The sequence below is a fragment of the Burkholderia sp. 4M9327F10 genome, assembly GCF_005503145.1.
GTDB lineage: Bacteria > Pseudomonadota > Gammaproteobacteria > Burkholderiales > Burkholderiaceae > Paraburkholderia.
This window is the reverse complement of the sequence record NZ_SCNV01000013.1, coordinates 56040-113162: the sequence shown is the minus strand read 5'-3', so window position 1 is coordinate 113162 and position 57123 is coordinate 56040. Positions and strand designations below refer to the sequence as shown.

Below are 57123 nucleotides of genomic sequence, written 5' to 3'. Positions count from 1 at the left end.
GCACAGTCTGTATGCGTGGAAAGAGAAGACACTCTGGCCGGTCCGGTTTGGGCGTTGCAACACTCCCCTCGCAAAAAAGAGCTTGATTTGGGAGAGAATACTTCCTAATATTCGCACATGAACAAATCAGTTTCTCACGAAGCCGAAAGCCGCGGCCCTGGACGGCCTCGGGAGTTTGTACTCGAGGATGTGCTGGACAAGGCGATTGCCGTCTTCAGCGAATACGGCTTTCATGCCACCTCGCTGGGCAAGCTCACCGCGGCGATTGGAATTACCGAAGGCAGCCTCTACAAGGCGTTCCGCGATAAACGCGCCGTCTTTCTCGCAGCATTTGAACGCTATGTCGAATTGCGCAGCGCACGCCTGCGTAAGGAGTTGGCGGGTGCGCAGACGGGGCGGGAGCGCGTGCGAGCCATTCTCGCCCTCTACGTGGAATATAGTCACGGCAGCCTGGGCAAGCGCGGGTGCCTGGTGGTCGGGAGTGCGGTGGATCTGGCCAGTTCCGACAAGGAGATAGCGAAGCGCGTGGCGGACGTTCTCAAGCTACATGAGAAGCGCCTGGTTGATTGCATCCTGCAGGGGCAGCAGGACGGCTCCATCACGAGTGACGTGGATGCGGAGTCCACGGGGCGTCTGCTGCTGTGCATACTCCAGGGCATGCGCGTGCTGGGTAAGACGAGCCGCTCGCGCGGCGAACTGATCGACATTACGGAGCGTGCCCTGGAGCTGCTCGATTGATTTTTTTTTGGATAATTTGGAAGTGAATACTTCCCAATAGAAGGCTAACTCTTGAAGCAAGGAGCTTCCCATGAAACACGATGCAATACAGGTGCAGGCAGACGCGACGGTGGCGCCTTTTGAGCCGCAGGAATTCTGGAAGACATTCCACCACGGTACGGCTTCAGTGAAGGGCGTTCGTCTGCATTACGTCGAAGGCGGTCAGGGCGCCCCTGTTGTGCTGATACCCGGCTGGCCGCAAAGCTGGTACGCATGGCGATATGTAATGCCATTGCTCGTTGAGGCCGGGCGGCGTGTGATTGCGCTTGATCCAAGGGGCATGGGCGACTCAGACCACCCCACCTCGGGATATGACATGCGAACGGCGGCAGCGGACGTGCATGGAGTCGTCGAGGCGCTGAGTCTGACGGCCGACGGTCCCATCGACGTCGTGGGTCACGACGTCGGCACGTGGATCGGTTACACCTATGCCGCCGAGTGGCGGGAAGACGTGAAGCGACTCGCGGTATTCGATTCCGCGCTGCCCGGGATTTCGCCGCTGCCCGCAGGCCTTCCTTCGGAAGAGCTGAACCTGAAAACCTGGCAATTCGCGTTCAATCGTCTGCCCGATTTGCCGGAGATACTGTTCCAGGGCCGGGAGCGGGAATTCCTGAGCTGGCTGTTCCGGGTCAAGGCCGTTCATCCCTGGGCCATTGGTGCGGCGGATCTCGACGAGTATGTGCGCGTCAATGCCGCTCCGGGGGCGATACGGACAGCGATGGCGTACTACCGCCACCAGCTCAGCCAGCAGGGCCTGGAGGAAAGCCGGCAGCGCGGCGAGCGCAAGCTCGACATCCCGGTGCTGGCGTTCGGAGCGGAGTCGGGCGTCGGGTCGATGCTGTTCGACACAATGCGTCTCGTGGCCGAGGATGTTCGGGGCGGAGTCATCACCGATTGCGGGCACTACATACCGGAAGAAGCGCCGCGCGCAGTCGCCCGGCAACTGCTGGAATTTATCGGCGCGTAGTGGCGCGGCCGGTCCGCCAGGCGGCTACCGGGATTCCGTATACAAGGGACGGTGTGTGCCAGGGGTGACGGTTATGCGGTGTGCTTTACACACGCGGCCTTTCCCGGCACACCGCCAGCGTGAGTTGCCGGAGCCAGCGATGAACCGGATCGGCCTCTAAACGGGGATGCCACATCTGCGACACCGTAATCTCCCCGGTCGCCACGGGAAGCTCGAAGGCGTGAGCGGGGGCGGGGGCAGCTGATGCGTCCTGCTGTCCGGGGAGATCGATCAGAAGAGACGCAGGCACGAGCGCTATCAGGTCGGAGGCCCGCGCCACAGCGAGTGCGGCGGGGAAGCTCGGAACAACGGCGACAATCGTTCGTTGCAGCCCTAATCCGGCCAGTGCTTCATCAACCGGTCCGTTTGCGCGACCGTGCCGTGACGCGACCACATGACCGAAGGCGGTGTACCGTTCGGCGCTCACCTCGCGCTCCATCGCGAGCGGATGGCCGTGTCTGACAGCCCCAAGAAAGCGATCCCGGAATAGTGCCTGCACGCGCACTTCCGGTCCCATTTCGCTTAAAACACCGATCTCAAGATCGGCGGAGCCGTCCCGCAGATACGTCGCTGTTTTCTCGAGCTTGGGTGCAAAACGCAGACACACGAGCGGCGCGACTGCGGTTGCCGCGGCGATCAATGAGGCGCCGAAGGCCTCCACAAAACCGTCGTTGGCGCGAATGGTAAAGGTGCGCTGCAACGTTGAGAAATCAGGCTCCGCTGTCGAGGGACGAAGTACCGCACGTGCCTCATGAACCGCGTTCTGGGTCCGTTGACGCAGTGCCTCCGCATGAGGCGTCAGTACCATACCGCGCCCCGCGCGAACCAGTAACGGGTCGCCGGTCGCCTCGCGCAGCCGGGTCAAGGTCCGGCTCATTGCCGAGGCGCTCAATCCCAGTCGACGCGCAGCACCGGCCACGCTGCCATCGGCAAGCAGGACGTCAAGCGCAATGAGCAGATTCAGGTCGGCTTCGGGCATGCCCGATTGTAGCGTGATGCGTCGGGGCATGGCGTCTGGTGCAGGTTATAAGTGCAACTGCTGCGTCTTCCGCCATGTCCCGCTGATCGATATATTCCATGTATCGACCCGTGACCGAATGCGCAGCAGCTCAGCGCCACCTTCTATCGGCGCACATCCGGGTCTCACCGATTTCACTACAGGGAGCTATCCATGCAAGACATCTCCACGCAGAAAACCATCCTCCTTATCGGCGCATCGCGGGGCCTCGGATTCGCGATGGTCGAGGAATACCTCAAGCGCGGCTGGCGAGTGATTGCCACGGGGAGGCAGGGCTCTACAGAAAAGCTGTGCCAACTCTCGGAAGGCGCGCGGGGCGCGCTGGAAGTGGAAGCGGTTGACATTACGATTGCCAGCCAGGTCTCGGCATTACACGGCCGTCTAAAAGATCGGCGACTGGATATCCTCTTCGTGAATGCCGGCGTCAAGAACGACGATGGCGAAACGATCGCCGATGTCTCGACCGAAGAATTCGTGCGCGTCATGGTCACGAACTCGCTGAGTCCGATGAGAGTGATAGAGACGTTTCAGGACCTCGTCCAGCCGGGCGGAACAATTGGCGTCATGTCGTCGGGGCAGGGTAGCATCACGAACAACACCAACGGCAATTACGAGGTTTACCGGGGCAGCAAAGCCGCGCTCAACATGTTCATGCGCAGCTTTGCCGCGCGCCACCACGACGACCCGAGAACCCTGCTATTGATGGCGCCTGGGTGGGTAAAGACGGACATGGGCGGTCCTGATGCGCGTCTGACTATCGGGGAAAGCATCCCGAACCTGGTGAGCACGATAGAGGCTTACGAAGGGCGCTCCGGATTGCATTACCTGGACTACCTGGGAAGGGTCGTTCCCTGGTGAGCGGCGACGAGCACTCCAGCATCCTCCCACCGGCGCTCGCGGATTACGCTCACCTGTCCGCTCCACGACTCTTCATTGCGGCTATGGCGGCAGACGGGTGTCTATAAGTTCAGCCTTTGTTTTGGGCCGGTACCTATTCCCAGTCCGATTAGCCATTCACTGACGGCGGCGCCAATGGTATCGGGATGATCCTCCTGCAAGTAGTGAATTCCGGCGCCAAGCTCTACAGCTTTGCAGTCCTTAAGTTTGTTCGAAAAATTATCGGCAACGGCCGGCGTGACCAGAGCGCCCGGGGTTGCAGTGAAAAGCAGCTTTGGATAAGAGGACTGCGCCAGAGCACGATGCGCTTCTTCCAGCGTCGAGTACACGTCAGCGGGTTCTCCCGCGATAGGCAGTTCATTCGGGAAACGCCACGTGGGCCGGCGCGACTCGGGCGTGGGAAATGGCGCCCGGTAGACAGACATTTCCTCGTCCGTGAGTCTTCGCACCATTCCCCCGGGAAGAACCTGCTCCACGAAGACATTGCCTTCCAGGATCATCTCTTCACCCACCCCGGGTGTTCTGAACTTCGCGAAGATTTCGCGTGCCTCTGCGTGAAAATCGTCCCACGTCGGCATCGGCCGGATGAACTCCATGAAAGCAAGCCCACGGATAAACTCCGGTCTGCGAGCCGCGAGGTGAAACGCGAGAGCGGTTCCCCAGTCCTGCGCGATGACGAACGCCGACGAGATTCCAGCATGGGCGAGAAACGCGTCCAGGTACCGGACGTGATCGGCAAACCGATACTCGATGTCCGGCTTTCCCGATTGACCGAATCCAATCAGATCCGGTGCGATGCAATGCGCCAACGGTGCGACGCGCGGGATGATATTCCGCCATATGTACGATGAGGTCGGGTTCCCGTGCAGAAAGAGTGCGACCGGTGCTTCGGCATCTCCTGCTTCCCGGTAGGCCATGGTGGAACCCAGAACTTGCACCTTCGGCAATTCAACGTCAAAAAGCGTGCTCATTTCTGCTCCTTGAAGATGGTTTGGAAAGCGATTTTCTTGAAGCGCTCGAGCGCGGCAGGCCCGCGTTCGACCTTCATGCGCAGAATTGCGCCTTCCCATGAGGCGAGGAGGAATTCGGCCAGATCCAGCGGATCGAAAGCCGAATCGATCTCACCGGCGGCTTGGGCCTCCCCGATACACAACGCAAACGGACTGCGCCATTCCTGGAATATGGCGTCCAGCCGCTCGCGCAGAAGTTCGCTTTGAGAAGCGGTCTCGAGACTGAAATCGCCGATCAGGCACCCGCGATTCCATTTGTCGTCTGCCAGCACGCCACTGATGATGTCCAGATACCGCTTGAGGCGGGCCCGTGGGGTAAGAGACTGGTCGCCCAAAGCCTGTTTGACCAGCTCCTTCGTGTGAGCGAAATAGCGGTCGAGTACTTCCTGCGCAAACGCCTCCTTGGAACGGAAGTGATTGGTGAAGGAACCATGCGGAGCGCCTGCGGCTGCGCAGATGTCGCGCACACTGGCGCCCTCGTATCCCGCCCGGAGCATCACCTCGAGGCCGGCATTGAGAATGTCTTCGCGAAACGATGGTTTGCTCATGGCTTAATACACTCGTGCGTATTTAGTGAAAATACAGTCGTGCGTATTCTGATGTCAAGTGCTATTTCCGGGCAGCAGGCAGGTCAATCACGAAAGGACTTCTGCAAACAAAATTTGGACTGTTGATGGTAGAAAGTCCGGCCGAGCCGGCCTATCGTCTTACCACTCGACACAGGAAGGAGATTGCCATGCTGGACAAACCCATCGCTCTCGTCACCGGTGCGAATCAGGGAATCGGTCTTCAGATCGCGAAGGATCTCGTGACACACGGCTTCACTGTGCTGGTCGGATCGCGCAATTTCGAGCGCGGCGAGGCGGCGGCCAGGGAGGTGGGGGCGGACGCACACGCCCTCCAGCTTGACGTGACGGATCAGGCTTCGATCGCTGCCGCAGCGCAGCGTATCCGCAAGGAGTTTGGCCGCCTGGACGTGCTTATCAACAACGCGGCGATCTCCAATACGAACAGGCAGCCCGGCCAGAGCGTCGAAGAGTACGCAAAGACAACTCGCCCGAGCAACGTGTCCCTCGATGAAATGCGCGCGGTGTGGGATACCAACGTGTTCGGCGTCCTCGCCGTTTATCAGGCCATGCTGCCGCTCCTGCGCAAGGCAACGGCAGCGCGCATCGTCAACGTTTCAAGTGGCGTTGGGTCGCTGACGACGAACTTGGACCCGGCGTTCGCCTACCGTGCGATTTTCGGCCCGGTCTACCCGGCGTCCAAGACGGCGCTCAACGCTTTGACGGTTGCCATGGCGATCGAACTGGAGTCCGAGGGGATCAAGGTTCACGCCGTGTCTCCGGGCTTCACCAGGACGAACCTCAACGGATTTGCCGGCACGCAGACTGTCGAGGAGGGCGCTCGCGAGGTGGTGCGCGTTGCGCTGCTTGGACCGGATAGCCCGACAGGGACGTTCACGCGCTGGGAAAACGAGACTATCCCGTGGTGATGCAGTGCTGGGCGCATGACCGAAGGGGCGAAAGACACGGTATAGCCGATCTGTCAGCGGCGTTGCTCAGGACAACCTATTACATGCCGTGTAGAGCGTGTCGCTGACGGTTCGTCTTTTCAACCGCTCGCGACACCGGCCGCTGTCATTCACGAACGGTGCTGGTGAGTGTCGGCATGATGAGCCATTGGACTGGGCGCGGAGGGACGTGGCCTGGGTTCCGGTGGACGTGGCTGCATGCGTTGCGGTTGCGCCTGTGCCTGTGAACGCGGTTGTGCCTGTGACTGTGAGCGCAGTTGTGGCTGTGGCTGAGTGAAGTGCTGCACATCCTGTCGCGGTGCGGCCGGATGTGCCTGGGCAAAGTCCTCGTGAGGTGCCTGTGGATGGGCCTCGGTGTTTTGACGATGCTGCATGGCCTGCGCTTGCGCCTCCGGTTGCGGCGTGCGGACAGGTCCTTCGGCCGGGCGTTCGCGTCCGGGCTGCGTGGCGTATTGCGACGGCGGATGTGGCACCTGCTGATGTTCGAGCTGCGGTGAGCCTTCGAAGTGTCCTTCCGGCCGCGTATGCGTCTCCATGGGGTTGCCGTGCAAGGCCGATGTCTGTGCGTGATTCGTGGCCATCACATTCGCGTGGTTTGCGCCGTACCGTGGGGATGGATGCGCATAGGAACCTGCGCCAGCACCCGCGCCAGGCCGTGCGCCAGGTAGTGCACCAGGCCGTGCGTCGTTCGCGCTGAAGCGCGGCATCGTCATGGGCGCCGCCGCACGCATGCCGGGGCGGGGCATCTGCGCATGCATCTGCGCCATCGCAGCCGGCGGTGCGCCGTTGTGCGCGAAAGCATTGCTCACTGTGCCGCTGTAGTTGTTGGTGATGCGCGTGTTGTTGATCTGGTTGATCACCGTGGTCGAGCGGGAGACATAAGTCGTGTGGTTAAAGACCACCGCCGGGCGCTGCCATCCACCCCAGCGCGGACCGCCGGGGCCGCCTGGGGGCGGCCCGCCCCAGTGCATGCCCCACGCGTGCCAGCCCCATCCTACGTGGCTGAGCATGGCCCCGACCGTGATGCCGATGCCAAACGAGATCACGCCCGCTGCCACCACGGCGCCCGGCGCGTAGACCGGCGGGTGGTAGAGGTAGCCTGGATAGGCCGCGACCGGCGCGCCATAGACCAGCGCGGGATTGTAGGAGGGCACATAGACGACATCCGGCTGCGCGGGCTCGATCACGATCGCCTGGGCCGGCGCCGGGATGACGGACGGACCTTCATACACGCCGGGCGTAGCCGGTGCGGGTGTGTAGTCTCTGGGCGCAGAGGTTTGCTTCGTCCGGGTAACCCGCATCTGGCTGGTCGTGCACAGGTTGCCGGATGTCTGCGCCCGCTGGCGCATCACCTGGATTGCGTTGAGCACATCGGTGGGATCGTTGTAATAGGCCTGACCGAGCGATGTGGTCCATGCAAGGTTCGTCGCCATCTGCGATAGCACAGCCGGAAACGCCGTCAGCGCTTTGACCGAAGGATCCCATGACTGCTGGTCGGCGGACGCGGCGAGCGCCTGCCCCTTGAGGTTCGGGTTCTGCCCAAGCCACGTGTTCGCCGCGGTGATCTGGTCCGGGTAAGTGGAGCCCGCCAGCACCAGTGCGACGAGCTTGTCCGGAAAAAGGGCGATCGGCGCGACCATCTGGTAGAGCTGATCCGCGCTCGGCGGTGTGTAGGCGACAGGTGCGGCAGAGGCGGGTTCGACGGCGGATGCCGCAGTCGCCGCACTGGTTGCGGAGGCGTCGGCGGCAGCTTGCGCGCCGTCCTCGTTCTTTCTTCCGCACGCACTCAGGCCTAGCAGCGACACCAGTAGTGATGAAGCGATCAGCCTTTGTACGGGGCGGTAATTTCCATTCATGGGTTGTTCCGCGTTGTCGGTGTGAGTTGTTGCGAAGACGGTGGCGCGCGTTGACGTGGGTACGTGCAACGAGAGGTCGCGAAGCAAGGAAAGCTGGAGCCGGAGGGTGAAAGTCCGACGACGATGCGGATTCTACGGACCCAGGATTATGTGAACATTGTCTGGCGCAGCGGCCTTGTAACCGGCATGAGCAGCGGCGCTCGATGCCGTCAAATATTCAGCCTGCCCATATGAATAGCTGCAATTCTTGGTTTGCCGGCGCCGGTGGAGAGGATAAGTTTTCGGATCGGTCCATCAAGACGGGAGGCGCTTCATGAGCGTCGCGAGCCAGCAGGGAAGGAAAGCGGATGACGCGTCGGTGGGCGCGCGCTACGACGTCGATGTGCTGGTGATCGGCGGCGGTCCTGCGGGGACCTGGGGTGCGATAGGCGCTGCCGCGAGGGGAGCAAAGGTGGTGCTCGCGGATAAGGGCTACTGCGGCACCTCGGGTGCGACTGCGCCGGCCGGCACGGCCATCTGGTACGTGGCGCCCGACGCCGACGCACGCAGCCGCGCCAAGGCAAGCCGCTTCTCGTTGGGCGGCGCGTTGGCCGAGCACGCCTGGATGGACCGGGTGCTCGAGCAGACCTGGTTGAACGTGCAGCAACTGGCGCAGTGGGGTTATCCGTTTCCTGTCGACGAAACCGGCGAGCAGCGTCGCACCTCGCTGCAAGGGCCGGAATACATGCGCCTGATGCGCAAGCGCGTCAAGGAAGCCGGCGCGCGAATTCTCGATCACAGCCCGGCGCTCGAACTGCTTGTCGACGACAGCGGCGCAGTGGCGGGCGCTGCCGGCGTGAACCGGCAAACCTCGGAGCGCTGGATCGCGCGAGCGCGTGCCGTGGTGATTGCCACAGGCGGATGCGCTTTTCAGAGCCGCGCGCTCGGTTGCAACGTGCTGACCGGCGACGGTCAACTGATGGCCGCCGAAGTCGGCGCCGAATTGTCCGGCATGGAGTTTTCGAACGCGTATGGTCTCGGGCCCGCGTTCTCGTCAGTCACCAAATCGCTTTTCTACACCTGGGCGACTTTCTATGACGAGGACGGCGTGAAGATCGAGGGCGCGGGGTCGGCGCACGGGCGTGGCGTCATTGCTCGCGAGTTGCAGACGCGCCGTGTCTTCGCCTGCATCGACAAGGCCGACGCGCAGATACGTAGCTGGATGCGCACTGCCCAGCCAAACTTCTTCGTGCCGTTCGACCGGCTCGGCATCGATCCCTTCACCCAGCATTTCCCGGTCACGCTGCGGCTTGAAGGGACCGTGCGCGGCACCGGCGGCCTGCATCTGCTGGACGAGCATTGCGCAACCTCGGTTGAAGGCCTGTATGCGGCCGGGGATGCGGCCACGCGCGAACTGATCTGCGGCGGCTTCACCGGGGGCGGCAGTCATAACGCCGCGTGGGCGATGTCGTCGGGCCTTTGGGCCGGGGCGGGGGCCGCGGATCACGCGCGTCAGGTGGGAGGCGCGGCGCGCGAGCGTTCGCTGCGTCATGCCGGGGGCGTGGGCCTGCGCGACGGCGGCGCTCACGCATACGACAGCCAGAGTGTGGTCCAGGCGGTTCAGGCGGAAGTCTTCCCGTACGAACGCAACTGGACACGCAGCGACGATCTACTCAACGACTCCTTGCAGCGGCTCGACGATTTGTGGCTGAAACTGCGTTCCAGCGCACCGGCACGGGACGTACAGGAGGCCGTGCGCGCAAGAGAGGCCGCCGCGATGGTCGCAACTTCGCGCTGGATGTACCGCAGCGCGCTGCAGCGGACCGAAACGCGCGGCATGCACCGGCGTCAGGAATACAAGGCGCTCGACGAGGGCCAGCGTCATCGCCTGCTCAGCGGCGGACTCGACGAAGTGTGGGTGCGCCGAACGCCGGTTGCCGTGTCTTTGTCCGAAGCGATCGGAGCGGCGGCATGATCGAGATCGTCAGCGAATCGCGCTGCACCGGATGCAACATCTGCGTGCGGGCGTGCCCGACCAATGTATTCGAAGCGGTCCCGGGCGGCATTCCGCGGATCGCCCGGCAAGACGATTGCCAGACCTGCTTCATGTGCGAGCTTTATTGCCCGGAGGATGCACTGTTCGTTGCGCCACAGGCCGAGGCAGCTTGCGCGGTAGACGAAACCCGCATCACGGAAAGCGCGTTGCTAGGCAGCTATCGCAACGCGGTAGGCTGGGGGCGTGGTCGAAGCTCCACGGCTGACGCCGATGCAACCTTTGAGCTTCTGATTCGGGCCCATTGAATCGAATCCCGGCGCTTGCGCTGCGTTCGCACTGCAGATGTTTTGCATATGCGCAAAGATTGGTTGAGTCGGCGTGGCGAGGACTTTACTGTTGACGGATTGCCGCTCAGGCATTTGTCCATCAGGAGTATTCAATGAGTGCTGCCCTCTCCGCCGAAACAGGCTCGCTCCAGGTTGCGCCTCTCTCGGCGCATATCGGGGCGGAAATTCGTGGGGTCGATCTGACGCAGAAGCTGTCGGTCCAGCATGTCGCGGAGATCCGCGCGGCGCTGCTGAAGTGGCGCGTGGTGTTCTTTCGCGAGCAGTTTCTCACCCACGAGCAACACGTCGCGTTCTCTGCGCAGTTTGGCGAACTCACCGTCGGCCATCCGGTGTTCGGACATGTGGATGGTCATCCGCAACTCTATTCCATCTCCAAGTTTCGCAAGGCCACGCGGTTCGAGGGCACGACACTGCTGAGACCGTGGACGGGCTGGCACACCGATGTCACCGCAGCGGTCAATCCGCCGTATGCCTCGATCCTGCGTGGCGTCACGATCCCGCCGTTCGGGGGCGATACGCAGTGGACCAATCTCGTCACCGCTTACGGGAAACTGTCGGAACCCTTGCGCGCGTTTGTGGATGGCTTGCGGGGCGTGCATCGTTTTGCGCCTCCGGCCGGTGCGAGCGGCACCGAGGCATTCGTGCAGGCGGTCGAGCAGCGCACGCTTGTGACGGAGCATCCGCTGGTGCGAGTGCATCCGGAAACGGGTGAACGCGCTCTGTACGTGAGCCCGGGCTTCCTGAAATACATTGTCGGCGTGACGCCGCGCGAGAGTCAGGTGCTGCTCGAACTGCTCTGGGAGCATGTGACACGCCCCGAATTCACGGTGCGTTTCAAATGGGAGCCGGGCAGCCTCGCGTTCTGGGACAACCGCGCTACGGCGCATCTGGCGCCCACCGACATCTTCGATCTCGACTTTGACCGCCAGTTGTATCGGACCACGCTGGTGGGCGACGTTCCGGTCGGACCCGACGGCCGGGCATCGGTCGCGCTGGAAGGGTCGCCCGTCGGCGCTGCGGCGGCCACGGCATTGAATTGAATTCAGCGCTGATGGGCGCGCCGAGCCGCGCCTCACGAATTCTCGTTTTAGCGCCGGAATCGCCCGGCTCATGCGTTTTTACAAGGAATGAAGGCATGCAGGTCTTACACGAAACCGCCGCGCAGTCGCGGCTCCAGGCGGCGCTGTCCGCGTTGCCGGCCTTGGCCGAAGCGATCGGCGAAGACGCCGCGCAGCGCGAGGCCAGGCGCGAATTGCCGTTTGCGGCGTTTGCGCTGTTTCGGGAGTCGGGCCTCGGCGTGTTGCGTCTTCCGGTGGAGTGGGGCGGTCTCGGCGGCACGCTGGAAGATCTGTTCAACGTGATTACCACGCTGGCTGCACAAGAGTCCAACGTCGCGCACGCGCTGCGGATTCATTTCGACCTGACCGAATCGCTGCTGCTGTCGCCGCGCACCACGTTCAACGACATCCAGATCGAACGCCTGCAAAAGGGCGCCATCTTCGGTGGCGCATCCACCGAGCTTGGAACCTCGCGTCCCGGCGAAATCACCACGAAGCTGGTACGCGACGGCAGCAATTATCGGGTGACGGGCCGCAAATTCTATTCGACGGGCACCGCATTTTCGGACTATGCGCGGATCAACGTCCAGGATGAAAACGAACAGAACGTCTCGATCGTGATCCCGGTGGCGCGCGAAGGCCTGGAGGTGCTCGACGATTGGGACGGCATGGGCCAGCGCATGACGGCAAGCGGCAGTCTCGTGCTCGACAATGTGCGCGTCTACGAACATGAAATCGTGGCGCGCGGCAACACGACGCTGGCGGGCCGGCACGGTGGCGCGCTGCGGCAATTGCACCTGGTTGCGGTTGCCGCCGGGATCGTGCGCAACATCGTTGCCGATGCGCGCCGCTATGTCACGGAGTTCGGCCGTCCTGTGCTGCATAGTCCGGCGCCGTCCGCGCGTGAAGATGGCTTCGTGCAGCAGGTGGTGGGCGATCTCGCGGCGCATAGCCTGTCGATCGACGCACTGGTGCAGCAAAACGCGCGGACCCTCGAGCGCTCGGCGAATGCGATCCGCAAGGGCGCAAGCAATGCCGAAGCGCTGGTGCTCGAAGGCGCGCTGGCGACGGCAAAGACGCAACTGGTCGTCAGCAAGCTGGCGCTATATGCGGGCGAACGCCTGTTCGAAGTGGGCGGGGCGTCGGCTACGGCACGCGGACACAACTTCGACCGCCACTGGCGCAATCTGCGCACGATCTTCAGTCACAACCCGCTGCTGCACAAGGCGCGGGTGATCGGTGATTACGAGTTGAATGGCGTGACCACGCATCTGACCGAAGGACGGGTGTTCTGACGTTTTGCCTGCGGCCGGTCTCATGAAGAACCGGCCGTCGACCGGTTTCCACATTCCACATTGGCAGTGCTGGCAAGTTAGTATGTCGCCGTCGCCGCGCGTTTCAGGACACGCTCCCTCGCGGCATCTACAACGGTCTGCCATGGAATCCTTCACACCTTACAGCGCGCTGGCCGGTGGCCTGCTGATCGGGCTGTCGGCCTCACTGCTGCTCTGGTTCAACGGCCGGATCGCCGGCATCAGCGGTATCGCCCGAGGCTTGATCTCGCAGGAGCGCGGCGAATTTCTCTGGCGTGCGCTATTTCTGGCCGGGCTGGTCGCCGGTGCGTGGCTCTATTACTGGCTGGCGGCCCACGCCGGATACGGTGATGCAGCGCCGCATGCGAGGCCCGGTTTTCCGCATGGATTGCTGGTCGCCGCGGGCCTCGCGGTGGGCTTCGGCACGGCGCTCGCGCGTGGCTGTACCAGCGGACACGGCGTGTGTGGCATCGCCCGTATTTCAGTGCGCTCGATGGTCGCGACCTTGACCTTTCTCGTTGCGGGTATCGCGACAACCTATGTGGTGCGTCACCTGTTGGGGGTTCAATGAGACTGCTGCGTTACCTCGTCAGTCTCATCTGCGGACTGCTGTTCGGCGCCGGACTCGCGCTTGCGGGCATGACACGGCCTCAGAAGGTGTTGGGCTTTCTCGATGTGGCCGGGCACTGGGATCCAAGCCTCATATTCGTGCTGGGTGGCGCAGTCGCGTTTGCAACGGTTGCTTTCCATTTCATTATGCGGCGCAGCTCGCCATTGTTGACACAGAACTTCGATTTACCGAAAGCCAAGGCGATCGACAGCAAGCTGATTGCGGGTGCATCGATATTTGGCCTTGGGTGGGGACTGTCTGGCTATTGCCCTGGGCCGGCGATTGCATTGCTCGCAGCGCCTGACGCAGAAGCGCTCTATTTCTTGCCGGCAATGCTCGCTGGATGGTGGCTGTATGCGTTCGTCACGCATAAGAGCAAGCACAGCAATACCCGCTAACGCTGCTTCATCAATTACCGCGATCTAGTCCTTGCGGGATCGGAAAAGGCGACGTATCTTTAGACCGGCTTCCAAAATCACTTTTGCCTATAAGCATTCCCGTTTTTCTCATAGAAAGGGAGTATGAAAATGGCAACACCCGGTCACAGCGCGCTTGGCGACCACGCCGCGCGGCAATTAGCGAACGCCACCAAAACCGTCCCGCAGCTTGCCACTATTACGCCTCGCTGGCTCACGCACCTCCTGCAGTGGGTCCCGGTCGAAGCAGGCATTTACCGTCTCAATCAGGTCAAGAATCCCGAGGAAGTTCGCGTCGCGTGTACGCAGCGCGAGAGCGAGAACCAGCTACCCACTACGTATGTCCCTTACGAAGAGGAGCCGCGTGAGTATTTCCTGAACGCGGTGAGCACGGTACTCGAAGTGCATACCCGCATCTCCGATCTCTATAGCAGTCCGCACGATCAGATCAAGGAGCAGTTGCGTCTGACGATTGAGACGGTCAAGGAGAATCAGGAAAGCGAGCTGATCAACAACCCTGATTACGGGTTGATTGCGAATGTCGCGGACGAGCAGCGCGTGCTGCCGCTCACCGGCGCGCCCACTCCGGACGATCTCGACGAACTGTTGACCAAGGTGTGGAAGGAGCCGGCGTTTTTCCTGACACACCCCACGGCGATTGCCGCCTTTGGCCGCGAGTGCACGCGCCGCGGTGTGCCGCCGCCCACTACCAGTCTGTTCGGCTCCCAGTTCCTGACATGGCGCGGCATTCCGCTGATTCCATCGGACAAGGTGGCGGTGGAAGACGGCAAGACCAAAATCCTGCTGCTGCGGGTCGGCGACAAACGCCAGGGAGTAGTCGGTCTCTATCAGCCCGGTGTGGCGGGCGAGCAGGGGCCGGGGTTATCGGTGCGCTTCATGGGAATCAACAACCAGGCTATCGCTTCGTATCTGGTGTCGCTGTACTGCTCGCTCGCAGTGCACACGCCGGACGCGCTGGCGATCCTCGAGGACGTTGAGGTCGGCAAGTACCATGAATATGACCACACCTACCAGTAGTTCGCCGGCAGCCTATCCCGATCCGACGTCAGCGCTTCCCGCAGGTTTGCCCGATCCGGCGACGCTCACGCGTCTGGCGAACGAGTTTTTCGCCACCCCGCCGGGCAGCACGCCGGCCGGCAATGGCGTACCGGGTAGCGCACCCTCGGAGTTTGCAGCGGCCGCGCCCGCCGTACCGGCTTCGACGAATCCGGTGCCGCCGGGTTCGCCGATGGCCGGACCATCCGGCGCAGGCAGCGGCATCCCGGGTGCGGCGCTGCCGCAAGGCAAGGTGCCGGGCGCCAACCTTGCGCCTTCGGCGCCGACCCACGTGCTTTCGCTCGGCAACCGTGCGCCTGCCTTGTTGCCGCATGCTGCTGCGCAGAACGGCTTGCCCGACAATCTGGTGACCGTGGCGCCTGGACTCGACAGCCGTTACGGCGGCACGGTGCTCGGCGTGCCGGAAGCCGCAGCGGCGAATGCGCCGGTCGATGCCGCGCCGGGGCGCAGTAGCGCGTCGCCCTACTATTTCATGGATCCGGCCAGGTCTCTCACGCACGGCGGCGGGGCCGCGCCGCTACCCACGGTGTCGCTGCTCGATCCACTGAGCGTTCCGTCGCTTCTGCCTGCTGCCGAGCCGGCGCAGGTCGGCTCTTTGCAAGGTTCGCCGTTCGGATTGCCGCGTGGGTTTTCGGATACGGCGCCGGCCCAGCCGGAGAGCGTGGAGCGTTATTTTCTCGCGGATATCCGCGCACCAGGCGCACCCGCAGCGAGCCGCGCATCCGGGCCTGCCGCGCAGGCACAATCCGGCCATCCGCAGTTCGATGTGAACGCGATCCGCCGCGACTTCCCGATCTTGCAGGAGCGGGTGAACGGACGGCAGCTCGTCTGGTTCGATAACGCCGCCACCACGCAAAAGCCGCAGTCGGTCATCGATCGCCTTTCCTATTTCTACCTGCACGAGAACTCCAACATTCACCGTGCGGCGCATGCACTGGCCGGCCGTGCGACCGACGCTTATGAGGCGGCGCGCAGCAAGGTACAGCGCTTTATCAACGCCTCGCAGCCGGAGGAGATCGTATTTGTGCGCGGCACGACCGAGGCGATCAACCTGATTGCGAAATCGTGGGGTGTACAGAACGTCGGGGCGGGCGACGAGATCATCGTGTCGCACCTCGAACACCACGCCAACATCGTGCCGTGGCAGCAACTGGCTTCATTGACTGGCGCCACGCTGCGGGTGATTCCGGTTGACGATTCGGGCCAGGTGCTGCTCGAAGAATACAGCCGGCTGCTGAACGACAAGACGAAGATCGTCTCGGTCACACAGGTGTCGAACGCATTGGGCACCGTCGTGCCGGTCAAGGAAATCGTCGAGATGGCGCATCGCGTCGGCGCGGTGGCGCTGATCGACGGCGCGCAGTCGGTGTCGCATATGCGGGTGGACGTGCAGGCAATGGACGCGGATTTCTTCGTGTTCTCGGGCCACAAGGTGTTTGGCCCGACCGGCATCGGCGCGGTCTACGGCAAGCGCGAGTTGCTCGATGCGATGCCGCCCTGGCAGGGTGGCGGCAACATGATTTCGGATGTCACGTTCGAGCGGACCGTGTTTCAGCCCGCTCCTCATCGCTTCGAGGCGGGTACCGGGAACATCGCGGACGCCGTCGGACTCGGCGCGGCGCTCGACTACGTGACGCGGGTCGGCATCGAAAATATTGCGCGCTACGAGCACGAGTTGCTCGACTACGCCACCGCGCTGATGAAGCCGATTCCGGGCGTGCGTTTGATCGGCACGGCGCAGGACAAGGCGAGTGTGCTGTCGTTCGTTCTGAACGGCTACACGCCCGAAGAGGTGGGACGCGCGCTCAGCGAAGAGGGCATTGCCGTGCGCGCCGGCCACCATTGCGCACAGCCTATCTTGCGGCGTTTTGGCCTCGAGGCGACCGTGCGCCCGTCACTGGCGTTCTACAACACGCCGGAAGAAGTGGACCGCATGATCGCGGTAGTGAAGCAATTGGCCATCCACTGAGCCGCGCCACGCCCGATGGCACCGAAACGGTGCGCGCGCTGCGTCGCATCGGGCGCCGCTGCGCCGCACGCGTTATATCGATAGCAGGATGTGTTGGTTCATTAGCCAATCCGTCGTTGCTACGATCATCCTCTCCGGCTGCTCTCCCGAGCCACGACTGATCCCTCCCGACCTGTCCCTGCTGCGCGCTTGCTGCGCGCGGAGCCGGCTTTGCATTGTCCCGTGGTCCGGCGCCGCCCGGGCCGCGGCAAGCAACTTGCCTGATCACATCTCAACTGCTGGTGAAAGGAAGCGAATTAAATGGCTGGGCTGAATCGACGCGAATTTCTGCTTTCATCGGGCGCTGCATTGGCTGCTGCAAGCCTGCCCACGCTGGCGCTCGCTCAGGGCGAGAGCGCCACGCCGAAGCGCGGCGGTACGCTCAACGTGCTGATCAACCCCGAGCCGCCGGTGCTCGTGTCGATTTTTCAGACCACCGGGCCCGCGCTCGCCGCGAGTTCGAAAGTACTCGAAGGCTTGCTGGCGTATGACTTCGATCTGAACCCGCAGCCTCAACTGGCGACTGCCTGGGTCGTCAGCCCGGACGGCCTGAAATATACTTTCACGCTGCGCCAGGGCGTGAAGTGGCACGACGGCCAGCCGTTTTCGTCGGAGGACGTGGCGTTTTCGATCGATCTGCTCAGGTCGGTCCATCCGCGCGGACGCAGCACGTTTGCGAATGTGACGCGAGTCTCCACACCCGACGCACGCACCGCCGTGATCGAGTTGTCGAAACCCGCGCCTTACCTCCTCAAGGCGCTGTCCGCCGGCGAGTCGCCGATCGTGCCGAAGCATCTGTATGCCTCGGGCGATCCGCTCAGCAATCCTCACAACAATGCGCCCATCGGTACGGGGCCGTATCGCTTCAAGTCGTGGACGCGCGGCGCCAATATCGTTTACGAGCGCAACCCGGACTACTGGGCGCCCGGCAAGCCGTATATCGACACGCTCATCTTCAAGGTCATCCCGGATGCCGCCGCGCGCTCGGCGGCATTCGAAACGGGCGCGCTGGACCTGGGCGGCGAGAACCCGGTGCCGCTGACCGACTTGCCGCGTCTGACGCAACTGCCGCAGCTCACGGTCGAAACACGCGGCTATCGGTTTCTCGAGCCGCTTTCGGAAGTCGACTTCAATCTCGATCATCCGATCCTGAAGGACTTGCGGGTGCGTCAGGCGATTGCCCATGCGATCAACCCGCAGGTCGTACAGCGCACGATCGCTTACGGCTATGCCGACATTTCACCGACGCCCATCACGCCGGCCTCGCCGTATCACGATCCAAAGCTCGCGCCGTATGCGTTCGATATCGAGACCGCGGAAAAGCTGCTCGATGCCGCGGGCTATCCGCGCAAGGACGGCGGCGTGCGCTTTAGCCTGACGCATGACTTCCTGCCTTACGGCGACCTCTACCAGCGCCAGGCCGAGTATGTGAAATCCGCCTTGTCCAGAGTGGGTATTGATGTCACGGTGCGCTCGCAGGATCTGCCCGCGTTTCTCAAGCGCGTCTACGCGGACCGCCAGTTCGATTTCACGAGTATCGGCGTGAACACGCTGTTCGACCCGAGCGTGGGCGTGCAACGCCTCTACTGGTCGAAGAATATCCGCCCAGGTGTGCCGTTTTCGAACGCGCCGCATTACAGCAATCCCGAAGTGGACCGCCTGCTCGAAGCCGCCTCGGTGGAAACCGACGAGAGCAAGCGCGTCGCGCTCTACCAGCAGTTCCAGCAGATCGTCTATCGCGACCTGCCGATTCTCAATCTGGTCGCGCCGCGCATGATCACGCTCGCCAACCGGCGCGTGCACAACCATACGGTGACCGCTCAGGGCCTCGAAGGCAACCTGGCCGACGTGTATCTGAGTGCCTGACGAGGAGCCGCCATGAGCCGACGTTTGCGTTTCAGCACGATTGCGCGGCGCACCGCCTGGCAGGCATTGCCGACGGTGATCGGCATCGTCATCCTGAACTTCTTCCTGCTCAAGCTGATGCCCGGCGACGCCGCCGACGTGATCGCTGGCGAGTCCGGCTCGGCCACAGCGGAAACCATGCAGGTGCTGCGCGCGAGGTTCGGTCTCGACCAGCCGGTCGTGCACCAGTTGTGGTCGTATCTTTCGCACCTTGCGCACTTTAGCCTCGGTTACTCCCCGCGTTACGACATGCCGGTGATGCAGCTGATCCTCTCGCGCCTGCCGAACACGCTGGTGCTGATGGGCGTGGCGCTCTCGCTGGCGATTGTCGCCGGTGTTGTGCTCGGCGCGGTAATGGCGCATTGGGCCGGCAAGTGGCCCGACCGTGTGCTCTCGGTGCTGGCGCTGCTGTTCTATTCGACGCCGGGTTTCTGGATCGGCCTGCTGGCCATCGTGCTGTTTTCGGTGCACCTCGGCTGGCTGCCGAGCGGCGGCAATCTGACGATCGGCGTGCAACTGCATGGCTGGGCGTACTTCGTCGACGCGCTCAAGCATGTGCTGCTGCCGGCCGCCACGCTGGCGACGTTCTTTGTCGCCATCTATGCACGCCTTACGCGCGCCGCGATGCTTGAAGTGCAGCGGCAAGACTTCGTACGCACTGCCCAGGCCAAGGGCCTGCATCCCTGGCGGGTGACGGTGCGCCACGTGCTGCGCAACGCGCTGATGCCGCTGACCACCATCGTCGGCATGCACTTCGGCACGCTGCTTGGCGGCGCGGCGGTCACGGAGACGGTGTTTAGCTGGCCCGGTCTCGGACGCCTCGCGCTGGATGCGGTGATGGCGCGCGATTTCAGCGTGTTGCTCGGGGTGCTGCTGCTCTCCTCGCTGCTGGTGATCGTCGCGAACGTGGTGGTGGATCTGCTGCAGGCCTGGCTCGATCCGCGCGTCGCGTGAGCGCGCTTGCGTGGCGTCCAGGTTCTGTCGAGCTTTTGTTTCGTTAAGAGGCATTGAATGGCTTCCGAGTCTCCAAACGTGATTTCAGCCGCGGGCGATGTGCCCGCGGCAACGTCCCCATGGCGCCGCCAACTGGGCGGGGCGTTGTTTGGCCAGCGCGGCGCATCGTCGGACCCGGCCGGTAGCGACGCGGGGCGTGGGGCGGGGCGCGGCGTCTGGCGCTCGCTGCTGCGCAATCCGTCCGCGCTGGCGGGGCTGGTGCTGCTGACGGCATTCATCCTGCTCGCGCTGCTCGCCGGCCGCTTCTTTCCCGGCGATCCGCTCGACATGGTCGCGGCGCCGTTCGAATGGCCGGGCACCGACCCGCAATACTGGCTCGGCACCGATTCGCTCGGCCGCGACGTGGCTGCGGGCATCGCTCACGGCACGCGCGTGTCGCTGCTGATCGGCGCATCGTCGGCCGCGATCGGACTCGTGATCGGCACGCTGGTCGGCGCAATCGGCGGCTTCTTCGGCGGCATCGTCGACGATCTGCTGGTGCGTGTGACCGAATTGTTCCAGACGGTGCCGTCGTTTCTGCTGGTGATCGTGATCGTCGCAATCGGCCGGCCGAGCGTGACGATGATCGCGCTGGCGATTGGCGTGGCGTCGTGGCCGACCGTCGCGCGGATCGTGCGCGCCGAATTTCGCACGCTGCGTAACGCGGATTTCGTGCTCGCGGCCCGCAGCCAGGGGTTCAGCAATGCGCGGATCATCTTCGGCGAGATTCTGCCCAATGCACTGCCGCCGGTGATCGTGACCGCTTCGGTGATGGTGGCGACTGCGATCCTGATTGAATCGTCATTGTCGTTTCTCGGCATGGGCGACCCCAACGCGGTGAGCTGGGGCAGCATGATCGGCGTGGGGCGCGATTCGCTGCGCACGGCGTGGTATCTGACCGCGATCCCGGGCGTAGCCATCGTGCTCGCCGTGCTGGCGCTGAACCTGCTGGGCGACGGCCTGAACGACGCATTGAACCCGCGACTGCGGCAACGGACCTGAGGGCGCGACGTGGCAAACCTGCTGGAAGTACGCGACCTGCGTGTAAGTTTTGGTGCGCACGAAGCGGTGCGCGGCGTGAGCTTCGATATCGCGGCGGGCGAGACGCTCGCGCTGGTCGGCGAATCGGGCTGCGGCAAATCGGCAACGGCGCTTTCGCTGATGCGGCTCGTACCGCCGCCGGGGCGCGTGTCGGGTAGCCTGCGCTTTGACGGCGCGGAGTTGCTCGACCTGCCGGCGCGCGAAGTGCGGGCCATTCGTGGGCGGCAGATCTCGATGATCTTCCAGGAGCCGATGACGTCGCTCAATCCTGTGCTGTCGGTCGGCGCGCAGATTGTCGAAACGCTGCGTCAGCACGAAAGCCTGTCAAAGCGCGATGCCTGGAAACGTGCGGTTGAACTGCTCGACCTCGTGCAGGTTCCGGAGCCGCAACGGCGGGCCTTCGACTACCCACACGAACTCTCCGGCGGCCAGCGTCAGCGCGTGATGATTGCCATGGCGGTGGCATGCCGGCCGCGTCTTTTGATCGCAGATGAGCCGACCACGGCGCTCGACGTGACAATCCAGGCGCGCATTCTCGAACTGCTCGGCTCGCTGCGGCGTGAGTTGTCGATGGCGTTGCTGCTGATTACGCATGATCTGGGTGTCGTCGCGGAGCATGCGGATCGTGTTGCCGTGATGCTGGCAGGCGAGAAGGTGGAGGAAGCGCCGGTGGCACAGCTCTTCACGCAACCGCAGCATCCGTACACGCGCGGGCTGCTCGGCGCCTCGTTGAATCTCGCCGACGATCTGCATTACCGCGGCTGGACCTTGCCTGAAATCCGCCATGGCGTGGCCGACGACGGCAAGCCGAGCTTCGCCGTCGTGCCGCGAGCGGCGCGTACCGGCCAATACGTGGCCGACCCCGCGCCGGGCTTCTCCGCCCTCAGCGATCCACCGCCGTTGCTTGCGCTGCACGACTTGCGGATCGACTACCCGCAGCGGCACAGCAAAGCCACGCTGCGCGCGGTCGACGGCGTATCGCTGCAGATTGCCCGCGGCGAAACGGTCGGGCTGGTCGGCGAGTCCGGTTGCGGAAAGTCGACGCTCTCGAAAGCGATCCTGCGTCTCGTGCCCGCCGCCGGCGGCGAGATTCGCCTGCGCGGCACGGACCTGGTGCCGTTGCGCGAGCGCGACTTGCGACCGCTGCGGCGTCATGTGCAGATGGTGTTCCAGGACCCGTATGCGTCGCTCAATCCGCGCCGCACCGTGGCGGAGATTCTGGACACTGTGCTGGTGGTGAACGGCGAGCTCGACCGCAACGCGCGCCGTCAGCGCGTGAGCGCCATGCTCGACCGGGTGGGTTTGCCGAGTTCGGCGCTGGGCCGCTTCCCGCACGAGTTTTCCGGCGGACAGCGACAGCGGATCGGCATTGCGCGGGCGCTCGTGCTGGAACCGGACCTGCTGATCTGCGATGAGCCGGTGTCGGCGCTCGACGTGTCGATCCAGGCGCAGATTCTCAACCTGCTGGTCGAGCTGAAGCGCGATCTGGGTCTTGCCTATCTGTTCATCTCGCATGATCTCTCGGTGGTGCGCTACATTGCCGATCGTGTTCATGTGATGCAAAGCGGCCGCATCGTCGAGAGCGGACATCATCGCGAGATCTGGCGTCATCCGCAGCATCCCTATACGCGCACGCTGCTCGACGCCATTCCGGGCCGGGCCTTCGATGCACAGGCGGCCTAGGGGCGATGATGAAACGCCTGCCCCTGCTCAATCTTGCCGCCGTCGCCGGTGTGGTTGCCGCCGTGGCCCTGATCGGTGTCAAGAACGTTCAGGGGGATACGACGCATGAGATTCTCAATGTGTCGTACGACCCAACCCGCGAGCTTTATGGCCAGCTCAATGCGAAGTTCGTGGCGCAGTATCAGCAGGAGACCGGGGTTCGGCTTCAGATCCAGCAGTCGCACGGCGGTTCGTCGCGCCAGGCGCGCGCGGTGCTGAGCGGCGAGAAACAGGCCGACGTGGTCACGCTCGGCCTGTACTCCGATGTCGACGCGCTGCGCAAGCACGGCCTGATTGCCGATGACTGGGCTGAACGCCTGCCGCATCATTCGCAGCCGTACTACTCGACGATTGTCTTCGTGGTGCGCAAGGGCAACCCGAAGCATCTTCATGACTGGCCGGACCTGATCGGGCCCGGCGTCGAAGTGGTCACACCCGACCCGAGAACTTCCGGCAATGGCAAGCTGAGCGCGCTCGCCGCCTGGGGGGCGGTGACCACGCGCGGTGGCAGCACCGCCGCGGCACGCGATTATCTGCGCTCTCTGTATCAGCATACCCAGCGCCTCGATGCCGGCGCACGCGGCGCGGCGACGGCCTTTGCCATCGAGAAGGTCGGCGACGTGCAACTTGCCTGGGAGAACGAAGCCCTGCGTGAAGTGGCCGATGCACGCGACGAACTGGAGATCGTTTATCCGCCCGTCAGCATTCTTGCGGAGCCCTACGTGGCATGGGTGGATGTCAATGTTGAGCGTCATCGCAGCGAGCGCTATGCACGCGCTTACCTCGAGTTTCTGTTCAGCGATACAGCGCAACGGATGATTGCACAGGCCGGCTACCGGCCCTATAAACCGGAGATCGCCGCGCAGTTCTCCGCCACCTTGCCGCCGATCAAGCTTTTCCCGGTCACGGCAATCGCACGCGACTGGGATGACGCGAACCACACCTTCTTCGACGAAAACGGCATTCTCGACACAGTCTACAGGCCGGCCGACGGCGTGGCGGACTCGCCCATCACCAGGACTCGCGACAGAGGATAGCCATGGCGCTGGCCGGCAATTTCAACTATGACTGGAACAAGGGCAAGCGCGATCTGCTCGCAGGCCTGACGGTCGCGGCCATTTCACTGCCCCAGGGCATGGCCTACGCGCTGATCGCCGGTGTCGATCCGCGTTTTGGTCTCTATTCGGCTGTGGTGGTCACGTTAGTGGCGTCGCTGCTCGGCTCGTCTTCGCACCTGATCAACGGTCCCACCAGCGCGATTTCGCTAGTCGTGTTCAGTGCGCTGGCGTTTCTCGATCCGAACGCGACCTCGGATATCTACGAGGCGATGTTTCTGCTCGGCGTGATGGTCGGCATCATCCAGATCGGCATCGCGGTGTTCAAACTCGGCGATCTGACGCGCTATATCTCGGAGTCGGTGATTCTGGGCTTTATGGCGGGCGCGGCTGTCCTGCTCGCGATTGGTCAGATCGGCAATGCGCTCGGCGTGCGCGAGAAGGGCACGGGCCATCAGCATGTGCTCTACCGGCTCTGGCTGACCGTGGTTCACGGCGATCCGCTCAATCTGAAAGCGCTCGCCATCAGCGCGGCGTCGGTGCTGCTGGCCGTGCTGCTGCGCCGCGCGGTGCGACGCTACCGGCTGCCGCAGCTGGATATGTTCGTGACGTTGTTGATCGTCGCCACGGTTGCCTTCGGCCTCGGGTGGTCGCGGCCTGGCGAGGGCGGGCGCACGGCGATTGCCGTGATCGGTTCGCTGAAAGCCGGCCTGCCGTCGCCGCACATTCCCGAGATCCATTGGAACTGGATCGGCCAGCTTTCGTCGAGCGCGGTGGCGATCGCGTTTCTCGGCCTGCTCGAGGCGCTGTCGATCGCGAAGTCGATTGCGCACCATACGCGTCAGCCGCTCGACTACAACCGGCAGTGTCTTGCCGAAGGCGTTGCCAACCTGGTGGGAGGCTTCTTTCGCTGCCTGCCCGGTTCGGGTTCGCTGTCACGCTCGGCCATCAACTACCAGGCGGGCGCGGTGACGCGCTTTTCGGGTGTCGTGACGTCGGTCGCGGTGGCGCTCGCCGTGCTGGCGCTTGCCCCGTTGACACGTTATATCCCGAAGGCGGCGCTCGCCGGCCTGCTGCTCGTCACCGCAGTGCGTCTCGTCGATATCGAGCGTCTGCGCTATACGCTGCGTGCCTCGCGCTATGACGCGGGGCTTGTCGTCGTCACGACGCTGGCTGCGCTGCTGATCGGTGTCGAGTTCTCGATCCTGATCGGTGTGGCGCTGTCGATCCTGTTGTTTGTGCCGCGTGCGGCACGGCTGAAGGTGACAGAACTGGTCGTGAGCCCGGAAGCCGTGGTACGCGAACGGCAATCCAGCGATCCGGATTGCACCGCGGTGGCCGTATGGGACTTCGAGGGCGAGTTTTTCTTCGGCGCAGCGCCCGAGCTGGACCGCTATTTTGACAAGCTGAAGGAGCGGGTGCAGCAGCAAGGCGTTCGCTACCTGGTCTTGCGCTTCAAGCGGGTGAGAAACCCGGACGTCGTTTGCATCGAACGGCTCGAGCATTTTTTGCGCGAGGCGCAAAAGGACGGTCTGGTCGTGCTGCTCGCCGGACTGCGACCCGAATTTCGCACCGTGCTCGGCAATCTGCGCTTTACCGCCTGGTATCCGGCGGAGCGATTCTTCCCGGAAGAGGACGAGACGTGGTCGGCGACCGTTCGCGCCGTCCGATACGCGTATGCATTGCTCGGCGAGGCGAATACCTGTCCTCACTGCGCCGGCCGCACGCAGCCGCCGCAGCGCGTGGCGAATCTTTACTACCTCGTTTAAGGCGCTGCCGCGCGGGGCCGGCTGGTGGCGCGAACCGCTTCGTCGCGGCACCTGCTATGCATATAAGAATTATGTGGTTTCCGCATTTTATCTTTTGATTAATATGTGAAGCGGTATCGGTCGCTGCGCTGCTGCGTGGGCTGCATCGGTAAGACGCGCGGCTCGCGCCACTCGCCTGAAGTGTCTCGGGCGCAGACGATCAAAGGAAATATCGCGATGGCTGAAACTTTGGGGCGCCCGCCTGTGCCGGCTGACTGGCCCGAGGCTGGGGATTCTGCAGCAATCCGGCAGGAGTCCGTGGCGCCGCGGGCAGGGCGCTTGCGGCGCCTGACCAGCGAGCGCGCGCTGCGGATCATCTCGTGGTCGATGCCGCTCGCCGTGTTTGCAATCTGGGAGTTGCTGGCGCGCTGGGGGGCGTTGTCGCCCCAGGTGCTGCCCGCGCCAACCCGGGTTGCGCAAACCGCCTTCGAACTGGTGAAGCACGGCCAGTTATTGCCCGACCTCGGCGTCAGCCTGTTGCGCGCAGCGAGCGGCTTCGTGATCGGAGGAACGCTGGGCTTTGCGCTTGGCACCGCCGTCGGTTTCTCGCGGCTCGCCGAAGCCTTTCTGGATCGCAATATCCAGATGTTGCGCGCCGTGCCGTTTCTCGCGGTGTTGCCGCTTGTGATCGTGTGGTTCGGCGTCGGTGAGGTTGGCAGGATTTTTCTGGTCTCGCTAGGCGTCATGTTTCCGATCTATATCAACACCGTGTCCGGCATCCGCCAGGTCGACCCGAAGCTGATCGAGCTCGGCCGCGTCACCGGACTGAGCACTTCGAAGCTGATTCGCCGGATCGTGCTGCCGGGCGCCTTGCCTTCGGTGCTTGCCGGCGTGCGCTATGCGCTGACGACCGCCTGGCTCGCGCTGGTCGTGGCCGAGACAATTGCAACCACGAGCGGCATCGGTTTTCTGGCGATGGACGCACGCGAGTTCCTGCGTACCGATGTGATCGTCATGACGATCGTGATTTACGCGCTGATCGGGGTGCTCGCCGATACGATCGCCCGTGCGCTGGAGCGGCGGCTGCTCGCGTGGCACAGCAATTACGCACGCGGAGCGAAAGCATGAGCGCCGTTGAACCGGCCGTCGTGGTGCGCAACCTGCGGCGTAACTATGGACAGCGAACCGTCATCGATCGCCTGAATCTGCAGATCGGCCGCGGCGAGTTCGTGGCGCTGCTCGGTGAGAGCGGCTGCGGCAAGACCACGCTGTTGCGCGCTCTGTGCGGGCTCGACGCGATCGACGGCGGCAGCATCGACGGCCCGCGCCTCCCCGCGGTGGTGTTCCAGGAGCCGCGTTTGCTGCCGTGGGAAACCCTCTGGCGCAATGTTTCGCTGGGTCTGCCGGACGCCGGGGCCAAGGCGCGCGCGCAGCTTGCGCTTGGCGAAGTCGGCCTTGCCGATCGTCTCGAAGACTGGCCGCGCAACCTCTCCGGTGGCCAGGCGCAACGTGTCGCGCTGGCTCGTGCGCTGGTGCAGGAGCCGCGCCTTCTGTTGCTCGACGAGCCGTTCGCCGCGCTCGATGCGCTGACCCGCATCAAGATGCACCGCCTCATCAAGCGGCTGGTCGAGCGTCATCAGCCTGGTGTCCTGCTGGTGACGCACGACGTCGACGAGGCCATCGCGCTGGCCGATCGCGCGCTGATCATGCGCAACGGTGCGATTGCCGCCGAGTACCGCGTCTCCCACGAAGCGAATGCGCAGCGTGGTCATCGTGACGCTACGGCTTTGCGCGAGGCGCTGCTGGCGGAACTGGGGGCGGCAGCCGAGTCCGACGCCTAGCGCTACCGGTTTGAGCATGCACAGTCTTTTCGAATCACCACTCTTCACTGCACTCATTCATGTCCACGCTCCTTGAACCGTCGACGTCACGGCTATCCCGGCGTCGCTTCCTGCAAACCACACTCGCGGCGGCGACGCTCGCTACCGGGCTTGGCGCCTGCGCACGCCGCAGTACCGATACCGTGCGCCTCGGCTGGGGTCTCGGAGGCCTGCCGCAACTCGCCAAGGAGCGCGGCGAATTCGTCAAGCTGCTGGCGAAGGACAACATCAAGGTCGAATGGATCGGCCCGTTTCCGAACCATGCGCCGTCGCTGCAGGCTGTGACAGGCAATAGCGCGGACTTCGGCTTCGGCGGCAGCACCACACCGGCGCTGGCCGCGATGATCGCGGGTTCGCCGCTGGTGTTCACGCAGTTTTGCGTGGTCGATCCGCGCACCACCGCGGTGATCGCGAAGGACGGCTCCGGTATCAACCGCGTCGAAGATCTGGTCGGCAAGACGGTTGCGGTGAACCGTTCCGGGCTCGGCGAGTTCCTGCTGCTGGCCGCGCTGGAAAAGCATCGCGTCGACCGTCATTCGGTCAACATCGTCTACCTCAATCCGCCCGATGCGGCGCCGGCATTCGGCCAGGGGAAGATCGACGCATGGTCGATGTGGAGCCCGGGTGTCGACATTGCACGTGACCAGTACAAGGCGCACAACGTGTTTCTCGAAGGACGCGATCTGGACTTCCAGATCGACTTCAATTCGTATGTGACCCGGCGTCAGTTCGCCGAGGACAACGCTGCGCTGGTCAAGGCGGTCAACGCGGCGTATGCAGCCGAAGCGCAATGGGCATCGGAGCATCCGGCCGAGACCGAGGCGATCGCGCAGCAGAAGGGTGGCTACAGCATCGAGGTGCGCGACACGCTGGCTGCGCTCAAGCGCACTTACACGATGCACAGTGTCGAGGACACCGCATTCCTGAAGACGTTCCAGACGGCCGCCGACTGGCTTTCCGCCCGCAACGTGCTGCCGCAGAAAGTCACCGTGACCGACTATCTGGCGAAAGTCTGAAGCGCCTTCTGTTTGCGCAAAAGTTATCCGCTCTCTTTACAGGAATCGCAGTCGATGAATTCACGATTTCCCCCGCTGCTCTCCATGGCTGCCGCAGCCGTGGCACTGCTTTCGGCACTGATGCTGACAGGTTGCCAGAAGAGCGTCGCGAATACGGAACAACAGGCGTCCACACACCCGGTCTCAGGCGGCTCGCTCACCTGGGGTGTGACGACCGAGCCGGTATGCTTCGATCCCCATCAGGCCTCGCAGCAAAACGCCTTCTTCCTGATCCGCAACTTTGTCGATTCGCTGATCGCCAAGAAAGCCGACGGCAGTTATGGCCCCTGGCTGGCGAAGTCATGGCAGGTCTCCGCCGACGGCAAGCGCTACACCTTCACGCTGCGCGACGACGTCACCTTTACTGACGGCAGCCCGTTCAATGCGCAGGCGGTCAAGACGAACTTCGACTACATCATCAAAAATGTGAGCACGACTTCGGCCTCGGCTTCGCTGCTGGTGCAGTACGACCACACCGAGGTCGTCTCGCCGACCGTGGTGACGATCGTACTGAAGCAGCCGGATTCGACGACGCTCGAATCCCTCTCGAGCGTGAAGCTCGGCTTTCTTTCGCCGAAGGCGCTGGCCTCGAATACCGATCTGTGTGCAGGCGGCCCGGGTCTGGTGGGAACCGGACCGTTCGTGTTCCAGCGCTACCAGCGCGGTCAATCGGCCACCTTCGTGCGCAATCCGCATTACAACTGGGCGCCGGCCTATGCGCAGCATCAGGGGCCGGCCTATCTCGACCAGGTGACGTATCGTTTCCTGCCCGAAGCATCGGTGCGCACGGGGGCGCTCAGTTCCGGCCAGGTCGACCTGATCGAAGGGGTTCAGCCGACCGACATCACGGTGTTCGACAAGGTGGAGGGCTTCCAGTATCTGACCGGGCCGTCCTCGGCCACGTCGTTCACGCTGAACATCAACTACACGGCGGCGCCGGCCGACGACGTGCGCGTGCGGCGCGCCATCCGCGACGGCTTCGATCTCGACGCGATCGTCACGAGTGTCTATCTGGGCACCGTGCGGCGCGCCTGGTCGGACATCGGTCCGGACAATGCCGACTACGACCCGAGTCTGAAGGGCACGTGGGGGAACCACGTCGCCGAGGCCAACAAGCTGCTCGACGAAGCGGGCTGGACCCAGCGCGACGCCGACGGCTTTCGCACCCGCAACGGCAAGCGCCTGAGCATCGAGGTCGGCTACCCGCAGCCTTATGTGCGCGACAGCCGCGACGTGCTGATCCGCGCCATGCAGTCCGAGCTGCGCCAGAACGTGGGGCTCGATCTGCGGCTGCATATCAACACGGCGGGCGACTTCGCCAACGAAAAGGCCACCGGCATCTGGAGCATCTACCCGAACACCGACAACCCGTCGGATGTCGCCATGGAGCTGTGGGACATGCTCGGCGACAAAGGCTTCCTGTACAACGCCATCCGCAACCCGGACCGTACCATCGTCACCGAGATCAACCAGGCGCGCCTGTTGCCGGTCGGCCCGGAGCGGCGCGCCCTGCTGGCGAAGATCCAGCAACGCGCGGTCGACCAGGCGTTCATCGTGCCGCTGTTCGCCCCGGCGTATCACCTTGCGGCGAAAAGCACGATCCATGGCATCGCGTTTGAACCGGGCCTTGATTCGCCGACCAGTTCTTACGACCTGTGGGTCTCGAATACGGCCGGCTAGGGCCTCGTTGCCGAAGCGCTGAGCGGAGATACGATGCTGAAGAAAATTCTCGTGCGCGTGCTGACCAGCGTATTGGTGCTGTGGCTGGCCGCCAGCGCCACGTTTGCGGCGATTCACGCGTTGCCCGGCCGTATCGAAGACGTGCTGGCCGGCGATCTGTCCTATCCCGGACTGCGCGAGGCAATCAGCGCGCAATGGGGACTCGACCACAGCCTCGGCTGGCAATACCGCCACTTCCTCGTGCGCTTGCTGCACGGCGACCTGGGGACGTCGTACGTGATGCAGCAGCCGGTCACGGAAGTGCTCGGCAGCCAGGTGTGGCCGACCGTGCAGCTTGCGATAGCGGCCGGTTTGCTGGCTTTTGCCATCGCCGTAACGGTGGCGACGCTGACCGCCGGGCGCGGCGCCTGGAGCATTCGCATTGCTTCCGTGCTGGAACTGGCCTTCACGTCGACGCCGGTGTTCTGGCTAGGCATGCTGTTGCTGATCCTGCTGTCGTTCCAGTGGCGCGTCTTCCCGGTTTCCGGTGCGGCGGGCTGGCGCTCACTCGTGTTGCCGGCCGTGACGCTCGCGTTGCCGACGGCCGGCGTTTTGTCACAGGTGATGCGTGAGGCGCTCGAACAGGCGCTCGACCAGCCGTTCGTCACGACCATTCGTGCGCGCGGGCTGGGTGAGTTCGCCTTGCGGGTGCGGCATGTGTTGCGGCACGCGCTGTTGCCGGTCGTCACGCTCGGCGGCTGGTTGATCGGCAGCCTGCTCGGAGGCGCCGTGATCACCGAGAAAATGTTCGGACGGCCCGGCATCGGCACGGTGACGCTGAACGCGGTGATGTCGCAGGACTTGCCGGTGGTGCTGGCGGTGGTGCTGCTGGCCGCCTTTATCCATGTGGCGATTTCGACGCTGCTCGATGTCGCCTACCTGTTTATCGATCCGAGGCTGAATACCCGATGAGTGCTTCCGATTCCGTCCGGCCCGAACTGATCGCTGGCCGCGATACGCAAGCGGGCGCGGGCGTTCCCGCTGCACGCCGGCGCAGAATCTGGCCGCCCGGCGTGATCGCCGCGGTGGTGTTCCTCGCGTTGCTGGCCTTCGCGCTCGCGCTGCCCCGCTGGGTGACGCACTACGACCCACTGGTGAGTGCCGTCACGCAAAGCCTGCAGCCGCCGGACGCGGCACACTGGTTTGGCACCGACCGCATCGGCCGCGATGTGTTCGCCAGGGTGATCTACGGGGCGCGCTATTCGCTGTTGATCGGGCTTGCGAGCATGATTGTCAGTCTCGCGATCGGCCTCGTCTTCGGGATCGCGGCCGGGCTCGGCAACCGGTGGATCGATGAGCCGGCGTCGCGCGCCTTCGACGTGCTGTCGGCGTTTCCGTCCATCCTGCTGTCGCTGTTCGTGGTGACGTTTCTCGGGCAGGGCATTGTCAACATTGCGATTGCCGTGGGCATTGCCGGCATTCCGAAGTTCGGACGCGTGGTGCGCAGCCGCACCCAACTGGTACGTCGTGCCAACTATGTGACGCATGCCGTGACTTCCGGGCTCAGCCGCCGGCAGGTATTTTTCCGGCATCTGCTGCCGAATGTGTTGAGCGCCGTGCCGGTCATTGCGACCATCGATATCGGTGCGGCGATTATCGCGGTGTCGGGGTTGAGCTTCCTTGGCCTCGGTCCGCAGCCGCCGACACCGGAGTGGGGTGTCATGCTGGCGGAAAGCCGCGATGTACTGCGCGTCGCGTGGTGGCCGAGCGTGTTCCCGGGACTGGCGATCACGTTGACGGTGATCGCGTTCTCGGTGCTCGGCAAGTATCTGCAACGCAACTTCGAGGGGCGCACGCGATGACGGCGGCTACGGAGCGGATAGAGCGCAGGGAGCACGACAGCGTGCTACGCAGGCGAGAATTCAGTGGCTCACGGGATAAGCCGGAAGCGTCGCCCGGGACGGACGGGGTTGCCGGGATCACCTCCGCGCAACAGCCGCTCGTTGAGATTACGGGGCTCAACATCGGCTTTCGCCATGCCAACGGCGGCGCGCCGCTCGTGCGAGGCGTCGACCTGACACTTCATGCCGGCGAATGCGTTGCGCTGGTCGGCGAGTCGGGCTCGGGCAAGAGCTTGACTGCACGTAGCCTGCTCGGCCTGGCGGGCCACGATGCGGTAGTCGAGGCGGCGCGCTTCCTGATCGGCGGGCGCGACGCATTGAAGTTTCGCGAGCGTGACTGGCGAGCCTTGCGCGGCACATTCGCGGGCCTCGTGATGCAGGACGCGCAGGTGTCGCTCGACCCGCTGCGCACGATCGGCGCGGAGGTCGGCGAGGTGATCGCGCATCACCGCTTGCTGCGCAGCCGCAGGGAGATTGCGCAGCGGGTGCAGCAGGTGATGGCCGACGTCGGCATTCCCGATCCGGCTCAGCGGGCGCGGCAGCATGCCCATGAGTTGTCCGGCGGCTTGCGGCAGCGCGCATTGATTGCCTCGGCGGTGGCCGGTCAGCCTGCGCTGATCATTGCCGACGAGCCCACTACCGCGCTCGATGTCACCGTGCAGGTGCAGGTGTTGGCCGTGCTCGAAGAGCGGCTGAAGCAGGGGGTGGGCGTGCTGCTGATCAGTCATGACCTGTCGGTGGTGGCGGGTATCGCCGATCGTGTGCTGGTGATGCATGACGGGATCGTAGTCGATGCCGGGACATACGACGAGGTGCTGACCAGCCCGCGCCATCCGTACACGAAGCAACTGCTGGCCGCGCGGCCCTCGGCCGGCTCGAAAGGATACCGGCTCGGTTCGGCGCGCTTCGTGGCGGGTACGGATGAGGTGCGGACGCCCGGCACGGAGCCGGGCGTCGCGACACCAGGCGGCGCGGTTTCCATCCTGCGCGAACCGTTGCCTGTGCGTCATCGCGATACAAGCCGAACCGTGCTCGATGTAGAGGGGATCGGCAAGCGCTATCGCCGCCCGGGCGCGGATCCGAAACAGCGCTTCACCGCGCTCGAAGACGTATCGTTCACGGTCGGCGCAGGCGAGGTGGTCGGCATTGTCGGCGAGTCCGGTTCGGGCAAGAGCACGTGCGCGAACATCGTGCTGGGCCTGCTCGAACCCGACGCGGGCGAGGTGCGCCTGCTCGGCGCGAAGTGGAACGGCCACGAGGTGCGCGAGCGCGATCGCACGCCGTTGCGGACCCGCTTGCAATACATCCCGCAAGATCCGCTCAGTTCGTTCGATCCGCGCTACACCGTGCGGCGTTTGCTCGAAGAGAGCCTGTTCACCCAGGGCCTGTCGAAGCAGCAGACGACGGAACGCGCGGTTGGTTTGCTCGAACAGGTGGGACTGTCGGCGGCTTTTCTGGACCGTCGTCCGCCGTCGCTATCCGGCGGGCAGCGTCAGCGTATTGCGATTGCCCGGGCGCTCGCGCCGGAACCGGCGTTGATCGTATGCGACGAACCCGTGTCGGCGCTCGATGTGTATGTGCAGGCGCAAGTGCTCGACCTGCTCGGCGAATTGCAGGCTAGGCTAGGCACTGCGCTGCTGTTTATCTCGCACGATCTGGACGTGGTGCAGCACATCAGCGACCGCGTGCTGGTATTCAAGGAGGGGCGGCTGATCGAGCAGGGCGCGCCTGAGCAGGTATTCGGCAGCCCGGTTCATCCGTACACGCGCCTGCTCGTGTCGGCGGTTCGCGGAAGCGGGGCGGCGGCTACTGCGCTTGCAGAAGCCGACACGGTTTCCTGAGCGATTCCGCTGCCAGGCGTCAGACGTGGGCCGGATGCCCGGCGTCACGGTTGGCGGTGTGAGCGCTGTGGGCGCCGTTGGTGTCTTCACCGCCTGCTTTAGCCTGCACCGCCGCGCGAACCAGCGGCAACAGATCCCGTCCATACGACAGCGCGTCCTCGAGCGGATCGAAACCGCGAATCAGGAACGTCGTAATCCCGAGCCGGTGATATTCGAGCAGCGCCTCGCTAACCTGTTCAGGCGTGCCGACCAGCGCCGTGGAATTTCCCGCGGCCCGTGTCAGGGCGGTGATGCCGGTCCACAAGCGCTTGTCGACCACGGCGCCCTTGGCCGCTTCCGCGAGCAGGCGTTGCGACCCGACGTTTTTCGGCTCGCTCGGCCGGCGCGTGAAGTTCGGTGAGCGCGTCACCACCTCTTTGGCGCGCTCCAGAATCGATTCCGCTCTCGCCCACGCCTGCTCCTCGGTCGGCGCGAGAATTGGCCGCAGCGACAGGCTGAAGCGTATCGTCTTGTCCCGTCCGTAAGGCGCCGCCGCGGCGCGCACGCGAGCGATCGTATCGGCAACCTGGTCGAGCGATTCGCCCCACAGCGCATACACGTCGGCGTGCTTGCCGGCGATACGGATTGCCGCGTCCGACGAGCCGCCGAAGTAGACGGGCAGATGCGGCTGCTGCAGCGGGCGAATCTGCGACTTATGACCCGTGACGCGGTAGTGGCGCCCTGCGTGGTCGAACGGCGTCTCGCTGGTCCATGCGCGCTTGACCACGTCGAGATATTCGTCGGTGCGCTCGTAGCGCTCGTCATGGTCGAGGTAATCGCCGTCGCGCTGCTGTTCCGTATCGTCTCCACCGGAGATCACGTGCACCGCGACGCGTCCCGCGCTGAAGTGATCGAGTGTCGCGAACTGCCGGGCGGCGAGCGTGGGCGCCACAAAACCGGGGCGGTGCGCGAGCAGGATGCCCAGGCGCCGCGTTTGCTGGGCGACGAAGTTGGCAATCTGAAAGGCGTCCGGCGATGCACTGGAATGCGCGATCAATACGCGGTCGAAGCCGCCGTACTCATGAGCCTGCGCCACCGCTGCGATCCATGGCGGGTTGAGCGCCGGCCCCTGCGGCAAATGGATTTCGCTCGATTCCTGGTGGCTGACGTAGCCGATAAATTCAACTGTCATAGCGTGCTCCTAGTAGCCTTGATTGATATCCACGACGTCTTCGAGCGCCTTACCCGACGTGAACGAGGCAAAGTTGCGCGCAAACTTGCGGGCCAGTTCGACCGTATTGCGCGGGCCGATCGCCGAGGTATGCGGCGAGAGCCGGATACGCGGGTGGGTGTAGAACGGATGGCCCGCCGGCAGGGGTTCCGGTTCGGTGACATCGAGTGACGCGGTGCCGACGCGTCCGTCTGCGAGCGCGTCGAGTAGCGCTTCGTCGTCGATCAGCGAACCGCGTGCGACGTTGATCAGGTGCAAGCCCGGTTTCGCACGGGCTAGCAGCGCGCGATCGACAATCCCACGCGTAGCCGGAGTAGCCGGCGCGGCAAGAACAAGGTGATCGGCACGTTCGGCCAGTTCGCCGATATCGCCGGCAAACTGCACGCCGCCGCTGCCGTTCGAGGCAGGCTGCGCCTGGCGCCGCACCGCCAGCACCTGCGCGCCCAACGCCAGGGCTTTCTGCGCGACTGCCTGGCCGATTGCGCCGAAGCCGAAGATGCCGACCGTGCTGCCCTCTACGGTCGCAAGCGGCGTCATGGCCCATTGATCGGCACCATGAATCCAGATATCGGGAAAGCGCTTCGCACTGGCGAAAATGGCGGCCAGCACAAATTCGGCAATGGTCGCGGCCGATGTCCCGCGTGCGGTGGTGACGGGCGGGCCGTCGAAGAACCAGCGCGGATAGAAGTCGATCCCCGAGGAGCCCAGTTGTACCCACTGCAATCCGAACGGCCAGCCGGGCGGCGGGCGCTCCGGCGCCTGTGCGCCGCGCACGATGATCGGCGCGGCAACGAGAATCGAGGTTGTGTCGGGCAGTTCGGCCGGTGTGCCGCGCGGGACGCTCAGCACGCGTATGCCGGGCAGCAGCGCGCGTATCTCGTCGTTAAAGCTTTCACCGAGTTGGCTGGCAATTGTCACCATGACCGGTTACCGCGCCGCGGAGTGCTGGAGGAAAAGTAGATGCTTCATCATAGGTACCGGATCGCAGAGGCAGGAAGAGGCAAAAAGAGGCGCAAACATGCGGGAAAAGCCACGATACGCAAGCGTCTTTTATAAATCAAACGCATTGTTGTGCTTTGCAAATATGCGATGTTGGAATGCGCGAGAGAGGCGAGGCGCCTCGTTGCGAGGTGCCCCGCACCGGTTTGCCGGCTTAGAACAGATGCCTGATGCCCGCCGATACTGCGACCTGTTTGCTGGTCGCGGAGGGGGACAGATAGCCGATGTCGGCCACCGCGGGCCGGCCGAGCGAATCGGTTCCGCTCGCGTGCTGGAAGGCGCCGGTCACGTAAAGGTCAGTCGCCTTGGATAGCGAATAGCCCGCCTCGAGGTTGAACTGTTCGTACTTGGCGCTGCCTTTGTCGCCCACGCTGCCCCCGGTCGTGTAGTCAAACGAGGTGCCGACACGCAGGAACGGGGTGACCTGATAGCGCACGCTCAGACTCCCCGTTTGCAGCGTGGTCGAGCCGCTGTATCCGAGCGTATCGAGCGAGGCGGTGGTGCCGAGCCCGCGGAATTGGGTGTTCGAGTACGCCGCGCCCAGGATCGCCGGGCCCGCCGTGTAGGTGGTCGCCACCGAAATGGTTTGCTGCGTGTTGGCCGAGGCGAATCCCGCAATCGCCGGGTTGGACTCCGCAGACGTTGCCGAGCCCGCCGAGCCGAGGTTGTTGCCCGTCGCACTGGCGTTGGCATTGGTGCCATAGAGCGAGTTGTTCGGGTTGCGTGCATTGAGAATGGATGCGGCGAACGCAAAGGAGCCGCCTGTGTACGCCGCGCCCGCGGACCAGAGCTGGTTTTGCGTCACGTTGCCGGCGATGCCGCCCACGCTGTACAACGCTCCAAAGCGGAAACCGCCGTACGAATCCGATAGATACTTGAGCGAATTGTTGATGCGGTGGGTGAAGTTCAGATTGTCGTAGTCGGCCGGGTGGATCGTCAGATTGCCGCCGTACCAGATGAACAGGAGCGGCGAGACGAATTCGACGGAGGTGTCGGCCTGGCGCCCCAAACTGAATGTGCCGTAGTGCTCGGCCGAGAGTCCGACCCACGCCTGGCGGCCGAATTCCGTGCCGCCTTGCCCCAGGGTGCCGTTGTTGACGCTCAGTCCGCTCTCCAGCTGGAATAGCGTCTTGATGCCGCCGCCCAGATCCTCGACGCCCTTGAAGCCCCAGCGGCTCGACGATATCCCCGAGGTTCCGCTATCCAGTAGCGCGACCTGTGAGCCGCCGCCTACCGGCTTCCCGGACTTGGATGTGGCTGCCGTCTGGACGTTGTTCACATAGGTCACGTCGCCGGTGACAATGCCGTACAGCGTGACGCTGCTTTGGGCGTGAGCCGTTCCCGCCAATAGGGACGAGACGCTCAGCGCAAAAAGTTTACGTTTCATAGGAGTTCGAAATAATTAGCGAGAAGTTTTATATGAGAAATGTCCTTCGCAAGGCAGCGAGCGACGACCTATTCTCTAAATATTAGAAATAATCGGTCAAGATAATTTCGCCAAATAAATCAATTGATTTGAGCTAGGGATAGATCGCCGCTGATGATATGGATATCTAAACAGACCGCAGCGCGGCTCGCCCCGCATTGCCGCGCAGCAGGCTGTTGGACGGCGCGTGGATGCGGCCGCACAGGACGTCGCGATGGTGCCGCTCCAGCGGATTGCGTCGTGCGATACCGTGGTTGCCGGCGAGTTCGATTGCCAGTTCCACGGCTGCAACGGCGTTGTCGATGACGACGTGCTTGACGGTGGCGGCGAGCGAATCGGGCGCCGTGCCGGCATCGAGGGCTTGGGCATGGCTGCGCAACAGCCAGTCGTTGGTCGCGAGCAGGACTTCGATCCGGCCCACGGCGTCCTGCACCGTCGGCAGACTGGCGAGCGAATCGCCGCCGAGCGCACTCGGACGGCGCTGATTGAGGAACTCGACTAGCCAGTCGCGGGCGGCGCGGGCCACGCCGTCGTAGACCGCGCTTACCAGGCTGAAATACCAGGCGGTGCTGTAAGGGTCGCGCTGCACCCCCAGGCTGGCGGGTTTGAGCGCGACCACGTCGGCCGCGGGAATCGCAGCATCCACCAACAGCACGTCATGGCTGGCCGTGGCGCGCATGCCGACCGGGTCCCAGGTTTCCACGATCCGCACGCCGGGCGCCTCGCGCGGCACCAGAAAGTGACCGAGCCGCGGTTCGTCCTCGTCGGTGCGGGCCAATACGTTGATCCACGACAGAAGAGGCACGCCGGTGACGTAGATCTTGCGGCCGGACAGGCGCCATTGATCGCCGCTGCGGCGCGCAATGGTGTCCGGCAGGCCGCCGTAGGAAGGCGAGCCGAGCGCCGGTTCGACCTGAGCGGCGTTGATGAGCGCGAGGCCTTCGACCGATTCACGCGTGAGACGGGCGATGAGATGAGCGGGCCAGTCGCCCGCGTCCGTGCGTTCGGACTTCGCGATGGCGGCGTGCTGGCAGTAGTGCATGGAAAGGATCAGCGCGACCGAGGGATCGCCGTAGGCGATCGCGCCCACCACGGCGCGCGCCACGCTCAGGCCGGCGTTGTATCCGCCACGGTCTGCGGCGATATTGAGCCTGAGCAATCCGGCGGCTTGCAACGCGTCGAACTGGGCGGCGGGCGGCGCGCCGCTGCGGTCATGCTCTGCCGCGCCGGCGGCGAACTGCCTGCCGAGTTCGGCGGCGCGCGCGATCAGCGTTGGGTGTGCTGCGGCGTGGCGGTCGTGAGGCAAGGTGCTCATCGTGCCGCCGAGGCTTCGTACCCAGGGGGAACCAGGAAGCCGCCATAGACCGCTTCAAGCAGATGCGCGAACGCGATCGGCGTACGGTCTTCGAACCACGGCCCGACAGCCTGAGCGCCGATCGGCAGGCCCTCGTCATCGAGACCGAGCGGAAAGCTGGTGGCGGGCAAGCCTGGCAGAACCGGCAAGCCGGCCCAGTGGAACAGGTCGGCAAAGCGCACTTGCCGCACGCCATCCGGGAAGGCCACGGGGTACGTGCGACCGTCTTTCGGCTCTTCGTGATTGTGGCGAAAGGCCGGCACCGGTGCGACCGGCGTGACCACCACATCGAACGATTCGAACAGCCGCTCCCACTGATGACGCAAGGCAAGGCGCTGTTCGTTCGCCGCGAGCCAGTCGCGATGCGATAGCGTTCGCGCTCGCAGCCAGGCGGCATCCGCGCTTTCGTCGGCGGGGTCCAATGTCGCAAGACGCTGCTGGGACGCTGCGCTCAGGACCGGCAGCTCCGTGAGCGAAGCGCCGAGCAGCGAGCGGTAAAGCGCGTGCGATCTGGGCAGGTCGGGCAGCAGACCCCTATGCGGGCCGTCATGCAGGTCGGCCGCGCGGGTGACTTTCACGCCCTGGGTGCGCAGCCGTTCGACCACGTGTTCAATCACCTGCCGCTCGGATAGGCTTTGCGCGGTGCCGGGCCACGCCCCGATGACGAGCACGCGGAAGTCTGCCAGCCGCGTGTGGCGCGCGGGCGGCAAGGTGACGCGCCACGCCTTCGAGGTGAGCGGGTCGCGATTGAGCAGCAGTTCGAGCGCGAGGTCGAGATCGGCGGCCGTGCGCGCGAGCGGACCGGCCACGCCCATATCGCGTCCGCTGAAGCGTCCCGACGGCACGCCGCTGCCTCGTCGTGCGACGAGATCGTAGCTCGGCTTGTGGCCGTATACGCCGGTGAAGTGAGCCGGGATGCGGATCGACCCGCCGATATCCGAACCCAGTTCGAGTGCGACATAACCGGCCGCCAGCGCGGCTGCCGAACCACCGGACGAACCGCCGGGTGTGCGGGCGAGATCCCACGGGTTGTGAGTGAGGCCGTAGTTGGCGTTGTAGCTTTGCAGGTCGGCAAGGCCGAGCGGTACGTTGGTCTTGCCGATAATCACCGCGCCGGCCTCGCGCAACGCAGCTACGGCCAGTGCATCGTGCTCGACGCGATTGTCCGCGTATGCCGGGTTGCCGCTCGAAGTGACGAGTCCTGCCACATCGAAAGATTCCTTGACCGTGATCGGCACGCCCAGCAACGGGCGGCGTTCGCCACGCGCGAGCGCCGCGTCGGCTTCGCGGGCAGCGAGCCGGGCGCGCCCGTCGTCGCGCACCACGACTGCGTTGAGGGCACGGTCGAAGCGCTCGATGCGCGCGAGGCTATGCTCGAGCAGCGCGAGCGCCGAGACGCGGCCCTCGGCAAGCGCACGCGCCTGCTCGCGGGCGCTCGCGAAAGTCAGCGCGTCGAGCTCGGCTTGCCTGGGGTTATCCAATGGGTGTTGGCTCATGGTTCGATACGCCTCGTGTGCAGGTGGTTTCAAGTGTCAGGTTTCAGGTTTTAGGCTCGACCCAGGTGTCGGAGAAGTCGCCGGCCGTCAGGTCGATACTGTTGTTGAGGTTGTGAACCCGCGTGTGATAGACCTGCAGCGCTGATGGAACCGTTACGAGCGGCAACACAGGCAGGTCGCGCCCGACAATCTGCTGGATCTGCCGGAAGGCGGCGGCGCGCTTCGCATCGTCGGTTTCGACGGCGGCCTCGCGGAACAGTTCATCGACTTGCGGATTCTGGTAGTGCGACGCATTGATCCAGATCAGCGGATGCTTGACGCCATCCCCCCAATAGATGCGCTGCACGCCAACCGTCGGGTCATACAGGCGCCCCAGACCGTTGAGGTTCAGATCGAACTCGCGGCTGGTGTAGGTGCGCCGCAGGTAAGTCGGCAGATCGCCGTCCAGAATGCTGGCCTTGATGCCGACGCGCGCGAGTGCGGCGCGCAGGTAGTCGGCGGCGCGCTTGAAATCGCCACCGGTGATGTAGGTCAGCCTGAGCGCGAAACGCTGGCCGTCGGCCTGGCGCGGATAGCCGGCCTCGTCGAGCAGGCGGTTGGCGGCTGCGAGGTCGTAGGGATAGTGAAACGTGCTGTCGTCGTAGTAGTTCGACAAAATCGCCGGGATTGGCGAGTTGACCACCGTCGAGCGCTTGTAGAAGACATTGTCCTTGATGAAGTTGCGGTCGATGGCTTGGGCAATCGCCTTGCGCACCTCGGGCCTCGCGAGAACCGGATTCTCGACATTGAGTTCGAGGAAGGCGGCGTTGTTCAGATAGGCGTCGTAGGTATCGTCGATCCTCAGTTGCGGCAATTGCGCGAGGCGTTCCAGATCCGCGAGGCCGACATTCAGCGCAGCGTCTACTTCACCGGTTTCGAGCGCGGTTGAAATGGCGGCCTGATCCGGCAGCACGCGGTAGATCACGCGGTCCAGATGCGGCGCATCCTTGCGCCAGTAATCGGGATTCCTGCGCAGGCTCACATAGCTGCCGCGCACCCATTTGTCGAAGATGAACGGGCCGGTACCCACGGGCGCCGTGAGATTGGGGCTCGCGAGCGGGTCGCCGTCGCCGTAGCGGTGCTGCGGGACAATCGGCAGTTCGGCCGAGGAGAGCGCCTTGATCAGGTACGGAGTCGGCTTGCTCAGCACAATCACCGCCGTCAGCGCGTCCGGCGTGTCGACGCGCTCCACATTGGCGAGTGTGATGCGCCCGCGCGGCCCGAGCCTCTTTTGCGTGAGGATGGAATAGCGCACGTCCGCCGAAGTGAAGTCCTGCCCGTCGTGCCACTTCACGCCGGGGCGCAATCTGAAGGTGTATTCGAGTCCGCTGGCGCTGATGCTCCACTCGGTTGCCAGAAGCGGTTGCGGCTTGAACTGGGCGTCGTAGCGCAGCAGCCCCTCGGTGATCTTCGCGCTGATATTGCGGATGACCGTATTCGTATCGAGCAGCGACACGAGCGAAGGCGGGTCCTGCTGGATCGCAAAGGTAAGCGTGCCGCCGTTCACGGGTGCAGGCAACGCCGCATGCGCAAAGCCAGGCAAGGCGCCCGCGGCCCCCGCTGAAATCAGCGCGAGCGATGTTTGTAGAAAATCTCGTCGGTTCAGAGTCATGGTTTATCGCTTGCAACGACCGCTGGCGTGGTCGGGTTGAGTCATTCCGCCTGCGCGCCGTGGCGCGCAAGCCGTCCAAAGAACGGATGGCCGGGATCGTTGAAGCCGGGTGTCGAGGGATGACCGGTCGTCACCAGCGAGTCCACGAATGCTTCGTCGTCCGCGCTCAGCCGGTAGCGCAACGCCGGCAGATAGTCGTCCCATTGCGCCTCGGTGCGCGGCCCGGCGATGGTCGAACTGACATAGCGGCTGTTGAGCACCCAGGCGAGCGCGAACTGGCCCGCGCTCAAACCGCGCGCCTCGGCATGTTCGCGAACCCGCCGCGCCAGTTCCAGCGACTCGGGTCGCCATTCGGTCTGGTGCAAGCGGCGGTCGCTGCGGCCGGCGCGCGTGTCGGACGGGGGCGCCGCGCCCGGCTCGTACTTGCCGGTCAGCACGCCGCGCGCCAGCGGGCTGTAGGAAATGACGCCCAGTCCATAGCGATGCGCCGCGGTGAGCTGCTCGGCTTCCGCCTGGCGGTTCGCAATGTTGTAGAGCGGCTGGCTCGCTACCGGTGCATCCAGACCGAGCGCCTGGGCGGTGTGACTGAATTCGGCAATCTTCCAGGCACGATGATTCGACAAACCGTAATAGCGCAGCTTGCCCGCCTGGATCAGGTCGTTTAGCGCCCGAACCGTTTCGTCGATGGGGGTGTGGTGGTCTTCGCGGTGAATGTAGAGCAGGTCGATATAGTCGGTGTTCAGGCGCTTGAGGCTGGCGTCGACTGCGCGCACCACATGTTTGCGCGACGTGCCGCCCGCATTGACGTCACCGTCGCGCAGCGGATTGGCGAACTTGGTGGCAAGCACCCAGCGCTCGCGCTGCGCCGCAATGCTGCGTCCGACGACGCGCTCGGATTCGCCCCCCGCGTAGACATCCGCGGTGTCGATCGAATTCACGCCCTGTTCGTGCGCCTTGTCGATGATGCGTGCGGCCGTGGCCTCGTCGGTCGGGCCGCCGAACATCATGGTGCCGAGCGTCAGTGTGGAGACCTTGATGCCGCTGCGGCCGAGTTGTCGATATTCCATGGTCAGATTGGCTTGAGTTGTTTGAAAGCGTTGCGTGAATCGGGGCGGCGTGGGACTCGCATGGATGAATGGTGGTGCCTCAGTGCTGCAGCCAAGCGTCGGCGAAACTGGCCGCCGTGCCGTCCGGCGAGATCGTGTGGTTGTGCACCGCTCGCGAATACACCGTCACATACTGCGGCGAGACGAGGTTGAGATCGGGCAGGTCGCGTTCGAGGATGTGCTGGATGCTTGCGAACAACTGCTTGCGTTTGCCTTCGTCGGTTTCCACCGCGGCCTGCGCAAAGAGCTGGTCGATTTCCGGGTTGCTGTAGTGGGAGCCGTTGGTGAAGGGCACGCCGTGCCGGAAGTTGTCGGTGGTGTAGAGCCGCGCGACGCCCGCCACCGGGTCGAACAGATTGCTCATGCCGTTGATGCTGAAATCGAAGTCGCGATCGGTATAGATGCGCTTCAGATAGGCCGGCAAATCCTGGCTGCGTACGGTGACGGCAATGCCCACGCGCGCCAGGGCCGACTTGATGTATGCCGCGGTGCGGGTAGGCAGATCGCCGATCGGCAGCGGATCGAGCGTCAGCGCAAAGCGGACGCCGTCGCCATTGCGCGGATAACCGGCCGCGTCCAGCAGCGCGTTGGCGTGCTCGACGTTGAACGGATAGGGCGTGGGCGCCGGGTCGTAATAGCGGTTGGTGGGTATGATCGGACCGGCGATCGGGGTAGCGTAGCCGTAGTAGATCACCTTGCGGATCACTTCGCGGTCCAGCGCCGAGGCGATCGCCTCGCGCACCTTGGGGTTCTTCAGATAGGGATTGTCGAGATTGAACTCAATGCGTGCGGCGCCCGCCTGGAATTCGTAGCCGCGGGTTTCGATGGCGAGCTTCGGGTTGTCCTTCAGCCGTGCGAGGTCAGATAACGGCACCGGAGTATCGCCGCCCAGATCGACCGAGCCGTTCTCGAACGCCACGGTGCGGGCCGCGGGGTCGTCGATGACCTTGACGATGATCCGGTCGAGCCACGGTTTGCCTTTGTCCCAGTAGTCGTCGTTGCGCGCGTATTCGATGTAGCTGCCGCGCACCCATTTGACGAAGCGGAACGGGCCGGTGCCGATCGGCGCGTTGTTAGCCGGATTGGTCAATACGTCGCTGCCGTCATAAATGTGCTTCGGCACGATGGGCGTTTCGGTGGCGGAAAAAGCCTTGATCAGATACGGCGCGGGTTTCGACAAGCTGATGACCACCGTGTAAGGATCAGGCGTCGCGATGTCCGTGACGTTGGCGAAGGTTGTCTTGGCGCGCGGGTGAACCTGCCTGAGCGTCTGGATCGAGAAGGCGACGTCCTCAGCGGTAAACGGCTTGCCGTCGTGCCATTTCACGCCGTGGCGCAGATGGAAAACATACTTGCGGCCATCGCCGGAGACTTCCCATGAAGTGGCGAGCAGGGGCTTGGGTTGAAAGTTGAAGTCGTAATCGAGCAGCCCCTCGGTCACTTTGGGGCTGACCTTCAGCACGTTGACTGCCGTCGTTGCCAGATCGACCAGCGCCGTGGGTTCCGGTGTCACCACGAAATTGAGCGTGCCGCCGCGCGTTTGCGCAGCCGCAAATTGGGCGGTGACAGCGAGCGCGATCAGGAGCGTGCGGATCAGGGCAAACAGGAGGCCACGGGTTAAGGGAGTATGCGATCGGGTGATTGCCATGGGTCTTTGCGCAGGGCGTAAATTGCGGTGCAGGAATGAAGCGGGCTTTGTCTGGATTGGCGTGATGTTCGTTTCAGGCGGCCACGCCGCTATGCGCCTCGCGGCGCTTGAGCGCGGCGGCGAGCGGGGCGGGATCGACCCATTGCTCGATATCGAAGTCGGACGGGATAAAGCCCCACTTGAATAGAAAGCGCTTGAAGTCCGTGAGCGCGGCAAGTGACTCGGGGTCGAGCCCGATCGTCAATTGACGATGCACGCCTCCTCCGTACGCGCGCTTGACCCAATGTTCCGCGGTGCGCGTCTCACGGGCGATATACGCGGTCACATCTTCAGGGTGCGCTCGGGCCCAGTCGCCCGTGTCGAGCGTGCGGGACAACACGCGCTCCACGAGATCCGGGCGCTCGCGCAGCAATTGCGCGTCGACCGTTAGCGGGCGGGGCGTGCCGTTGTTGGCGTGCGCCCAGCGATCCGGCTGCGCGGAAATCTCGACCAGAATCTTCGCGTTGAGCAGATTGGCGATTTCGAGTCCGGTCGCCCCTTTGACGAACACCACATCCGCTTCGCCGCGCAGCAGCGCTTGGGCTTCACGGGCAAATTCATGCGAACGTTGCGCACTGAGCCACTCGCCGATTGGCGCGTTCTCATCCGGCCTGGCGTCTTCGAGGCCGCGCGGCGTATGCGGCAGCTCGACCAGGTCGATGCTCGGGAACGGCACGCGTGAGGCCTGCAGCAGCGACGCAAGGCCGCGCAGGGCGGTGGCCCGGTGAAAGTCGACCACCTTGGAGCGGGTATTGCGCGGCAGGCCAAAGCGGCGCCGTTCGAGGGCTGCCGCTGTCGGTTCGAGTTGCTTGTCGAGCGTGATCAGCGCCTGAAATTCGTCGACCCAGGTGAGTCCGATCAGCCGCGTGTCGCTGCCCTGGGCCCGCGCCCAGAGCGCGGGAATATTGCCGCCTTGCCGGAACGACCACGGCTGGCTGTGCGTAAAATGCGAGCGGCGGATCGCCACGTCATCGGCATCTTGCAGCGCCTTCACTTCGATGCCGTCAGCCGCGAATTCCTGCTGCAGCCAGTCCTTTTGCACGGTGATGCCAAACGGCGTCGGCGCGGGGCAGCGCGTGTACCAGAGACGACTCATGAATCCCACCTTTTTTAGGGTTAGCGTTTTGAGCAGCAGGCGCCACGGCGAGTCAGCGGCGCAGACCGGTTTCCCGCAGCAGGGGCAGGACCCGTTGGCCGAAGAATTCGAGGTCCGGTTGAAAGTCGAAGAAGCTAAGCTGGATACCGTCGACGCCCGCTTTGTGCAGACGGACGATGTAGTCGACGACCTGCTCGGGCGAACCGACGATGGCGATGTTGCCGCCCACTGCGCGGGCCGCCGCCTGGGTGCGCTGGGCGCTGCCGCCGCGCCATGCATGAGCGTCGCTGTCGAAGCGGTGGAAGCTGCCTTCATCGCCGTGCGCGACGATGGCGTCGTGATAGGCGCGCGCTTCGGCGGCGGTTTCGCGGCAGATCACCATGGGGTTGATGAGCGTGCGGATCGTGCGCCCCTGCGCTGCGGCAGCGGCCTTCACGCGCGCGGTGTGAGCCGGCAATGCCTCGAGTGCCCCTTCGATCTCGGAGCCGTTGGGGCTCGTGATAAAGACGATGTCCGAATAGCGGGCGGCGAAATCGATGCCGGCGTCCGACCCCGTTGCGTTGACGAGCAGCGGGCGTCCAAAGCGGGGTTTGGGCGTGACGAATGCACCATTCAGACGCCAGCTCGACAACTCCGGTGCAAACGTAAAGTTCTCGGGCTGCGCCCAGAGTTGCTGGACAGCGTCGAGAAACTCGGCGGCCAGTTGATAGCGCTTGTCGTGTTCGATGCGCTGCCAGCCGAACATCTCATGCTCGATGGCGCGATGGCCGGTCACGACGTTGATTCCCCAGCGCCCCTTCGAAATATGGTCGAGCGTGGCCGTGAACTTCGCAAAGTGGAGCGGATGCCATGGCCCATAGAGGACGTGACTGGTCGCGACAAGGATGATGCGCTCGGTGCGGCCGGTCAGCGCGGCCAGCGACATGAAGGAATCGAGAGCCTGCCCATTGAATACGCCGCCATAGCCGCCTTTGGGCAGCCATTGCGACAGCGCGAATACGAGGTCGAAGCCGAAGTTTTCCGCCTGCTGCACCAGCGCGGCGTTGTAGTCGAACGACCAGTCCGTGCTGCGCGGCAAGGTGGAGGCGCTCCAGCCGCCCGCCTGGATCGGCAGGAACAGGCCCAGCATCAGCGGTTGCGCGAGTACCCGTGACACCGGGCTGTCGGAGAAAGCGGCGGGCGAGGGGACCGGAACGAAACGCGAAGCTTCGGCGGAAACCGGAACGATGGTCGTGGAGCCGAGCGTTTGCCCGACGGGTGTTGAATGGGTCACAGTAGGTATCCATACCGGCCCACGGCAAAAGAGCGCGGGTCCGGCGAAACTGGCTGAGGCGTCGCGGTGCTGCGGGTTGGGCCGAACGGCGGCACGGCAAAATGACTGGAGCGGAAACAGTTAAGCACGTGCCCGCGGTAAACACCAAAGAAGGAATTCTGCTATTTAATTGACCCGCATTTCTGCGTGAACGGGCGCTGCTATAGCGTCAAAAATGTTCAGCTTACGGGCGCCAAAACGGGTACGCGCAGCCGCCCTTCAGATACATATGCAATCCTGAATTTAATCGTTCATTGCCGGTGCGGCGCTTGCTATCGTGCAGCGGATCCGACAGATATCGTAGAGCGCTACCCGGCGGGTGGCGCTCTCTTTCGTAAGGAGCCTGCATGCAGTATCGCAACCCGTTTGATTCCCGCCGGCGCGCGGCATTGCTGGGCCTCGCGGGCAGCGCCGCCAGTGTGGTGCTCGGCCCGTTCGCATCGCTCGCGCATGCCGCGGCGCAAACGCCCGCAATCGCACCACAGCGAGGCGGCCGGCTGACCTTGCTGGTGAATCCCGAACCCAATGTGCTGATCAACTTCGCGACCACAGCGGGCGCGGAACAAAAGGTGAGTCCCAAGGTGACCGAGGGGCTGCTGAGCTACGACTTCAACGTGCAGCCGCAGCCGCAACTGGCAACTGCGTGGGCGATCAGCGCCGACGGACTGCAGTACACCTTCAGGTTGCGCCAAGGTGTGCGCTGGCACGATGGGCAGCCGTTTACCTCGAAGGACGTTGCCACGTCGATTGGTCTGCTGAAGCAATATCATTCGCGCGGCCGGACCACGTTCGCGAACGTGCTCGAAGTCCGTACGTCCGATCCGCACACGGCGGTGCTGCAACTGTCCAAGCCTGCACCTTATCTGATCTATGCGCTCGCAGCCTCCGAGTCGCCGATCGTGCCGGCGCACCTCTACGATAGCGGCGATCCGCTCAACAACCCGCATAACATCGCGCCAATCGGCACCGGGCCGTACCGCTTCAAGAGCTGGGAGCGCGGCAGCAACGCCGTGTTCGTGCGCAACCCGGACTACTGGGACGCCCCCAAACCGTATATCGACGAACTGGTCCTGCGCTTTATCGGCGACCCGGCCGCGCGTGCCGTGGCGCTGGAAACCGGCGAACTGGATCTCGCCGGCGAGAACCCGGTCCCGCTGCTCGACATCCAGCGGCTGCAGGCCTTGCCGCATCTGGCGCTGGAGTCGCGCGGCTATAGCTACGATGCGGCGCAGACGCAGCTTCAGTTCAATCTCGACAATCATTACCTCGCCAACCCGAAGGTCCGCCAGGCGATCGCGCACACAATCGACCGGGAGGCGATCCTGCGCACGGTCTGGTACGGCTATGGGATTGTCGCGCCTTCGCCGATCAGTCCGTTGCTGACGCAGTTCTACGATCCGCATGCGCCAAGCTGGCCGCACGATCCGGCCAGGGCGGAAAAATTGCTCGACGAGGCGGGCTTCCCGCGCCAGTCCAATGGCTTTCGCTTCGCACTGAATGTGGACTTCAATCCTTACGATCCGACCTTTGCGCGGCTTGCCGAGTATCTGCGGCAAACGCTGCGCGGCGCGGGTATCGAGGCGACGGTGCGTTCGCAGGATTTCGGGGCCTACGTCAAGCGTATCTACACGGACCGCGACTTCGACCTGGACGCGAATTTCCTCGGCAATACCTTCGATCCGACCGTCGGCGTGCAGCGGCTCTACTGGTCGAAAAACTTCAAGAAAGGGGTGCCTTTTTCGAACGCGACGCACTACAGCAATCCCGAGGTCGATCGCCTGCTCGAAGCGGCTGCCGTGGAAAACGACCCGCACACCCGGGTGGCGTATTTCAGGCAGTTCCAGCAGGTGGTGGGGCAGGATCTGCCGATCATCGATCTGGTGACGCTCAAGCAGGTGACCATCTATAACCGGCGCGTGCATAACCACACTATCACCGCGGACGGTCTGGACGGCAATCTGGCCGATGTGTTTGTGGCCTGAGTGAGCGACGCGACGCGTGTTGAAGCGGCGCTTCGCCGCTCCGTGGAAATGAAAAACGGAATTCAGTTATGACACAGCCTGTGAACCCCGATCACGAAGCCCTCAATACCTTGAGGCTGCTGGGTCCGGCACCCGATAACTGGGTGCCGGATCGGGCTGGCGTCGACCACAACGTCCTGATCGTAGGCGGAGGTCAAACGGGAGCGGCTTTTGCGTTCGCGCTGCGGCGTGCGGGTATCGGCCGCGTGAGCGTGATCGATGCGGCGCGCGACGCATCGAAAGCCGGTGTGTGGCTCACGCGGGCGCGCATGAACAAGCTGCGCACGCCGAAGACCCTGGCGGGCCCCGAGACCGGCTTGCCCGGTTTGAGTTTTCAGGCATGGTACGAGGCGCGCTTTGGCAATGAGTCATACGCGGACATCGACCGGATTCCGCGCGCGCGTTGGGCGGAATATCTGGCGTGGTATCGGGAGTTCCTGGGCGTCGAGATCCGTTACGGCACGCGTCTCACGCGCATCGAACCTGCCGGTGGCTGGTTCCGCGTGCATCTGGAGGTGAGCGACGGCCTGAAGGTGCAGCAGGTTGTCGAGACCGCCCGCAAGGTGATTCTGGCTAACGGCGTGGCGGGCAATGGCGGGCCATACATACCCGATGTATTGAAGGACTTGCCCGCGGCCTTTTATGCCCACACCGCCAGCGAGATTGATTTCGCCGCGCTGCGCGGGAAATCGGTGGCGGTCCTGGGGGGCGCGGCTTCCGCATTCGATGCTGCCGCGACCGCACTCGAGGCGGGCGCGGGTGAGGTGCATCTGTTCGTGCGGCGCGCCACCTTGCCCTCAGTGCCGGTTACGCGAGCCCGCGCGTATCCGGGCGCCTACGACAACTATTTCCAGTTGCCGGATGCGATCCGCTGGGCCCAGGCGCGGCGCTTCAGGCGTTCGGGTTCGACGCCGCCGGTCGACGCGGTCGAGCGCGTCACGAACTTCCCGAACTTCCATCTGCATCTCGGCGCGCCGTGGAGCGAGGCGCGCATCGCTAACGGTGCGATTGAGGCACGTGTTGCGGGCGAGCGGCTGAGCTTCGATTTTGCCATCGCCGGAACCGGTTACTTCATCGATCCCGCCGCCCGTCCCGAACTCGCCGATTTCGCCCAGCACATCCGCCTGTGGCGCGACCAGTATGTGCCCCCTGCGGATGAAGCCGACGATTATCTCGGGGCGCATCCCTACCTCGGCGCCGCGCTCGAATACCTGGAAAAGAGCGCCGCGAATGCAGCGAGTGCCCCATACCTGCGCGATATTCACGTTTACAACCCGGCTGGATTTGTGAGCTTCGGCTTGCCGGTTGGCGACGTGCCGAGCATGCGGCGCGATATTCCCGCAGTCGTGCAGCGCATCAGCCGCGATCTCTTTCTTGCCGATCTGGACGCTCACGTGGCACGGATGAATGGCGAGGTGCGGGCTGACTTCGAAGCGTCGCTTTATGCGAACCGCGTCTGGCAGAGGGATCGCGCCGATGTTGCGTGATGTGATGCGTGACGCGCGCGTGGAAGGATTGCCTTGCTGAGTGGCCAGGGCCGTCATCAGCGTGAAATTAGCGTGAACAGGCCTTGGCAACCCATCGATCATTATTCTTCGGACTGCAACTGAACCGCGCCGAAGCGCCGGTAAAGCAGTCTCGCTGCGGAGTCCAGCAAGAAGCCTAGCGCACCGATCACCAGGATGACCGCGGTCAGCTCCGAATAAGCGAGCCGGTCACGCGTGTCGAGAATCAGATAGCCGAGTCCCGAACTGACCCCGAGCATTTCCGCCGGCACCAGCACGATCCACACGATGCCTATGGCGAGCCGCACACCGGTAAGCACATGTGCGGCAATGCCGGGTAGGTAAACATGCCACAGCATTTCGCTGCGCGTCGCCGCAAGGCTCTCGCCCAGTTGTACCCAGCGCCGGTCGATCTGCGCGACGCCGGCAGCGGTGCTCATCACGAGCGGCCATAGCGCGGCGAACGCCAGCAGGAAATACACTGCGCGATCGCCGATGCCGAGCGACATCACCGCAATCGGCATCCATGAAAGCGGTGAGATCATCCGCAGGAACTGCAGGGTCGGCGACAGCGCGGTATCGAGCGCGCGCACCCGGCCAAGCAGAAACCCTAAAGGCACACCTAGCAGCAGCGCCCACGCAAGGCCAACGGCGATGCGTCGCAAGCTGGTGGCGATATGCACGAACAGGCGCTCGTCCACGATCAGCGACGGCAAGGTAGCCACCGCCCGCGCCGGAGAGAACTGCGCGGCCAGGCTGCCGGGCCCGGTGAGCAGCGCGACGGCCAGCCACCAGAGCGCGACGACGCCCGCGAGACCCGCGAGCCCGGCGAGCGAGCGGCGCGCCCAGCCGTGTGCGCGTCGTGGCGAACGCCCGGCGCGTTCAGTGCCCAGGCGTGGGGAGGAGAGGGAGGCGGTTTCCACCGGCGCGTTAGACAACGATCGTCTCCGTGCGCTCAAAGCCCTCCGGCAGGCCGAACGCGCTCATCCCGCCGGCGGCCGCGATGCTGTTGCGCACAAAGCGATCGTCGATCAGATCGCGCGCAACAAATGCCGGGTCGAGCTTGCCCAGAAACTGTCCATTGCCTTCGACCTGGGTTGCCTTCAGCCGCTTCACCAGCTCCTCGGTGTACTCGGGATACGGGTACGGCTGGAAGTCGATGCGCTGTGCGTGCCAGTCTGCGTGGACGATGGCGCGGTCGGCCAGATAGCGGCCCTGATCGGCCGCCGGCGGGGAGAGTACCGCGCTCAATACGTTCGCCGAGTGGGGCGTGTAATGGTTCTTGCCGGATTTGGCGAGCAGTTGCGCCGCCTCCTCGCGATGCGAGCGCGTCCATAACTGCGCCTTGACCACCGCATCGACCACTTTCTGCGACCAGGCGGGCCGCTCGCTCAAATCCCGCTCGTGCATGAAGACCACACAGCAGGCGTGGTTCTTCCATACGTCGCCGGTAAAGCGCAGGACCTTGCCGATCTTGAGACTCTCGGCCGCTGCATTGAACGGCTCGGCGACTATGAAGCCGGCAATCTGTTTCGATGCCAGCGCGGGCGGCATATCCGCGGGCGGCATCACGGTGAGCCCGACTTCGTTCGGCTTGAGGTCGCCGTCTTTCTTCAGCACCGGGACAAGTCCTTGTGCCCGCAACATATCCTGCAGCACGACGTTGTGAATCGAATACCAGAACGGCACAGCCACGGTTTTGCCGCCCAGATCGCCGAGCTTGCCGATTTCAGGGGAAACGGTCAGCGCCGAACCGTTCACATGATTCCAGGCGACTACCCTGGCTGGAGCCTGGCTGCCGTAGCGGGCCCAGATGGTCATGGGCGAGAGCAGATGCACGACGTTGACCTGCCCGGACAGAAACGCCTCCACCAGTTGCGCCCAGCTACGCAGCAACGTAGGCTGCTCGACGGCAAGACCCGCGGCTTCAAAATAGCCGTTGTTGTGCGCGACCAGCAGCGGGGTGGCGTCGGTGATAGGCAGATAGCCGATGCGCACGGGTGCGTTGGGGTCGGTGTCGGCGCGTGCGTTGAGGGCGCCAAGCAGTGGCGCCGCTCCCGCGACGGTGAATAGCGAGGCGAGTTTCAGCCACTCGCGGCGAGACATCGGAAGCTGGCACATACGGTTGAGCCTTTATGCGTGAGCGAGGGTTGGCGAGTCCGACGCTTGCGAGTCGTGCAGCGCCTGAAGAATCTGGATGCGCAGCGCACCGAGCGCGGGCACATGGGCCTCACGCGGCGTGGGCGCGTCTGGCGCGAGATGCAGAATCAGCGTGCCGCGGTTGCCGAGTACGACGATCCGGTCGGATACCAGCAGGGCCTCGTCGATGTCGTGTGTGACGAGAACCGTGGCTGCGCCCGTGTCACGCACCACCTGCAGCAGCAGGCGCTGCATATCGCCGCGGGTAAGCTCGTCGAGCGCACCGAACGGTTCGTCGAGCAGCAGCGTGCGCGGCTGGCGGGCGAGGCAGCGGGCCAGCGCGACGCGCTGCGCCATGCCGCCGGAGAGTTGCCGCGGCGTGTAGTGACGCGCATGCTCCAGGCCGACCGCGGCGAGCGCCACGGTGACGCGCTCGCGCCGGGCGGCACGCGTCAATTGCGGCTGGCGAGCAAAGCCGAGGCCGAAGGCGACGTTTCGTTCGACGGACAGCCATGGCAGCAGGCAAGGATCCTGGAAGGCGAGCGCGACATCGGGACGCGGTCCGTCAACGATTTTGCCGTCAACCAGAACCCGGCCCCGGGTAGGCGTCTGCAGGCCAGCGACGATCCGCAACAGCGTGGATTTGCCGCAACCGCTTGGTCCCAGGATCGACACCAGCTCGCCCGGCTGCACATGCAGGTCGATGGCGTGCAGCACATGCCGTCCTGGGTAGCTGAGGCCAATCTCGCGTAGTTCGACGCGTGGTGCGGGCGTCCCGCTTACGTGACTCATGCCGCTTTTGTCTGTCGATGCTGGGCGAGCTGGTTTTTTAGCTGCACCACGCTGGGGGTGACAATCGGCACAAAGGCCGCCTCGCGGGTACGGCGCGCGCAGCCGCTCTGACCGCGCAAATAGCCGCGTCCGCCGGTTGCCTGCACTTCGAGCCGAACCGCCGCGTCCACCAGCGTGGCCAGTGCGATGCGCACTTCGAACAGCGCGGCCGGCGTGGCGAGGAAAGTGCCGTGCTCGACGCCGTCGAACAGCCGCTGCGACAGCACCGCCAGCTCGTTCGTCAGATATGAGGCTTCGTCGGCGACGGCAGCACGTACCGCCGCGCTGCCGGTTTCTATGACGGCGAGGGCGCGGCGCGCAAGACCGATTGACATGCCGCACTGCAGCCCGAGGAAGGCAGGACGCACGCTCACGAGAAAACCACGCGCGTCGTCCGTGATCTGCCAGGCCGAGTCGAGCACTACGCCGTCGAGCCGCAGCGCCGCGGTATTGCTCGAACGCAGCGCGATCAGGTCGAGGTCGTCGCTGCGCACAAGGCCGGGCGCGTCGTGGGGCAACGCAAAGATCGACGGCGGCGCACCGTCGCTATGATCGAAGGCGGCCGCAGCGAGAAAACCTTCGCGGCGCAGGTTGGTGATCCACGGCAAGCCGCCGTTCAGCGTCCATTGCCTCGCGGTACCCGCGCTTTCCAGCGGGGTTGCGTTCATCTGCAACGGCTCCAGACTGGAGAGGTACTTCATCGCGTTCGACAGACCCGTCGCGCCCGCCAGTTCGCCGCTCAGGAGCGATGGCAGCCAGCGCGCGCCGAGGTTTTCGTTCGGACTATGCAGCAGATACTCGATAAAGGTTCGCTGTCCCCAGAAGACAAAGGCGGCCGCGAGTGAATGCGCGGCGACGCTCGCAATGGCCTTGATCGCATCGGCCGTGCTGCCGCCGTGGCCGCCGCGACCGCTCGGCACGCCGATCCGCAGCAACTGTGCGCGGCCTAGCTGCGGCAAGATCTGCGCGGCGAAGTCCTGGCGGGCGTCAATCGCTTCCGCATGTTCGTCGAGCCATGCTGCGAGTTCGGGCGCGCGTTCCTGTAACGACGGCGGCTGCGAACTCATGCTGCCTGTTCCTGCGGCGTCCAGCGATAGGCGGCGAGTTCCGGATTGAGCTCGTTTTGCGCCAGATTGTTGGCGAAGTTGCACAGCGTCGCGAGGCTCACGCCGAGGACGACTTCGAGCGCATTGGCGTCGCTGAAGCCGGCCGCGCGAAACGCCGCGAGCGCTTCGTCGGCGACGGCGCCGCGCGTGGCGATGACGGTCCGCGTGAACTGCGCCACGGCTTCGAGGCGCGGATTGGACAAGGGCTGCTGGGCGCGGATGGACTCGACGAGTTGCGGATCCAGTTGTGCCTTCTTGAGTGCAACTGCGGTGTGCCCCGCCACACAGAAACCGCAACCGTGGATGCCGGCTGCCGTGATCTGCACCGTCTCGCGCTCGGCCAGGGAGAGGCCGCTGCGCCCGTTGATCTCCGCTACCGTCAGATAGGTTTCGAGCGCGGTAGGCGCATTGGCGAGCGACGCGACCAGATTCGGCAGGAAGCCATTGGCGGCCAGAGCGCGCTGCAGGTAGGGGCGGCTGGCCTCGGGGGCGCTCTCGGGGGTGTGGAGATGCAGACGGCTCATGGTGGTTCCTCACAAGTAAGGTCTTATTGTGAGTCTCGCAACTACCCTTGGGCAATGCGCGCCTGTCTGCGAATCATGCGAGTTTGTCCAGCGTCAAGCGCCGGCTTGACCCGCAACCCGACGATCAGTGCAGCGCCGCGAGCGCTGCGCGGCCAGCGGCGGCGGCCGGCTCCCCGGCGGGTTGCACGGCGCGCCGGCGATAGGCGCCGGGCTGCACGCCGGTGACGCGCTTGAACGCCTGCGCGAAGGCGGATTCGGAGTGGTAGCCGACCCGCTCGGCGGCATCGGGCATGCTTGCACCGCCGCGCAGCATGGCGGCCGCCAGCTTCATGCGGACCAGCGCGACAAACTGCGCGGGCGGCTGGCCCGAGATATCGACAAACTGCTTGCAAAAGCGCGCCCTCGACATGTGGACGAAGCTCGCCATCGAGTCGGTGGTCCAGCGCTCGGCGGGCGCCTCGATGATGGCTGCGACGAGCGGGGCAAATTCCGCGCGGCGCATCAGCGACCAGAAGCAGGGCGCGATCTCGTCGCGTCCCTCCACGGCGCGCAGGACGTAGACGAATAGCAGATCGGTGAGGCGGGCGATCAGCGGCGACGGCGTATGCACGTCCCGCAGCGCTTCGGCGCGAATCAGGTCGAAAATGGCGCGCGCACCGTCGAGCGACGGATTGTCGTGCCGAGCGACGATGTGATCGGGCAACAGGCTGAGCAGCATGTCGTCGAGTTCCGAGTTGAACTCGAAGAAGCCGCAGGCGATCCCCACGCTGCCGTCGGCGGGGGCGAGCGAATCGTCGGGCGATGTCAGCGGCGACATGGTGCCGATGCGTTCGCTTTCGTGGCCGCTTGCCGGCGGGTACGGATTCGGTGACAGGCAGTGCGGCATGTCGTGCAGCAGGAACACTGCGTCCCCCGGCGCGAGGCGCAGGCTCTGCGCGGCTCGCTCTGCGTTCGCGGGCAGGTGCAGCCAGCATTCGCCGTGCAGCGCGAGATGGAAGCTGGCCCGATGGCGTCCTGCCGTCGAGGCTTGCCAGGCGCCGCAATATTGGCCGACGTGAAAGATCGTACTTTTCAGCTCGAGACCGGAAAGCAGCCAGTCGGCAATTGTTTCGGCATGAGGTGACATGGGGTTCGATGCGGCTTCGTCATGCGCAGGTGCGATGTGAACCAGTCACATTAAGGTCTCGCTCACATGATGCAACCATTTTTTTGTTAGAAGCTTATGCCATGGAATCGGACAGCGGGCGTCGCAGCAGGCGTTACATGGGACTAAGTTGCTGGCCGCATATCGTTCTGCCGATTTCTTCGTGGCGCGATATCCATCGAGGGACGAGAATCGTTCGACTTATTACCTTCTGGATAACCGCATAACATGAGCCGAGATCTTCTCCTGCTGCTGGAACCGGGCTTTGCCGATCCGAAATACCCGGGCGAGCGTTTCATTTGCCCGCATGGTGCGCCGATAGAAGGACTGCTCGCGAGCGACCCCGCGAAGACCGCCAGCCTCGACATTCAGCGTCTGCCGTTTGCGCGTCCGCGCGAGGTGGCGATCCAGGCGCTCGACGCCGATCACCAGGGCCTGCCTGTGCTGATCCTCGGCGACGAGCATCCGGTGCCTGACGACGCGCAGACGCTCGGCGAAAAGCGCTTTGTCACCGATAGCCAGCGCATCCTTGCACTGCTTGCCGAACGCCACGGTTTTCCGAAGGTCCACTGACGTCGCCCGCTCACCGGCCGCTTCAACGCAAGCGACCGTTGGGCTGGTGAAGCCACACCCCGTTCCGCGTGCCGTGCGAGGCGAGCGGAGCTGATCCCGTCACGGAGACTTTCCCCATGAGCCCCGCACCGGGCCGGCAGCCGCCGCGCCAACTGCATCTGAACATCAATATCCTGCACTCCGGCTTCGTTCCTTCAGCCTGGCGGGTGGACGAGGCGGACCCGCATGCGTTCATCGACGT

49 protein-coding genes and 1 pseudogene (2 of these 50 running past the window's edge) are annotated in these 57123 nt (G+C 64.2%); 30 read left to right on the top strand and 20 right to left on the bottom strand.

Features of this window, described 5'->3' with window-relative positions; translation table 11 throughout:
* The 3 genes and pseudogenes from FFS45_RS15035 to FFS45_RS15025 form a co-directional block, all read left to right on the top strand.
* Nucleotides 1-19, top strand: a pseudogene (locus FFS45_RS15035) (transposase); its annotated part reaches 107 nt to the left of the window's first position; the annotation flags it as partial.
* 98 nt (nucleotides 20-117) lie between these two features.
* Nucleotides 118-738 carry a TetR/AcrR family transcriptional regulator gene (locus FFS45_RS15030; protein WP_137955444.1) on the top strand — a complete coding sequence of 207 codons (621 nt, stop codon included), beginning with the start codon at nucleotides 118-120 and terminating at the stop codon, nucleotides 736-738.
* Nucleotides 739-808: 70 nt separating this feature from the next.
* On the top strand, nucleotides 809-1744 hold the full coding sequence (locus tag FFS45_RS15025) for an alpha/beta hydrolase (protein WP_137955443.1): 936 nt from the start codon (nucleotides 809-811) through the stop codon (nucleotides 1742-1744).
* Nucleotides 1745-1829: 85 nt separating this feature from the next.
* Here the strand turns inward: FFS45_RS15025 and FFS45_RS15020 are convergent, their stop codons facing one another.
* Complete coding sequence (locus FFS45_RS15020; RefSeq protein ID WP_137955482.1) at nucleotides 1830-2762, bottom strand: LysR family transcriptional regulator; 933 nt, start codon at nucleotides 2760-2762, stop codon at nucleotides 1830-1832.
* A gap of 192 nt (nucleotides 2763-2954) precedes the next feature.
* Between FFS45_RS15020 and FFS45_RS15015 the strand changes: the two genes are divergently transcribed.
* Nucleotides 2955-3659, top strand: coding sequence for an SDR family NAD(P)-dependent oxidoreductase (locus FFS45_RS15015; RefSeq protein ID WP_137955442.1), 705 nt, complete (start codon nucleotides 2955-2957; stop codon nucleotides 3657-3659).
* Nucleotides 3660-3760: 101 nt separating this feature from the next.
* Here the strand turns inward: FFS45_RS15015 and FFS45_RS15010 are convergent, their stop codons facing one another.
* Together FFS45_RS15010 and FFS45_RS15005 are read right to left on the bottom strand one after the other, a co-directional pair.
* Entirely contained in the window at nucleotides 3761-4669 is a 909-nt protein-coding gene (locus FFS45_RS15010; RefSeq protein WP_137955441.1) for a haloalkane dehalogenase, read from the bottom strand.
* Nucleotides 4666-5256: a TetR/AcrR family transcriptional regulator gene (locus FFS45_RS15005; RefSeq protein WP_137955440.1), complete on the bottom strand. Its 591-nt coding sequence runs from the start codon at nucleotides 5254-5256 to the stop codon at nucleotides 4666-4668. The genes FFS45_RS15010 and FFS45_RS15005 overlap by 4 nt, the downstream gene beginning before the upstream one ends.
* 188 nt (nucleotides 5257-5444) lie before the next feature.
* Between FFS45_RS15005 and FFS45_RS15000 the strand changes: the two genes are divergently transcribed.
* Nucleotides 5445-6203 carry an SDR family oxidoreductase gene (locus FFS45_RS15000; protein WP_137955439.1) on the top strand — a complete coding sequence of 253 codons (759 nt, stop codon included), beginning with the start codon at nucleotides 5445-5447 and terminating at the stop codon, nucleotides 6201-6203.
* Between the two features lie 149 nt (nucleotides 6204-6352).
* Here FFS45_RS15000 and FFS45_RS14995 read toward each other — a convergent pair whose 3' ends face one another.
* Nucleotides 6353-8098, bottom strand: coding sequence for a DUF3300 domain-containing protein (locus tag FFS45_RS14995; RefSeq protein ID WP_137955438.1), 1746 nt, complete (start codon nucleotides 8096-8098; stop codon nucleotides 6353-6355).
* A 313-nt stretch (nucleotides 8099-8411) separates the two neighbouring features.
* Between FFS45_RS14995 and FFS45_RS14990 the strand changes: the two genes are divergently transcribed.
* The 21 genes from FFS45_RS14990 to FFS45_RS14890 all read left to right on the top strand — a co-directional run bounded on the left by FFS45_RS14990 (nucleotide 8412) and on the right by FFS45_RS14890 (nucleotide 33702).
* Nucleotides 8412-10052, top strand: a complete 1641-nt coding sequence (locus FFS45_RS14990) for an FAD-binding protein (RefSeq protein WP_137955437.1) — start codon at nucleotides 8412-8414, stop codon at nucleotides 10050-10052.
* The gene (locus tag FFS45_RS14985; protein ID WP_137955436.1) at nucleotides 10049-10378 is read left to right on the top strand and encodes a 4Fe-4S binding protein; all 330 of its coding nucleotides are present in this window, start codon (nucleotides 10049-10051) and stop codon (nucleotides 10376-10378) included. Before FFS45_RS14990 ends, FFS45_RS14985 begins: the two co-directional genes overlap by 4 nt.
* A 134-nt stretch (nucleotides 10379-10512) precedes the next feature.
* Complete coding sequence (locus FFS45_RS14980; RefSeq protein ID WP_137955435.1) at nucleotides 10513-11460, top strand: TauD/TfdA family dioxygenase; 948 nt, start codon at nucleotides 10513-10515, stop codon at nucleotides 11458-11460.
* Nucleotides 11461-11555: 95 nt separating this feature from the next.
* Nucleotides 11556-12773, top strand: coding sequence for an acyl-CoA dehydrogenase family protein (locus tag FFS45_RS14975; protein ID WP_137955434.1), 1218 nt, complete (start codon nucleotides 11556-11558; stop codon nucleotides 12771-12773).
* 142 nt (nucleotides 12774-12915) lie between these two features.
* Nucleotides 12916-13362 carry a YeeE/YedE family protein gene (locus tag FFS45_RS14970; RefSeq protein ID WP_137955433.1) on the top strand — a complete coding sequence of 149 codons (447 nt, stop codon included), beginning with the start codon at nucleotides 12916-12918 and terminating at the stop codon, nucleotides 13360-13362.
* A complete protein-coding gene (locus tag FFS45_RS14965) occupies nucleotides 13359-13799 on the top strand; it encodes a YeeE/YedE family protein (RefSeq protein ID WP_137955432.1) in 441 nt (146 codons plus the stop codon). Before FFS45_RS14970 ends, FFS45_RS14965 begins: the two co-directional genes overlap by 4 nt.
* 129 nt (nucleotides 13800-13928) lie before the next feature.
* Nucleotides 13929-14855 (top strand): family 2A encapsulin nanocompartment shell protein, encoded by a 927-nt coding sequence (locus FFS45_RS14960; RefSeq protein ID WP_249362788.1) that lies wholly within the window; start codon nucleotides 13929-13931, stop codon nucleotides 14853-14855.
* On the top strand, nucleotides 14836-16863 hold the full coding sequence (locus tag FFS45_RS14955; RefSeq protein WP_249362796.1) for a family 2A encapsulin nanocompartment cargo protein cysteine desulfurase: 2028 nt from the start codon (nucleotides 14836-14838) through the stop codon (nucleotides 16861-16863). Before FFS45_RS14960 ends, FFS45_RS14955 begins: the two co-directional genes overlap by 20 nt.
* A 300-nt stretch (nucleotides 16864-17163) precedes the next feature.
* Nucleotides 17164-18768: an ABC transporter substrate-binding protein gene (locus FFS45_RS14950; RefSeq protein ID WP_137955429.1), complete on the top strand. Its 1605-nt coding sequence runs from the start codon at nucleotides 17164-17166 to the stop codon at nucleotides 18766-18768.
* Between the two features lie 12 nt (nucleotides 18769-18780).
* Nucleotides 18781-19761, top strand: a complete 981-nt coding sequence (locus tag FFS45_RS14945) for an ABC transporter permease (protein WP_137955428.1) — start codon at nucleotides 18781-18783, stop codon at nucleotides 19759-19761.
* A gap of 57 nt (nucleotides 19762-19818) precedes the next feature.
* Nucleotides 19819-20802, top strand: coding sequence for an ABC transporter permease (locus tag FFS45_RS14940; RefSeq protein ID WP_137955427.1), 984 nt, complete (start codon nucleotides 19819-19821; stop codon nucleotides 20800-20802).
* Nucleotides 20803-20811: 9 nt separating this feature from the next.
* Nucleotides 20812-22524, top strand: coding sequence for an ABC transporter ATP-binding protein (locus tag FFS45_RS14935; RefSeq protein ID WP_137955426.1), 1713 nt, complete (start codon nucleotides 20812-20814; stop codon nucleotides 22522-22524).
* 5 nt (nucleotides 22525-22529) lie between these two features.
* Nucleotides 22530-23600: a sulfate ABC transporter substrate-binding protein gene (locus FFS45_RS14930; RefSeq protein WP_249362787.1), complete on the top strand. Its 1071-nt coding sequence runs from the start codon at nucleotides 22530-22532 to the stop codon at nucleotides 23598-23600.
* Between the two features lie 2 nt (nucleotides 23601-23602).
* Nucleotides 23603-25387, top strand: a complete 1785-nt coding sequence (locus FFS45_RS14925) for a SulP family inorganic anion transporter (RefSeq protein ID WP_137955424.1) — start codon at nucleotides 23603-23605, stop codon at nucleotides 25385-25387.
* Nucleotides 25388-25753: 366 nt separating this feature from the next.
* On the top strand, nucleotides 25754-26494 hold the full coding sequence (locus FFS45_RS14920) for an ABC transporter permease subunit (protein WP_249362795.1): 741 nt from the start codon (nucleotides 25754-25756) through the stop codon (nucleotides 26492-26494).
* On the top strand, nucleotides 26491-27207 hold the full coding sequence (locus FFS45_RS14915; protein WP_137955422.1) for an ABC transporter ATP-binding protein: 717 nt from the start codon (nucleotides 26491-26493) through the stop codon (nucleotides 27205-27207). The genes FFS45_RS14920 and FFS45_RS14915 overlap by 4 nt, the downstream gene beginning before the upstream one ends.
* Nucleotides 27208-27266: 59 nt before the next feature.
* Nucleotides 27267-28262, top strand: coding sequence for an NrtA/SsuA/CpmA family ABC transporter substrate-binding protein (locus tag FFS45_RS14910; protein WP_137955421.1), 996 nt, complete (start codon nucleotides 27267-27269; stop codon nucleotides 28260-28262).
* Between the two features lie 54 nt (nucleotides 28263-28316).
* Nucleotides 28317-29981, top strand: a complete 1665-nt coding sequence (locus FFS45_RS14905) for an ABC transporter substrate-binding protein (protein WP_137955420.1) — start codon at nucleotides 28317-28319, stop codon at nucleotides 29979-29981.
* Nucleotides 29982-30014: 33 nt separating this feature from the next.
* Nucleotides 30015-30932 carry an ABC transporter permease gene (locus FFS45_RS14900; RefSeq protein WP_137955419.1) on the top strand — a complete coding sequence of 306 codons (918 nt, stop codon included), beginning with the start codon at nucleotides 30015-30017 and terminating at the stop codon, nucleotides 30930-30932.
* Nucleotides 30929-31822 (top strand): ABC transporter permease, encoded by an 894-nt coding sequence (locus FFS45_RS14895; RefSeq protein WP_137955418.1) that lies wholly within the window; start codon nucleotides 30929-30931, stop codon nucleotides 31820-31822. Before FFS45_RS14900 ends, FFS45_RS14895 begins: the two co-directional genes overlap by 4 nt.
* Nucleotides 31819-33702, top strand: coding sequence for an ABC transporter ATP-binding protein (locus FFS45_RS14890; RefSeq protein WP_137955417.1), 1884 nt, complete (start codon nucleotides 31819-31821; stop codon nucleotides 33700-33702). The genes FFS45_RS14895 and FFS45_RS14890 overlap by 4 nt, the downstream gene beginning before the upstream one ends.
* 19 nt (nucleotides 33703-33721) lie before the next feature.
* Here the strand turns inward: FFS45_RS14890 and FFS45_RS14885 are convergent, their stop codons facing one another.
* The 10 genes from FFS45_RS14885 to FFS45_RS14840 all read right to left on the bottom strand — a co-directional run bounded on the left by FFS45_RS14885 (nucleotide 33722) and on the right by FFS45_RS14840 (nucleotide 46955).
* The gene (locus FFS45_RS14885) at nucleotides 33722-34873 is read right to left on the bottom strand and encodes an LLM class flavin-dependent oxidoreductase (protein ID WP_137955416.1); all 1152 of its coding nucleotides are present in this window, start codon (nucleotides 34871-34873) and stop codon (nucleotides 33722-33724) included.
* A 9-nt stretch (nucleotides 34874-34882) separates the two neighbouring features.
* Nucleotides 34883-35833: a D-isomer specific 2-hydroxyacid dehydrogenase family protein gene (locus tag FFS45_RS14880; protein ID WP_137955415.1), complete on the bottom strand. Its 951-nt coding sequence runs from the start codon at nucleotides 35831-35833 to the stop codon at nucleotides 34883-34885.
* A 232-nt stretch (nucleotides 35834-36065) separates the two neighbouring features.
* Nucleotides 36066-37298, bottom strand: a complete 1233-nt coding sequence (locus tag FFS45_RS14875) for a porin (protein WP_137955414.1) — start codon at nucleotides 37296-37298, stop codon at nucleotides 36066-36068.
* Between the two features lie 166 nt (nucleotides 37299-37464).
* The gene (locus tag FFS45_RS14870) at nucleotides 37465-38652 is read right to left on the bottom strand and encodes an acyl-CoA dehydrogenase family protein (protein WP_137955413.1); all 1188 of its coding nucleotides are present in this window, start codon (nucleotides 38650-38652) and stop codon (nucleotides 37465-37467) included.
* Complete coding sequence (locus FFS45_RS14865; protein ID WP_137955412.1) at nucleotides 38649-40187, bottom strand: amidase; 1539 nt, start codon at nucleotides 40185-40187, stop codon at nucleotides 38649-38651. The genes FFS45_RS14870 and FFS45_RS14865 overlap by 4 nt, the downstream gene beginning before the upstream one ends.
* A gap of 43 nt (nucleotides 40188-40230) precedes the next feature.
* Nucleotides 40231-41838: an ABC transporter substrate-binding protein gene (locus FFS45_RS14860; RefSeq protein ID WP_137955411.1), complete on the bottom strand. Its 1608-nt coding sequence runs from the start codon at nucleotides 41836-41838 to the stop codon at nucleotides 40231-40233.
* Between the two features lie 41 nt (nucleotides 41839-41879).
* Complete coding sequence (locus FFS45_RS14855) at nucleotides 41880-42905, bottom strand: aldo/keto reductase (protein WP_137955410.1); 1026 nt, start codon at nucleotides 42903-42905, stop codon at nucleotides 41880-41882.
* A gap of 79 nt (nucleotides 42906-42984) precedes the next feature.
* Nucleotides 42985-44592, bottom strand: a complete 1608-nt coding sequence (locus FFS45_RS14850; protein ID WP_137955409.1) for an ABC transporter substrate-binding protein — start codon at nucleotides 44590-44592, stop codon at nucleotides 42985-42987.
* Between the two features lie 73 nt (nucleotides 44593-44665).
* The gene (locus FFS45_RS14845) at nucleotides 44666-45727 is read right to left on the bottom strand and encodes an ABC transporter substrate-binding protein (protein ID WP_137955408.1); all 1062 of its coding nucleotides are present in this window, start codon (nucleotides 45725-45727) and stop codon (nucleotides 44666-44668) included.
* A 52-nt stretch (nucleotides 45728-45779) separates the two neighbouring features.
* On the bottom strand, nucleotides 45780-46955 hold the full coding sequence (locus FFS45_RS14840) for an LLM class flavin-dependent oxidoreductase (RefSeq protein WP_137955481.1): 1176 nt from the start codon (nucleotides 46953-46955) through the stop codon (nucleotides 45780-45782).
* A 431-nt stretch (nucleotides 46956-47386) separates the two neighbouring features.
* On the opposite strand from FFS45_RS14840, the gene FFS45_RS14835 reads away from it, so the two are divergent.
* Together FFS45_RS14835 and FFS45_RS14830 are read left to right on the top strand one after the other, a co-directional pair.
* Nucleotides 47387-49021 carry an ABC transporter substrate-binding protein gene (locus tag FFS45_RS14835; RefSeq protein ID WP_137955407.1) on the top strand — a complete coding sequence of 545 codons (1635 nt, stop codon included), beginning with the start codon at nucleotides 47387-47389 and terminating at the stop codon, nucleotides 49019-49021.
* Between the two features lie 68 nt (nucleotides 49022-49089).
* On the top strand, nucleotides 49090-50547 hold the full coding sequence (locus FFS45_RS14830; protein ID WP_137955406.1) for a SidA/IucD/PvdA family monooxygenase: 1458 nt from the start codon (nucleotides 49090-49092) through the stop codon (nucleotides 50545-50547).
* A 101-nt stretch (nucleotides 50548-50648) separates the two neighbouring features.
* On the opposite strand, the gene FFS45_RS14825 is transcribed toward FFS45_RS14830, so the two are convergent.
* From FFS45_RS14825 to FFS45_RS14800, 6 genes are all read right to left on the bottom strand, one after another.
* Entirely contained in the window at nucleotides 50649-51503 is an 855-nt protein-coding gene (locus FFS45_RS14825) for an ABC transporter permease (RefSeq protein ID WP_137955405.1), read from the bottom strand.
* Nucleotides 51496-52686, bottom strand: a complete 1191-nt coding sequence (locus FFS45_RS14820; protein WP_137955404.1) for an ABC transporter substrate-binding protein — start codon at nucleotides 52684-52686, stop codon at nucleotides 51496-51498. The genes FFS45_RS14825 and FFS45_RS14820 overlap by 8 nt, the downstream gene beginning before the upstream one ends.
* A gap of 12 nt (nucleotides 52687-52698) precedes the next feature.
* The gene (locus FFS45_RS14815; protein WP_137955403.1) at nucleotides 52699-53496 is read right to left on the bottom strand and encodes an ABC transporter ATP-binding protein; all 798 of its coding nucleotides are present in this window, start codon (nucleotides 53494-53496) and stop codon (nucleotides 52699-52701) included.
* A complete protein-coding gene (locus tag FFS45_RS14810; RefSeq protein WP_137955402.1) occupies nucleotides 53493-54602 on the bottom strand; it encodes an acyl-CoA dehydrogenase family protein in 1110 nt (369 codons plus the stop codon). Before FFS45_RS14810 ends, FFS45_RS14815 begins: the two co-directional genes overlap by 4 nt.
* Nucleotides 54599-55165: a carboxymuconolactone decarboxylase family protein gene (locus FFS45_RS14805; RefSeq protein WP_137955401.1), complete on the bottom strand. Its 567-nt coding sequence runs from the start codon at nucleotides 55163-55165 to the stop codon at nucleotides 54599-54601. Before FFS45_RS14805 ends, FFS45_RS14810 begins: the two co-directional genes overlap by 4 nt.
* A 124-nt stretch (nucleotides 55166-55289) precedes the next feature.
* Nucleotides 55290-56291, bottom strand: coding sequence for an AraC family transcriptional regulator (locus tag FFS45_RS14800; protein WP_137955400.1), 1002 nt, complete (start codon nucleotides 56289-56291; stop codon nucleotides 55290-55292).
* Nucleotides 56292-56537: 246 nt separating this feature from the next.
* Here FFS45_RS14800 and FFS45_RS14795 point away from each other — a divergent pair, with 246 nt between their 5' ends.
* Both FFS45_RS14795 and FFS45_RS14790 read left to right on the top strand, forming a co-directional pair.
* Entirely contained in the window at nucleotides 56538-56882 is a 345-nt protein-coding gene (locus FFS45_RS14795) for a DUF3088 domain-containing protein (RefSeq protein WP_137955399.1), read from the top strand.
* A gap of 116 nt (nucleotides 56883-56998) precedes the next feature.
* Nucleotides 56999-57123 carry the 5' portion of an LLM class flavin-dependent oxidoreductase gene (locus FFS45_RS14790; RefSeq protein WP_137955398.1) on the top strand. Its footprint extends 1225 nt past the window's final position, so the window shows 125 of its 1350 coding nt (coding positions 1-125); the start codon lies at nucleotides 56999-57001; its stop codon lies off the right edge, out of view.

Excerpts from the sequence above, each read along its gene's own strand:
- FFS45_RS15030 (WP_137955444.1), top strand. The coding sequence starts at position 118 with ATGAACAAATCAGTTTCTCACGAAGCCGAAAGCCGCGGCCCTGGACGG.
- FFS45_RS15025 (WP_137955443.1), top strand. The coding sequence starts at position 809 with ATGAAACACGATGCAATACAGGTGCAGGCAGACGCGACGGTGGCGCCT.
- FFS45_RS15020 (WP_137955482.1), bottom strand. The coding sequence starts at position 2,762 with ATGCCCGAAGCCGACCTGAATCTGCTCATTGCGCTTGACGTCCTGCTT.
- FFS45_RS15015 (WP_137955442.1), top strand. The coding sequence starts at position 2,955 with ATGCAAGACATCTCCACGCAGAAAACCATCCTCCTTATCGGCGCATCG.
- FFS45_RS15010 (WP_137955441.1), bottom strand. The coding sequence starts at position 4,669 with ATGAGCACGCTTTTTGACGTTGAATTGCCGAAGGTGCAAGTTCTGGGT.
- FFS45_RS15005 (WP_137955440.1), bottom strand. The coding sequence starts at position 5,256 with ATGAGCAAACCATCGTTTCGCGAAGACATTCTCAATGCCGGCCTCGAG.
- FFS45_RS15000 (WP_137955439.1), top strand. The coding sequence starts at position 5,445 with ATGCTGGACAAACCCATCGCTCTCGTCACCGGTGCGAATCAGGGAATC.
- FFS45_RS14995 (WP_137955438.1), bottom strand. The coding sequence starts at position 8,098 with ATGAATGGAAATTACCGCCCCGTACAAAGGCTGATCGCTTCATCACTA.
- FFS45_RS14990 (WP_137955437.1), top strand. The coding sequence starts at position 8,412 with ATGAGCGTCGCGAGCCAGCAGGGAAGGAAAGCGGATGACGCGTCGGTG.
- FFS45_RS14985 (WP_137955436.1), top strand. The coding sequence starts at position 10,049 with ATGATCGAGATCGTCAGCGAATCGCGCTGCACCGGATGCAACATCTGC.
- FFS45_RS14980 (WP_137955435.1), top strand. The coding sequence starts at position 10,513 with ATGAGTGCTGCCCTCTCCGCCGAAACAGGCTCGCTCCAGGTTGCGCCT.
- FFS45_RS14975 (WP_137955434.1), top strand. The coding sequence starts at position 11,556 with ATGCAGGTCTTACACGAAACCGCCGCGCAGTCGCGGCTCCAGGCGGCG.
- FFS45_RS14970 (WP_137955433.1), top strand. The coding sequence starts at position 12,916 with ATGGAATCCTTCACACCTTACAGCGCGCTGGCCGGTGGCCTGCTGATC.
- FFS45_RS14965 (WP_137955432.1), top strand. The coding sequence starts at position 13,359 with ATGAGACTGCTGCGTTACCTCGTCAGTCTCATCTGCGGACTGCTGTTC.
- FFS45_RS14960 (WP_249362788.1), top strand. The coding sequence starts at position 13,929 with ATGGCAACACCCGGTCACAGCGCGCTTGGCGACCACGCCGCGCGGCAA.
- FFS45_RS14955 (WP_249362796.1), top strand. The coding sequence starts at position 14,836 with ATGACCACACCTACCAGTAGTTCGCCGGCAGCCTATCCCGATCCGACG.
- FFS45_RS14950 (WP_137955429.1), top strand. The coding sequence starts at position 17,164 with ATGGCTGGGCTGAATCGACGCGAATTTCTGCTTTCATCGGGCGCTGCA.
- FFS45_RS14945 (WP_137955428.1), top strand. The coding sequence starts at position 18,781 with ATGAGCCGACGTTTGCGTTTCAGCACGATTGCGCGGCGCACCGCCTGG.
- FFS45_RS14940 (WP_137955427.1), top strand. The coding sequence starts at position 19,819 with ATGGCTTCCGAGTCTCCAAACGTGATTTCAGCCGCGGGCGATGTGCCC.
- FFS45_RS14930 (WP_249362787.1), top strand. The coding sequence starts at position 22,530 with ATGATGAAACGCCTGCCCCTGCTCAATCTTGCCGCCGTCGCCGGTGTG.
- FFS45_RS14925 (WP_137955424.1), top strand. The coding sequence starts at position 23,603 with ATGGCGCTGGCCGGCAATTTCAACTATGACTGGAACAAGGGCAAGCGC.
- FFS45_RS14920 (WP_249362795.1), top strand. The coding sequence starts at position 25,754 with ATGCCGCTCGCCGTGTTTGCAATCTGGGAGTTGCTGGCGCGCTGGGGG.
- FFS45_RS14915 (WP_137955422.1), top strand. The coding sequence starts at position 26,491 with ATGAGCGCCGTTGAACCGGCCGTCGTGGTGCGCAACCTGCGGCGTAAC.
- FFS45_RS14910 (WP_137955421.1), top strand. The coding sequence starts at position 27,267 with ATGTCCACGCTCCTTGAACCGTCGACGTCACGGCTATCCCGGCGTCGC.
- FFS45_RS14905 (WP_137955420.1), top strand. The coding sequence starts at position 28,317 with ATGAATTCACGATTTCCCCCGCTGCTCTCCATGGCTGCCGCAGCCGTG.
- FFS45_RS14900 (WP_137955419.1), top strand. The coding sequence starts at position 30,015 with ATGCTGAAGAAAATTCTCGTGCGCGTGCTGACCAGCGTATTGGTGCTG.
- FFS45_RS14895 (WP_137955418.1), top strand. The coding sequence starts at position 30,929 with ATGAGTGCTTCCGATTCCGTCCGGCCCGAACTGATCGCTGGCCGCGAT.
- FFS45_RS14890 (WP_137955417.1), top strand. The coding sequence starts at position 31,819 with ATGACGGCGGCTACGGAGCGGATAGAGCGCAGGGAGCACGACAGCGTG.
- FFS45_RS14885 (WP_137955416.1), bottom strand. The coding sequence starts at position 34,873 with ATGACAGTTGAATTTATCGGCTACGTCAGCCACCAGGAATCGAGCGAA.
- FFS45_RS14880 (WP_137955415.1), bottom strand. The coding sequence starts at position 35,833 with ATGGTGACAATTGCCAGCCAACTCGGTGAAAGCTTTAACGACGAGATA.
- FFS45_RS14875 (WP_137955414.1), bottom strand. The coding sequence starts at position 37,298 with ATGAAACGTAAACTTTTTGCGCTGAGCGTCTCGTCCCTATTGGCGGGA.
- FFS45_RS14870 (WP_137955413.1), bottom strand. The coding sequence starts at position 38,652 with ATGAGCACCTTGCCTCACGACCGCCACGCCGCAGCACACCCAACGCTG.
- FFS45_RS14865 (WP_137955412.1), bottom strand. The coding sequence starts at position 40,187 with ATGAGCCAACACCCATTGGATAACCCCAGGCAAGCCGAGCTCGACGCG.
- FFS45_RS14860 (WP_137955411.1), bottom strand. The coding sequence starts at position 41,838 with ATGACTCTGAACCGACGAGATTTTCTACAAACATCGCTCGCGCTGATT.
- FFS45_RS14855 (WP_137955410.1), bottom strand. The coding sequence starts at position 42,905 with ATGGAATATCGACAACTCGGCCGCAGCGGCATCAAGGTCTCCACACTG.
- FFS45_RS14850 (WP_137955409.1), bottom strand. The coding sequence starts at position 44,592 with ATGGCAATCACCCGATCGCATACTCCCTTAACCCGTGGCCTCCTGTTT.
- FFS45_RS14845 (WP_137955408.1), bottom strand. The coding sequence starts at position 45,727 with ATGAGTCGTCTCTGGTACACGCGCTGCCCCGCGCCGACGCCGTTTGGC.
- FFS45_RS14835 (WP_137955407.1), top strand. The coding sequence starts at position 47,387 with ATGCAGTATCGCAACCCGTTTGATTCCCGCCGGCGCGCGGCATTGCTG.
- FFS45_RS14830 (WP_137955406.1), top strand. The coding sequence starts at position 49,090 with ATGACACAGCCTGTGAACCCCGATCACGAAGCCCTCAATACCTTGAGG.
- FFS45_RS14820 (WP_137955404.1), bottom strand. The coding sequence starts at position 52,686 with ATGTGCCAGCTTCCGATGTCTCGCCGCGAGTGGCTGAAACTCGCCTCG.
- FFS45_RS14815 (WP_137955403.1), bottom strand. The coding sequence starts at position 53,496 with ATGAGTCACGTAAGCGGGACGCCCGCACCACGCGTCGAACTACGCGAG.
- FFS45_RS14810 (WP_137955402.1), bottom strand. The coding sequence starts at position 54,602 with ATGAGTTCGCAGCCGCCGTCGTTACAGGAACGCGCGCCCGAACTCGCA.
- FFS45_RS14805 (WP_137955401.1), bottom strand. The coding sequence starts at position 55,165 with ATGAGCCGTCTGCATCTCCACACCCCCGAGAGCGCCCCCGAGGCCAGC.
- FFS45_RS14800 (WP_137955400.1), bottom strand. The coding sequence starts at position 56,291 with ATGTCACCTCATGCCGAAACAATTGCCGACTGGCTGCTTTCCGGTCTC.
- FFS45_RS14795 (WP_137955399.1), top strand. The coding sequence starts at position 56,538 with ATGAGCCGAGATCTTCTCCTGCTGCTGGAACCGGGCTTTGCCGATCCG.